Below are 57,671 nucleotides of genomic sequence, written 5' to 3' on the forward strand. Positions count from 1 at the left end.
GAGAGGATAAAGGAAAACCAAAAACAACTAGAAAGCCCTCTAGATATTAATTCCTCTTGAAAATATAGAACTCTATAGAAGGGAAGAACTTAAGATTAATCCATCCAATATCGAGAATTCCGAAGAAATGGAATTCTCGATATTGGATGGATTGGTACTGCCTAAATTAGTTCTTGATATATGTTCAAAAAAAGAGGTTTATTTTCCTTGTTGACTTCCGTCCACCTCAGGGACTATGTTATACACCGATCGCTGATCAATTACTTATCTTTGCGCTCGCCCATAGTATCACGATAATAAAATATGAAGCCAACCATTCTTGCTCAACTAATTGATATATAACGTTATTCGAAGAGCTAAGGAATCTTTAAAGAGCTAACAACTGTATTTACCTCTTTCACTGATTTTAGATACGAATCCTTATCCAATATTAAAGTTTGCCTATTTCCAATTGATACCTGATTGACGATAGCTGTCTCAATCACTAGATCGAATTTTTCGGAATACTCAATGAAGTAATTAGAGCTTTTTTGAATATAGTAGCCTTGGTCTTGATCGCCTTCAATCTGAATATATCTATGCCTATTAATATGCCCCTTTTTTTTCAAAATTAACCCAGATGAGTTTGGTGAATTAATAAACACGCTCTGTCTGTTCTCAAAGGATGGATCTCGCCCCATATATACTGAAGTTCTATAATAGATATTAGATAAAGTTACTCTCATACTAACCGTGCCTAATAAGTCCTTAGAAGCACCACTTTTTGAGAACAAGATTGTTTTTGTTCCATCTTTTTTGTCTATATCCTCAACAATTGTCCATGATTGTGGATACTTAAACGAGAATTTTCCTTGCGCTTTATAGTCTTTAAAATATGTTTGAGACAAGACTTTTTCAGAGATAGAAATTTCATTTTGATTGATAGAAAATGAAATTGGTGAAAATGCATAAATGAAACCAAATGTAAAAACTAAGAAAACAAGTTTTTGAGAGCGTATTTTCATAAACTAAAACTTGAGTGCATTTTTGATAATACGATCTGAGCTAGATAGATACCTATGACGGACGTATTTCTTCGGTATAACTATGTATTAGACGGAAACTTTCCGCCTAATCTGACTATAGGGTGTTTATGCAGAAAGTCAACTTTCAGTATAAACGCCCTATACGGGGTCAAAAGCCGAAACTTTCCGCCTAAGATCCCAATTTGGTGTGGTTATATAGAAAGTTTCTGCCTAATCACCCAAATCAGCGTGTTATGCAGAAACTTTCAGGTATTATTTAGATAGACAACCATCTAAAAATTGCTCATGTTAACAGAGCCACCCCCCCGAAAACTTTTAGACCAAGTACGCAATTCCTCAGGTCAAGCACTACTCCTATCAGACTGAGAAGACATTCCTGCGGTTAAGTTCTTTCTGTCGAGTTCTAAAGATTGCGTCAAAAAAACAGAATGGAAGTATTGGATTGACTTCCATTCTGTCTTAGATGTAATTAAAATTTGTACAATCTGGAATTGAGATTAAACTGCGTCGATGACGCGATCGATGAGACCGTAGGCTTTTGATTCATCTGCTGACATAAAGTAATCGCGATCCATATCGCGTTCGATCTTTTCGAGGGGCTGACCCGTGCGCTTGGCATACTCGCTATTGAGCATTCCCTTAACACGCACGATCTCCTTCGCTTCGATCGCAATGTCAGTCGCTTGTCCTCGCGTACCACCCATCGGTTGGTGAATCATAATCCGAGAGTGCGGCAACGCCACGCGCTTGCCTTTCGTGCCTGCCATCAGCAAAAAGGAACCCATCGAGGCAGCCAGACCGACACAGATGGTGCTGACATCCGACTTAATATGCTGCATGGTATCAAAAATTGCCATACCTGCCGTCACAGAACCACCAGGAGAGTTGATATACAGGCGAATATCTTTACCGGGATCTTCAGAGTCGAGATAAAGCATGACTGCCACAATTTGGTTGGCGATTTCATCATCAACTTCGCGACCGAGAAAGATAATGCGTTCGCGATAGAGGCGATCGTAGATGCTGATCCAGTCTGTATACTGCGATCCGGGCATTCTATAGGGAACTCTGGGTACTCCAATGGGCATAACTTTATGTGGGGATGAAGGGTTAATTGAGTGGAATGAATAGCACTTTAGACAGTTCTTTACTTGACCGCAGCAGGAATCGCTTTGGGTAAGTCCTTACGGCTTTCTAGCACTTTGTCAATCAAGCCATATTCTTTAGCATCTTCAGCCGTCATATAAAACAAGCGATCGATGTCTTTGATAATCTTTTCGATGGGTTGTCCAGTGTTTCGTGCCAAAATCTTCAACATCGTGTCGCGATTTGCGACCACCTCTTTAGCGCGAATTTCAATGTCCGTGGCTTGACCCCGCGCATAGCTCTTAGGCTGACGTAGGACAATACTGGCATTGGGCAAACTGGCGCGAAATCCCTTTGTTCCAGCCGAGAGTAACATTGCCGCAGCACCCACAGCATTCCCAATGCAAATGGTGTGAATCGGTGGCTTGATATATTTCATCGTGTCGCAGATGGCAAATGCCTCTGTTTCAAACCCAACTGGTTCGCCATCTTCTCGTGCTGTCCCAGTGGAGTTGATGTAAATATAGATGGGCTTTTCAGGATCGTCGTACTGCAAATACAGTAGCTCAGCTACAATCAGTTCGGTTACAGCAGCTACCAAGGGCATCCCTATGTAAACAATGCGCTCTTTGAGCAGTAGCGACTGTAAGTCAGGTGGATAGGTGCGATAGTTGGCATCGCCATAATATCCTGCTTGTACAGCTTGGACTGGTTGATTCATGGGTTCAATTGCGATATGGAGCTGATACTGCTACTTTATCATAGCGATCCCAAGCGAGGTCGCGATGACAAAGTAGGGTTAGCCGTCCAATATTTTTTGTAAAGCACTGGATCGGGAAACTTTAAGACGAGGAGCGATCGTTTGGGTTGGGGCGCACGCGGCTAGGCGTCGTACCGTACTCAGGTAAGGGGGTGTATTGATTGCCCGTAAAGTTCGTGCTTACGCGCAATCTTTGGCTTTCGATCGTAATGCCTGTTTCGCGGACAAGAACGACGGAGATCCAGCGATCGCCTTCTTTAAATGGTGCTTGCCCGATCTTAAACACACCACCTGCACGCAGAGGTTCGAGATCGATCGTGGCATCCTTCATATAATTTCTGGCATTCACCGCTTCTTCTACGGCTGCTCCAAGTAACAAATTGTTGCCTAATGGCTCTATAACGATCGCATCAAGGGCATATTGCCTCCCTACGCCAATCTGATCGGGCACTCGTAACTCAACTTTTGGCGGTTCGCTACCCGAGGTCATTGAGCTTTTTTCTGAGAGAATTGTCTGGCTTACAACCTGCCACTTACCGTTTACCTTTTGATAGACCTGACTAGAAGCTAGACTTGCGGTGATTTTAAAGTCACCATCTTTTTTGGATTTCACCCCATCAATCTGTGTGACCGTTTCCGCCACGATCTTGTCACCTTGTTGCTCCCATTTGACAATCTCTGTACTGTATTTAAGCTGAGCATAGCGTTGCCACAGTTCTTGCAGAAATTCTTTGAGTTGATCGCGAGTTAGCCCATCACTATGACTAAAGTTAGAAGCATAAAACTGCATGACCGCATTGATGTCACGTTTGTTGGCAGCCGCATCTAGGCCAGTAACGACACTCTTAAGTTCGGGGGGCGCAAGTCGATCGGCTTGCGCTATTTGACTGGGCTGCGCTTGTCGAGTGGGTTCTGCTGAAACTGCCGAGCTAAATAGAGGTGCAACCGTAGTTAAGGAAGCGGTAATCAGCAAAAGAGCAACTTGCTTGAGCATGGTTTATCTAGAGAGTTAGGGTGGATCGGAAGAGTGAAAAATTCAAATGCTTGGGAGCTTGTAACTTTATTTCCTAAAAATTGTTTCCCAAACACTGAAGGCGACTTAGGACATTTCTCATTTAGAATTTACCCCACCCTAGCCCTCCCCTTTACAAGGGGAGGGAATAAGATTTCCGATCTTCCCCCTTTACAAGGGGGAATTAAAGGGGGTAAGTCCGACTTACTAGATAGCAACGGTAGTTTCTTTGCTAGAAATATCCTTAACACCAAAAATTAAAACAACCCAAAAGAAATATCAATTATCCTAACCTGTTTCTGATTTGGCGATAGTTTGGAATTGTACTTCATTGAGTCGCCCTGCTTGATAAAGGGTTTCGGTAATTTCAGAAATTTTCAGCACGGCATGGCTGCGATAGCCATTGTCGCTCAGTCGTTGCTGCACCCCATGCTCGTGATCGATAAACACGACAATATCTTCAACGCGCAGTCCGCTCACCTTTAGCTTTTCAGCGCCCTCCATCACGCTTTTGCCTGAGATCAAAATGTCATCAACCACAACAATGGTCTCGCCCGCATGAAAATTGCCTTCAATCAGCCGTCTAGCACCGTGGGCTTTGACCTCCTTGCGCGGGAAAATCATCGGGTAGTTAAGGCGGAGTGCTAAACCTGTGGCAGTCGGAAGCGAGCCATAGGGAATGCCAGCAATGCGATCGAAGTGTAAGTTTTCAAGAATTTCGGCATAGGCATGGATCACCTTTTCAAACACCTGTGGGTTCGAGATGATTTTCCGCAGATCTATATAGTAGGGAAACACTGCACCTGAGGCTTGGACGTATTCGCCAAACATGATGCAGCCAATGTCATAGAGCTGCAAAATCAGATCTAAATGCGGTTGCCGATTGAGCAAGCAGACATCAGGTAGCCAGATGGGGCAGGCAGGACGTTGACTGGTGACATGCAGTCTAGATTGATTGACTCGATCGCGCAGCGATCTCACCAAGTTTGCAGGCTCTACGGTAGTCAAGACATCTTGATTGACGGGAATGAGCAAGCCCTCACCATTGGCATCTAAACCCGCGTCGAGAATTTGTTGCAAAGTCTCTAAGGATTGGGCGTCAGAATTGCTTGTATCTGTCTCTTTTGGCAGATCGTCAACATTTGCCCAGAGACTCCGCCCTAAGATCAAACGCTCTGGGGCAGCAGCCCGAATCCGTGCCAATGCCTCAGGGGTAGCAGCTCCGACTTCTAAGCCAAGCTGCTCTGAGCTACCCCAAGCTTGACAGGTTTTAACCACTTCTAAGTATAAAGGTGCAGTGCGATCGGGGTATTCCTGTAGGGCTTTAGCTGTGGTATTAGAAGAATGACATTGAATGAATATCGCTTTGTCTGTATACATGAGGAAGCGAGCCGCAATGTCCTGTCCCATATAGGGGCTAATTGTAATCGCATCAACTTGCCACTGCTCAAATGCAGTGCGTGCCATTACCGTACTGCTATTAAGATCGGCGTGTTTGGCATCGAGAATAATGGGGATGTGGGACGGAATCGCCGCTAAGGTTTTGCTGAGTAGTTCTAGTCCAGGTGCACCCAAAGCCGTATAAAAACCTAGGGTTGGCTTATAAGCGCAGACTAAATCTGAGGTGGAGTGAATAATAAACTGCATCCATTCCCATAAGCTATCGATCGGACTAGCACTCTCATCCGCTTCATATTTAGCCAGATAGTTTGCAGGCATTACCTCTGGGTTAGGCTCTAAACCTAGGCATAAAATGCTTTGGTTAGCTCCGATCGCTGCATTTAGCTTTGTTGCAAAGTTCATATAAGATTTATTTTCGCACTGATTTGGGGCGATCGCTACGGTATTCAGCAATCTACTCTGTCTGGATATCTACCCCCTAAAAGTACCCATAAAAGCCAGAATTCTCTTACCAATGACGAACTTACAAATTATCAATTACCTTGTTCGCTGTTCAATCTGTCCCCTTGTGTGCAATCCTGATTAGTAGTAAGTGCAGATCGTCCGATCCCTGTTGTTTTTCTGTTGTAAGTTTCGCAACGCTTTCAAAACCATTTGCTCCAAAAGTTTCATCACCCCTGTTTAAGTTATGAGTCAAATCCGTGTTGTGCTAATCGAAGATCACGATCTCACCCGTGTGGGCATGAAGATTACCCTGCAACAGCAGAGCGATCTTGCTCTAGTAGGTGAAGCTGCAACTGGAAATGAAGGGGTCAGTAAGGCGATCCAGCAGCAGCCCGATGTGGTGATTGTCGATCTAGGACTTCCTGATATTGATGGCGTTGAGGTCACGAGGCAAATTAAAGCCCATGCCTTTGAGTCAGGCGCTACCCCTAAGATTTTGATCTTGACCCTAACCGATAACCAAGACACGGTGCTCGCAGCGTTTGCCGCTGGGGCAGACTCTTATTGCATCAAAGACATCAGCTCTGAGAATCTCCTCCAAGCTTTAAAACTGACAGCGGAGGGTAACTCTTGGATCGATCCAGCGATCGCCAGTATCGTTCTCAGTCAAGTCCGCAAGGGAGACAGCACGACAACCGTCGAGATTGAAGCCTCTCAGCCTGAATACAAGCAAATTTTAGAAGCTACACCGCTCACCGAGCGCGAGCTTGAAGTTTTGGCAGAAATCGTCAATGGCTATAGTAATGCCGAAATTGCCGAACGTCTCTACATTACCGTTGGCACAGTTAAGACCCATGTTAGAAATATTCTTAACAAACTCTGTGCTGACGATCGCACCCAAGCTGCGGTCAGAGCCCTACGATCTGGTCTAGTCAAATAGATCGCGATACACCCTCTCATGCCATGGTGGCTCAACAGATTGGCTAGTTGGAGTCTCTACAAATTGAACCATTCCGAATCTTCACAGTTTCAATACAGAGAACATACTTCATGTCAAGAAATATGTCGAACGGTATATTGTTGTGAATTGATCCCCTTGCTAAGTTGAAGCTGTCGGAATAAAACCAATAGGTATTTACACCTACAAGGAGTGAGATCCATGCCAAACAAACTAACCAATCGGTTCCCCACTCTTTCTGCCTGACGTTGCAAGCTAAGCATTGCTACAAGCGTTTAATTTGGTTTTCAATCTTTTTTTCAATTTTTCGATCAATATTATTTCACGACTCTACCTATCTACAACGATTGAACTCACGTCACTATCGCTGCTTTCACTACATAGCAAATTTATACAAAGCAGCTAACTTCTAGAACAGATTAAAACATTCCACTCGCCTGTTCGGAAACATAATCCAAAACATAAGGCATCGCGATCGCAATTGCATTGCATCTGGGGAACAGATCGCTGTTGTCTGATCAGGGGTTTATCAAATCCTAAAGTCATTGTTGTTTTGAATTATGCAGCTAGCTTGCAATTTGTAAAGTGTACGGAGCATATCTCCGAATGCCGATAGTGACACCTCAAATCTAGGAGGAACACATGAAAATCAAAGGAAAAACAGCTCTGATTACTGGAGCTTCACGGGGAATCGGGAAAGCGATCGCGCTAGAACTAGCAAACCAAGGTGTTAGCTGTCTGCTGCTCTTAGCTCGTAATGCCCAAGCCCTAGCCGATCTTGCTGCTGAAATTGAAGAATTGAACGTGCAAGCAATTCCTTTGGCTGTAGATTTAACTAAAGTTGAAGCTTTGAGCACCACCATTTCGCAAGCTTGGAGAGATTATGGTCCGATTCACCTCTTGGTAAATTGTGCGGGTATCGCCCATCAAGCCCCATTTTTGCAATCTAAACTCAAAAACGTACAAGAAGAGATTAATGTCAATCTCATGGGGTTGTATACCGTAACGCGCTTAGTGGCACGACGCATGGCTTCGCAACAAGAAGGTGTGATTGTAAATGTCTCTAGCTTGATGGGTAAGCTGGCAGCACCCACAATGTCTACCTACTCGGCAACAAAATTTGCCATCTTAGGTTTTACCCAAGCATTACGAGGAGAACTAGCCAATCGTAACGTTCGCGTGCTAGCTTTGCTACCTTCTCTAACCGACACAGATATGGTGCGGCAAATGCAACTGTTTCGATGGGTGGTTCCCAGTACCACGAAACAGGTCGCCGAGGCGCTGGTAAAGGGAGTCCTCTCTGAATCTCCCGAGATCTTTGTGGATTGGCAAAGTCGCATCGCCGCGATCGCCCATCGCATTGTGCCCTGGTTAATGGAGAGAGTGATTCAAACCGCAGCCCCAGTCTATGAGCCCTCCCGTTAAGGGCTTTTTTAGGAAAACCAGCAATCTTCCTCCCATACCCTATGGGAAGTCGCTTCGCGATTAGTGCAAGGGGAGGGCTAGGGTGGGGTAATTTCCAAAGGTCGAGGTTTGCAGAGTTCAACGTTGCAAACCTCGATTTTTAGGATTTTTGAATGGATTCAATTCTCAAGGCTTAGCTATTTTTGATAATGCTCTCAATCAGCTCCTGTAAAACTTGCTCGGCGCGATCGTTGGGAATTTGACAAGTACCAGCGTTGGCATGTCCGCCCCCCTCATACCTGAGCATCAACTGACCAATGTTGAGATTGCAAGTGCGATTTACAATCGACTTACCTACTGCAAATACTGTATTTTGCTGCTTCACCCCCCAAATTACATGGGTTGAAATGTTGCACTCAGGAAAAAGAGCATAAATCATAAAGCGATTGCCCGCATAGATGACTTCTTCATTGCGCAAATCTAAAACCACAAGGTTTTCATGTACGGTGGCGCATCGTTGCAGTTGATCTTTAAATTTTTCTGCCTGTTCGAGATAGAGATCGACACGTTCTTTCACATCTGGCAATGCCATAATTTCTTCAATAGAACTATTGCGGCAGGAGTCCACCAACTGCATCATCAGTTGATAATTAGAAACGGTAAACTCTCTAAATCGCCCCAACCCCGTTCTAGAATCCATTAAGAAATTTAGCAATACCCAACCTTCGGGATGCAAAATCTCTTCCAAACTAAACTGAGCTGAGTCGGCTTTGTCCACAGCTTCCATCATCGCTTGGGGAATATTGGGAAACTTGAACTTGCCGCCGTAGTAGTTATACACAACCCTTGCTGCCGAAGGAGCATCTGCCTCAATCACATGATTGTCCCGCCCTTCTTGTACCCTAATCGTTTCGCTGAGGTGATGATCGAAGGCTAAATGTACGCCTTCCACAAAAGGTAGATTAGTAGTGATATCTCTGTCTGTCACCTCAATTTTGCCATCCTGCATATCTTTGGGATGGACAAACTTAATGTCATCAATCATATCCAGTTCTTTTAGCAGAACTGCACTGACTACACCATCAAAATCACTGCGGGTGATCAGTCTATATTTATTACTTTCTGTTGACATGAAGGTGCCTCCAAATTCATCCACATTAATAGACACATACTAATCTGAAAGTTTGCCTGAGGCGAGAGGCATTTGCTGAGGTGCGATGAATTTACAGCTTTTTAGAATTTTCTAGTTGAGTTTATTCAAGAAACTAGCTCGTAACAACTTGAGGGGTACGAGATTAAAGGGGTAGATTAAAAGTGATAAAAGTAAGAATCTCCGTGCTAAATGACGATTAAATTGATGGAAATTGATCCCTGCTCTAAGATAGTGAGCCGCCCATGCTTCGATTTTGGTGTGTAAGCTTTCACCCTTGAGTAACGTTGTGAGCCGATCGCGACTTTGCTGTGTCAAAAGCAGCGATCGTTCGTAGGAAACTCCCTTTGACATCGAGTCTGGTCTAATTCGGTATTGATAAACAACGCGATCGAGACTATAAAACTTGCCACATTTCGCCAACTTCATGATTATTTCGGTAATTGCGCTCCACTTCACATGTTCTGGAAACAGCTCTACCATTTGCAGGGCTTGCGTGCGTACCAAACTAGCAAGAATCATATTGCTCATCTCTGTAAAAATTTTGCGGCGATTTTGAGCAATATCCTTAAAGTTACTAACAGCAAAAGGCTTCCCTGTAGAATCATCAAAGCTTTCCATTTCGCCATGCACTAAGCAATAATCTTCACCTAGTTGTGCCAACCGATTTGCCATAGTTGAAATTGCCTTTTCAGGAAGCAGATCGTCAGCATCCACAAACATAAAAGCCTCTCCTGTTCCTGCTTTGATGCCTGAGTTTCTAGCAGCGGATTCACCCCCATTGGGGCGATGTACGTAGCTCACTTTGCCAGCATATTGAGCCACGATCGCTGCTGTATCGTCGGTCGAGTCATCATCAACGACAATCACTTCAAAATTCTCATAGTCCTGGCTGAGAACGCTATCAAGAGTTTGTGGTAAGTATTTAGCCATGTTGTAGCTCGGAATCACCACACTCACCTTTAGGGGAGCCTTTAAAGAGGGTGAAGCGCTTTGCGTTTCAGGGGTTTGACTATTCATATATCAGAAAGGAAAGTTATTGCAGATTGTGGAATGCAGTAGGATTGCTATTGATTGTACTTTTTCTCTCTGATGTTGCAATTTATCCACACCATTACGCTCCCGACTTGGGTGACACTATCTCGATTGCTTGCCGTACCTGCGATTTTGAGCATCTTGAGTTGGCAAGATAGCGATCTGAGTCGAGCGATCGCTTTGGTAGCATTTTTAATCGCTGCGCTCACCGATTGGCTGGATGGGTATTTAGCTCGCAAACTCAACCAAGTCACCGATCTGGGCAAGTTTCTCGATCCACTGGTCGATAAACTGTTGGTGCTGGCCCCTTTACTGTTGCTCGTCCAATTGGGGCAGGTTCCTGCTTGGGGCGTATTTTTGATTGTGGCAAGAGAGATGGTGATTACGGCATGGCGCGGCGCACCCAGTTCCTCTCAAAGTTCCTCTCAGAATTCTCCAGAACAGCCACAGATCGTTGGGGCAAATCTTTGGGGTAAAGCCAAAACCGTCGTACAAATTCTGGCGATCGCTTGGTTGATCGTGCGATTACCCTTCGCCATTTGGCTATTTTGGCTAGCAGTTGCCCTCACTTTAATTTCAGGTTTGATTTATATCCTGCCCTCGAAACAAGAAGCTTAACGGCTTCGTTCAACCGAGATCGCCCCAATCACTTTATTTAACAGCAAAGCCATCATATTGCCGCATGAAGGGTGAGTGATAGGCTAAGACAATATCTTCTGTTGGGATTCCTCGTTCCACTAGCTCATTCGCGACCCCGACTTCTGTCCCATCATATTGAATCCAGATTTTGCCATCCTCTAAATCGATATGAATGAGTGTGCCGTAGACTCGACGTTCTTCAAGCCAGCCTGTGCGGAGTAATTGATATCGATCTCGCTCTCGATCGAGTACAAGCTTCATCTGAATCTCACCATAGACGGGTTTAATCTGGCTATGTTCAGTCAGAATTTCTTTTACGGTTTGCCGATATTGCTCTAATTTATCCATTGGATACCTCCAGTTTTGATGTTGTAAATAACCAGAAGAATTTTCTGCTCTTGGACTATTTCTTCGACGAATCGCAGTCTGAAAAATTGATCGTAAGTTTGGCTGGGAACAGCTAGGTATAGCTTTCGGGCAGGCTCTTGAGTGCGTAGGGCGTGACGATAATTAAAGTATTGTCCAACAGCAGTATGAAATTCGGAGATGGCGGAGGGTTTGGTAAAGCTTTTTACTTCTACGGCTATTTTTTCGGTATCTCGCTGGGCAGCGATTAGACGTTCAGCCCCAAGATCGATTTGCATCTGCACATCACCATAGTCTACAGGAAAGGGATCGTGGGTAATTTGCCATCCTTCGCTCCGAAGAGCCTCTTTTACTACATCATGAAAAAGATCTTTAGCCATTACTCATCTCCTCTTAACTTTTTACATTCTTTTTAATTTCATCTTTTACCTTTTTTCCTAAACTGTACAACAATGAATTCAAGCTATTGCCTATAACTAGTTGAATTGTAGGCTTTTTAAGCTAGCGACAAATAGGGGGGCAAAGCGATCGCCATCTTTCGCCAAACAGGTATAGGTAACGATCAGTTTTTTACCTTGGGGCGCGTCCACAATAAAGAAAACTTGGCGTAGTCGATTGCCTAACTGCTCTGATTCCGTTGCGATCTGAATGCCTGATGCCCCTGCATCAGTTTTGAATTCTGTGCGAGCGATCGTTTTAAAATTTTTAAAAGCTTTTTCCGCTAACTTAAAGTTCGCACTTTCATAGTCTGTAAGCGAACCAGAAAAGGCTTCGTCAATAAAATTAATACTGTTAGAAAAGCCATCGATCGCTTGAGGAGCGACGATCGCTTCGTACTTCAGATCGGCGATCTCTTTGGGCTGCCAGCCCTTGGGTATTTGCAAAGAAAATCCGCCTTGTTTAAAGGCATAGCGATCGCCTAATGATGGCGTTGAAGCCGTAGATTGAGAAGATGGGGCAGAGTTGGAAGAAGTAAAATTACACCCATGCAATCCCAGACCCATGAGGGCGATCGCGCTTAAAATCACGGCTATGGCAAAATTACTTTTGAACATTCACACCAATGGGCGATTGTAGGAACGAGAACAGACCTAAATGTATCCTTTAATTTTGCATGACCGATCGAAATTTTGAACTACGCACCTTTGAACTAGAACATCATCCCGTTGCGGGGGTGGATGAAGTTGGGCGAGGCGCATTATTTGGGGAGGTGGTTGCTGCCGCAGTGATTTTGCCGATCGCCGCTTTTGACGACCTAGAGAAAGCTGGGGTAACCGATAGTAAGAAACTGAGCCCCAAACGCAGAAATGAGTTAGATCGGCTGATTCGCGGCATTGCCGTTGATTGCCAAATTGGAACTGCCACGGTCGCAGAGATTGACTCGATGAATATTTTGGCTGCGAGTTTATTGGCGATGGAACGCGCGATCGCTCAGTTAAAGCCCCAGCCAACTCACTGTCTGATTGATGGCAATCAGCCTCTACGATTTCAGCTGATCGAGCCAATTCCCCAAACGACCATCATTCAAGGAGACAAATTATCGCTGTCGATCGCCGCCGCCAGCATTGTGGCGAAAGTATGGCGCGATCGCGCGATTGATGATTTAGCCAAAGACTATCCCGATTATGACTTAGCCCAAAATAAAGGCTACGGTACAGCCAAACATAGGTTGGCAATTCAAAAATTTGGCTATACCGAGTTACACCGTCAATCTTTTAAGGTCAAAACCTAGACAGTCTTCTATTTAGGAATACTTGACTAGATCCACTGTTGCATCCGACTGTAAAGCTGATCGGCGGTGAGCACACCTTCGATGCGATCGACGGGCTGACCGTTCTTAAAAAGCACAAAGGTCGGCAGGGCGCGGATTGCGTATTGAGTTGCCAAGCTGGGATAGGTGTCGGTGTTGATCTTGACGATCTGAGCTGTGTCACTGATCTTTGCGCTTACCTGTTCCAAAATCGGTGCCATAATTTGACAAGGACCGCACCATGGGGCATAGAAATCTACCAAGAGTGGTACTTCAGATCCCTCAATCATTTCTTCAAAACTGGCAAACTGTTTTTTGACGGTCATAAGTTCTCCTTACCGAAAAATTGGGTTAAAGCTCCGTCCTTCTGGGATGGCTTTCGATTCTTGATTTCTCTCTTCCGAGTATACTTATTTATTTTAGTGGCTAGGGTCGTCAACCATGCTAAAAAACCACTAGCCGAGAGGCATATCTATCAAAATAACCCCATATCTTGCAAGCCCGATCGCAAAGCCTCAGCATTCGCAAAATTTTGTTGTTGTTCGTGATAAAAAATCGCCTGTTTAAAGTTGGCGATCGCCAACGGGACTTGCCCCAACCGTAGGAGCACTACCCCTAAATTTTGATGAGCCTCGGCATATTCTGGAGCAATGGCGATCGCGCGTTCGTAAGCAGACAGGGCCTCACCCAGACGCCCTGCGGCTTTGAGGGCAATACCCAAGTTACAGAATCCTTTGGCAAAATCTGGGGCGATCGCGATCGCCTGTGCGTAGGCAGCGATCGCCAAGTCATAGGCTGTTTCCTCAAGCCAAATACTGCCCAAATTATTGTAGGCAGGCAACTTCACCAGATCGGGCACATTTAACTCCAGAGCGGTTTGGTAAGCTTGTTTGGCGGATTCTGATTGCGATCGCTGGGTGTAGGCAATGCCCAAATGATAGTAAAGCTCAAATAGGGTTTGGTCTTGCTGAGAATGCTGAGAAGCTAAGTCTAATCCCGTTTGCAGGAGTTCGATGCCCCGTTCGAGCTTGAGATTTCGCGGTTCAGAATCCTGCCCGATCGGCTCAGAAAGAGATTCACGCTCGGATTCGCCGATACTTGAAGATTCGCTCACATATAGAGCGCCGAGTTTGCTGTACATGTAACTATCTTGGGGAAAAGCCTCTAGATGTTTGTGCATGAGCCGTTTGGCAAAGTCGTACTTCTGCTTCTGCGCAATCTCATGGGTTTGATAGCCATAATGATGAATCGCGATCGCGGGAATGGTGACGACTTGCCAATGCGGTTCGCGATCGATAATCTGCTCTACGGAGCGATCGATGCGCTCGTGGTAGATTCCTGTAAAGCCTAAATCCGATCGCCGCCGAAATAGCCGAGATACGAGCGAATAGGGCGATTGACTGGCTCCCACCTCAAGGCGGACGAGATTTACTGCGAGACAGGTTTGCTGTTGCATGACCTCAGTGAGGATGGGCTGAATGGCCGCATCGAGTAGTTCATCAGCATCAAGTACTAAAATCCATTCCCCTTTAGCATGGCACAGGGCATAGTTGCGCGCGGCAGCAAAGTCATCGCACCATGCAAACCGAAAAACTTTGGCTTTGTGCTGTTTGGCAATTTCTACGGTGCGATCGCTAGAGCCAGTATCGACAACGACGATCTCGTCCGCAAATCCTCGAACGCTCGCCAAACAATTCCCTAACCTGTGCGCCTCATTTTTAGCGATCGCGCACAAGCTCAAACGCACTGGTCGGGAAGCACTGCCAAATCCTTTACCCATCTACCGATCTATAATTAAGTGTTCGATCTATCGTTACGATTGTGATTGATTTGAAGACCCACTAAAGCTAAAATCTTGGGTACTCGATCGCGAATCGGTAGACTATAAGATATCTGAGAATGCGGGTCTAAAAATATGAGTCTAAACAAAGTCAATCTGGTTGGGCGTGCAGGTAGAGATCCTGAAGTTAAGTATTTTGAGTCGGGCAAAGTTGTCTGTAACTTTACGCTTGCTGTAAATCGTCGCACCAGTAATCGAGATGAGCCCCCCGATTGGTTTGACTTAGAACTGTGGGATAAAAGTGCTGAAGTTGCTGCCAATTATGTCAAAAAGGGGAGTTTGATCGGTATTACGGGTTCGCTGAAATTTGACCGTTGGCAAGATCGCAATACGGGGGAAGAGCGGCAAAAGCCCGTAATTCGTGTCGAGCAACTAGATCTCTTGGGCTCAAAGCGTGACAACGAGTCTGCTAGCACTGGCGGCTATGACGAAGATTTTTAAAACCCTTGCACTGCAAAATAATCTGGGTTGATGGTTGGTTTTCTGGTGCTTTGATTTCGGTTTCCCACCCTAGAAACGATAAGCAGTGATGTAAAAATACATATAAGTCTAAATTTTGACAACAAAGAAACCTATGTTTGACATCCACGAACTAAATGCTAGTGACAACACACTATTAGCCTACTTACAAAATCAGCCACCCGACGCATTGGCAAAAGTGGCGCAATCTGTGAGTCCAGAGGTAAAGCAGATCATCTCGCAGAATATTCAAAATCTTGTTGGGATGTTGCCCCCTCAGCACTTTAATATCAGCATCACCACCGATCGCGAAAACCTAGCAGGGTTGCTAGGTTCGGCAATGATGACTGGTTATTTTTTAAAGCAAATGGAAACTCGGATGCAGTTAGATCACAGCTTCTCTACACATGCTCATTTAGAAGATGAAGCTTGAGGTTCTTCGTGATTTTCTAGCTCAGACGCTGAAGTAGAAAGTTCTTTTTGATGCTTTAGCTCGGTTTTCTGGTCATCTTTAGAGCCATGCCCATGAAAACGGATTCCTAAGAATACATCGTACATAAAGCTACCAAAGTCTGGGAATTTGAGCAGACCAAGTGTTTGGGGGGCTCCATTCGCATCGAGTAAATGCTTCATCTGATAGTAGCCTTTTTGGTAATAGTACCAAGGGATCGAAGGCCAAAGATGGTGGACAAGATGGTAGTTTTGTCCCAACAACAAAATGTTCAGGAACCAGCCAGGGTAAACCCTAGCGTTTTTCCAACGAGATTTATCAGCAAAAGGGCGATGGGGCAGATAGTCAAAGAAAAGCCCTAACATCAAGCCCATGATGCCCGCAGGCACAAACCAATAGGTCAGAATGTAATTGATAAAGCCAAATTCAAATCCAGCAATTAGTACTGAAACAAGGATAAGGCGGCTAATTCCCCATTCCACTAGCTCGTGATTGCGCCACAACCGACGTTGGAAGAAAAACACTTCATGATAAAAAAAGCGCACAGCGATCATCCATAATGGCCCGCCCGTAGACACAAAATGGTCGGGGTCATTTTCTGGATCGTTGACATGGGCGTGATGCTGCATATGCACGCGCGTAAACACAGGATAGACAAATCCTTGGAGTACGGCTGAGATATGCCCCATAGCAGCATTCACGATCCGATTGCGATGTGCTACCCCATGGGAGGCGTCGTGGATGACTGTACCCAAAACATACAGCGACACAAAGTTAGATAAAAATACAATCCAATGAGACCAGTTCCACACCCAGTAGCCTGTTGTCGAGGCGATCGCTAGACAAATTGAGCCGAGTAGTAGACATAAAGTTGGGTTCAATATGTCTGGCGGCCCCATTAAATCTAGCGGAACAGTCAGGGCTTTCCCTGTCTGCTGCATGTTCACACTCCTTACTTATCCAATGACGTTAAACAAAAATAAAAAGAAATTTATGACTTAGAAAAGCAAATAACTCTTCCGTAGTATAACGTTACACCATTGCACATTGTATAGATTTATTACACGGTTTTGAATTAGAGTCAAAACCTGCATTCACAAAAGGTTTGAGCCGTTGGATTTCTAGGTAGTGCAATGGTGGGCAGAATTTAATCAGAGCAAAAATTACTAAATGATCGTGTTATCTGGAATCGTAGCACCCTTCATCACAACAACGATGCCACTACGAATGCAGAAACCTTTGTCTTCACGCGTCGAATCCTGTACGTGATCTTTGTTGATAATCTGTACGCCCTTGCCAATACGGACATTCTTATCAATAATGGCGCGACGGATCACAGAGTTTTCGCCAATTCCCAGAGGCACTTTCGATGCTTTGCGATCGGAGGCAAGATGATCGTTGGTTTGGTAAAAATCAGCTCCCATCAAGAGCGTATCTTCGATCACGCAGCCCGCTTCAATAATTTGACGAATGCCTACAATCGAGTTGGTAATCGTAGCTCGATTTAAGATCGCCCCATCGCCAATGATCGAATCTTTAACTTGGCAGTCATGCAGCTTACTGGGGGGTAGATAGCGCGCGCGGGTATAGATTGGCGCATCCACATCGTAAAGGCTAAAGGGTGGCTCAGGTTCGCGGGTTAATTCAAGATTGGCGTGATAAAAGGACTCAATGGTTCCAATATCTTCCCAATAATCAGAGAATAAATGCGCCTGAACGTTAAAGCGACCGATCGCACTGGGAATAATTTCTTTACCAAAGTCAGTAAACTGTTTGTTTTCATTCAGCAATTCGATCATTGCCTCTTTCTTAAACACATAAATCCCCATCGAAGCAATAAAGGGACTATATTTCGCCGCTACAGGATCTAACCCTAACGCAGTGGTGTCAACCATCATTTGTTCGAGTTCTGAGCCTGTGGGCTTTTCTTTGAAATTAATTACTTTGCCGTCTCCATCGATTTTGAGCAGCCCAAATGCTGAGGCTTTTTTATGATCGACAGGTAAAACAGACAGGGTAATATCCGCATTGGTGCTACGGTGGCGGTCAATAAAATGGCGATAGTCCATCCGATATAAATGATCGCCAGACAGGATCAAATATTCGCTCACATCCCAAGATTCTAATAACCAGAGATATTGGCGCACTGCATCGGCAGTCCCTTGAAACCAATCAGGATTTTCGGGGGTTTGTTGGGCAGCAAGAATGTCAACGAAACCATCTGAAAAGGTTGAAGGGCGGTAGGTTTGGGTAATATGTCGGTTGAGTGAAGTTGAGTTAAACTGCGTTAAAACATAAATTTTCTCAATATCCGAGTTGATACAGTTACTAACTGGAATATCGATCAATCTATATTTCCCAGCTAGAGGTACTGCTGGTTTTGCTCGCCGCTTTGTCAACGGGTATAGACGCGAACCCTGTCCGCCGCCCAAAATTACTGCCAGAACTTTTTTCATACTTTTTTTGACTCTATTCTCTAGCTCTAAACTTGCATCGCTTAATGTTGAACCTCGCTATTTACCATTGTCTGTTGATGTGGTGATGCTTGGCAAGTCAGGATCGATCTTCCTGTGATGTTAGGGGATCGTCATAAAGTTTTTAGGTTGGGGCAGGTTGAATGTGTTAGTCCGCTGAAATTACCAGTTAGAATAGAAAAGCTGCACTAATTCTCTCCCCCAAAAGGGGACTCTCCCATAACGCTATGTCTCGCCCCATTGTTGCTATTGTCGGTCGCCCTAATGTGGGCAAATCTACCCTCGTCAACCGTTTAGCAGGGGAACGCATAGCCATTGTGCACGATCAGCCTGGGATGACACGCGATCGCACCTATCGAGAATGCTTTTGGGGGGCCCATGAATTTACCGTAGTCGATACAGGCGGTTTGGTATTTGCCGACGATACGGAATTTTTGCCCTTGATCCGCGAACAGGCATTTACGGCGATCGCGCAGTCCTGTGCCGTAATTTTTGTTGTAGACGGTCAAGAAGGGCTCACGGCTGCGGATTGGCAAATTGGTCAGTGGTTGCGCGAGCAGTCTTTACCTGTTTTACTTGCTGTAAATAAGTGTGAGTCAGCTAACTCTGGTTTAGCGTTGGCTGGTGAATTTTGGCAGTTAGGTCTGGGCGAACCGATCGCGATGTCAGGCATCCATGGTAATGGTACGGGTGAGCTACTCGACGAATTGGTCAAGCATTTCCCTGCCCCCGATCGGGTAGAACCAGAACCTGAAGAAATTAAGGTAGCGATTATTGGTAGACCGAACGTGGGCAAGTCCAGCCTACTCAATGCCTTTACAGGCGAGAAACGGGCGATTGTGAGTCCGATTTCTGGGACGACGCGCGATGCAATCGATATGGTTGTCTCTAGAGACGAAAAATGCTATCGGCTGATCGACACCGCAGGGATCCGCCGCAAAAAGAATGTGGAATACGGTCCTGAGTTTTTTGGTATTAACCGTGCGTTTAAAGCGATCGAGCGTTCTGACGTGGTGCTGTTGGTGATCGATGCCGTTGATGGCGTGACCGAGCAAGACCAAAAACTAGCAGGACGAATCAATGAAGAAGGTCGTGCTTGCGTGATTGTGGTGAATAAGTGGGATGCAGTAGAGAAAGACTCCTACACCATTTATGACTACACCCAAGAAGTCAAGAGCCGCATGATGTTTCTTGACTATGCCCCGATTATTTTTGTCAGCGCACTCACAGGGCAGCGTGTCACCAAGATTCTCGATCAAGTCGATATTGTCGCCGAGCAACATCGTCGCCGCGTATCTACGGCGGTCTTAAATGAAGCCTTGACGGAGGCAACCTCTTGGCATTCCCCTCCTTCTAGCCGTCAGGGCAAACAGGGCAAAATCTATTACTGCACGCAGGTATCCAGCGCGCCGCCTGCGATTGTCCTGTTTGTCAACGATCCGCAACGATTTAACGATAACTACCGCCGCTATATCGAAAAGCAGTTTCGTTCGGCATTAGGATTTGAGGGTACACCGCTCCGCCTGATGTGGCGCGGCAAAAATCAGCGCGAAGTCGAGCGCAGCTCTAACCGAGCCACCAGAGTTTAACCACCAACTCAGTTCAGTAACTATTAGAGTCACAAAAAATCTATGAGTGAAAGACTAGATCGAGTTGAAAATATTCTCGTGGAAATTGCCGAACGCAGTCAAAAGACTGAAGCGATCGCTAACTCAAATGCCAGTGCAGTCGAAGCAATGCTGCAACGAATGACAATGGATCGAGAAGAGCAAAACGCAGTCCTAGAAGTCATTGCCAAGCAGCAAAACAATTAGATCGACATCAACGTATTCTCAAAGGACTGCAAACAGAAAATAGGCAATTTTGGGGTTGCTAATAAAAATCAGACTCAGACTCACGTTAATTATCTCTTTTGGGGCGTGCTGCTTGGTGCAGTTGTACCAGAGGTACTAGGAGCGGTGGCAGGGGACTGTTTTGGATCTGACTTAGAGTCATTCGTGAAGGGCTGTAATTGTGTCTGTGCATTAGCAATGCGATTGACCTCATCTTTGTACTGGGCAGGCGCTAAATCAGCCGCTTTTGCAAATAAGGCTTTTGCCTCATCTTCTTTACCTTGAGCGCGTTTGACTTGGGCTTTGCTGACGACGGGGCGGAAATTTTTGCTATCTTCTTTAATCATTTGGTCGAAGGTCGCGATCGCTTCGGCAAAGCGATTTTGGCGGCGATAGACTTCTCCTAGCATCCACTGTACGTAAGGCTTATCGATCGTATTGGGCTGAATTTTGTTGGCGGTGTCAGCAGTTTTTAAGGTGTCTTGGATTAAGCCGATAGCAGCTTCAGGACGATTGTCCTGTACTTCCATCGCAATTAAGCTATCGAGCGCAATTAAGTTACCGGGCTTGGTGGTCAAGATTTTGCGATATTCGGCGGCGGCAGCGATGCGATCGTTCAAATTAATATAGGTTCTTGCCAAAACCAGTCGATATTCTGGTTCGTCGGGGTAGGCGTCGGCTAGTGTCTGTAACGGCTCAATGGTTCCTTTGATATCGCCTAACTGATTGCGCAGATTAATCAAGCCCACCAAGGCAGTTTGGTTTTTGGGCTCGCGCTTTAAGACTGCTTCAAAACCTTCTATCTGAATTTTAATTTTTTCCTGCTCTGTCGTCGTTTGAGCATCATTTTTTGCCTGCTGTGAGGGTGCAGATGTTAGGATGCCTCCAAGTAACGGCGCGATCGAAATCCCCATAAATGAAAGTGTGACGATAATCAATACGCCGTTGATGATCCATTGTCGAGCCGTACGTTGTGCCACAATAACTAACCTAAACCCTATGTATTAATTTGCTGATTTGAATTTAATTTGATTTTATGTCGATCTTACTGCGTAAAATTTTATGTTGATTTTACTGCGTAAATCATGGAGCCCGCGATGCTCTAGTTTGACATTTATGCAGAATGCTTAGACTTGACAAAGCATAGTAGCAGAGTATTTTTATTTTGACAGGACAAGCATATCTATTTTTTTAATTCCGAGAAACTAGATGAGGATGTCTAGGAGGATTGGGGGATTCTTCACCATCCTAATTTTGTTTACGCAACCTTTTATAGGTATGCACCCCTAAAAATTTGTTTCATCATAACAAATTAGTAGTTAACCCAAGACGCTAGTAAAGCAGCGAGTATATGCCAAGGCAAACCGAACAGTTAAATTTTTTGACTCCTAACCCCAATCAAGGACAGATCATTCCCACTGCCCTGCATACAGAAATGCAGCAGTCATACCTTGAGTATGCGATGAGCGTGATTGTGGGGAGGGCTTTGCCTGATGTACGGGATGGGCTAAAACCCGTGCATCGCCGTATCCTTTACGCCATGCATGAGTTAGGGCTCGTACCCGATCGCCCCTATCGCAAATGCGCCAGAGTTGTGGGAGATGTGTTGGGTAAATATCACCCCCACGGCGATCAGTCGGTTTACGATGCCTTGGTGAGACTAGTACAAGATTTTTCGAGTCGTTACCCCCTGTTGGCAGGGCATGGCAATTTTGGCTCTGTCGATAACGATCCGCCTGCTGCCATGCGGTATACCGAGTGCAGACTTGCGCCAATCGGCAACGAAGCCTTGCTAGAGAATATTAACGAGGCTGTCATTGACTTTACGGACAACTTTGACAGTTCTCAGCAGGAACCGGTCGTCCTACCCGCACAGTTGCCCCTACTGTTATTAAATGGGGCATCGGGGATAGCCGTAGGGATGGCAACCAATATTCCTCCCCACAATCTCAGAGAGGTGGTGGATGGGTTGATTGCCTTAATCGATCGCCCTGACTTGCCTGATGATGAGTTATTTAAGCTGATTCCTGCACCTGACTTTCCCACGGGCGGCATCATTCTCGATCGCGCGGGAATTCGAGAAGCCTACACGACAGGCAAAGGCAGCATTACAATCCGAGGTGTGGCAAGGGTCGAAGAAGGCAGTGGCACGGGTCGCAAGAAGCAGCGACAGGTAATTATCATTACCGAGATGCCTTTTCAGGTTAACAAAGCTGCCTGGATCGAAAAGGTGGCGGAGTTAGTGAACGCGAACAAAATGGACGGCATTGCCGATATTCGCGACGAAAGCGATCGCACGGGAATGCGGGTGGTGATCGAGCTAAAAAAAGATGCCAACCCCAATGTCCTGCTCGATCAACTTTATCGGCAGACTACCTTACAGGTGAATTTTGGCGCATCGCTGCTGGCGCTACGCGGTTCTTTGCCCAAGCAGATGAATTTGCGCGAACTGTTGCAGGAGTTTATTAGCTTTCGCGAGGAAACCCTCACCCGTCAATATCGCCACGAGCTAGATAAAGCCCAACAGCGTTTGCACCTCGTCGCTGGGTTGCAATTAGTTCTAGACGATCTAGACCGATTGATTACCGTACTGCGTTTTGCTGCCGATAGTGCGGCAGCCAAGTTGGAATTGCAAACACAGTTTAGCCTGTCAGAAACCCAAGCCGAGGCGATTTTAGCTATGCCTTTGCGCCGCTTAACAGGCATGGAGCGTCAAAGCTTGCAGGCAGAAATGCAGGAACTACAACAGCAAATTAGCCGACTAGAGGGACTGCTCGGCGATCGCCGCGAGTTGCTCAAAGCCCTCAAAAAAGAACTACGAAATCTCAAGAAAAAGCATGGCGACGATCGCCGTACGCGCATTGCCACAGTCGAAACTCCTCAGACTGGTAGCGATCGCACCTATTCAGAAGTAATCCTTGAAGCTGATGTCGAACCAATTGACGAAACAGAGCCTGAGCCAAATCCTAAAGCAAGGGGCAGTCGAAATACGAACGGCTCGAGAACGGAGAAAGCTGCCGATCGGAATTTAAATGGGCAAGAGGTAAGAAAAGCTACCAAGAAAGAGCCAAAAGACCAATCTCAACCATTGCTACAGCCAGAAACCAATGGTTCGATTTTGCCATCGGGTTTCCTCAATATCCAAGCCCCAGTCGAGGACGTGACCATACAACTCACCCATAAAGGTTATATCAAGCGTTTCGATGCCAATACCCGCGCGAATCCTGATGCAGCATTCCCCGATGATGTCACCACGGCAATTTATCCGACGCGTACCGATTGTGAATTGATCGTACTCACCAGCAGTGGTAAAGCCGTCCCTGTCTCCGTCGCGGATATTCCCAAGCCGCAGGGCAGTAAAAGTCGCGGTATGCCTCTCATTACCATGCTTCCCGATGCCACCGATCGGATCGTTTCTCATTTGGTTTGGGACAAAAATCCTGAAACCACCGCCAGTTTAGTCCTGCTAACCGCTCAGGCAAAAATCAAGCGATCGCCCCTCTCTGAATTTGCAGGCATGAATACCAGAGGGTTAGTGGCTGCCAAGCTAAAAGACGACGATCGCCTGTGTTGGGCAGATGTGGTGGGATTCGACCGACAAATCGCGATCGCTACCTCGGCGGGGCGTATTCTCAGAATGCTTGCCAATGAGGAGCAGATTCCCACCTTAGGGCGATCGGCGATGGGTAATTTGGCAATACGGCTGCGTAGCTCAGAGTCTTTGGTCGGAACCGTTGCCCTAGATTTAGAGGCTGCCCCTGATACCGAACTAATTTTAGTCACAGCTCAAGGCTTTGCCAAACGCATTCGAGCCGATGCACTCAGGCTCTCACCCCGTGGCAGTATTGGCTCGCAGTCCTTTCAATTTCTGGTAAAAAATGATTATCTTGCCGCGATCGCATCTGTCAACCCAGACTCGGAGTTAGAAACAGTGACCTTCTTAATCGCCCAAGAGGGGGATATGCAGGCGCGTACAGTCCAAGTACCCCTAGCGCTAATTCCCCTAGAAGTACCGAATACGCAGGGCAGTTTGGTGTTTACAGGCGAGATTGCTTTAGCCCGCACGGAGAGGGTCGTCAAAGTAGCAATTTAAGAACATTTCTAGCAAAGAAACTACCTTTATCCAGTAACTCGAACTTACCCCCTTTAATTCCCCCTTGCACGCTTCCGCGAAGCGACTTCCCGCAGGGTAGGGGGAAAACTAGAAATCTTTTTCCCTCCCTTTTGCAAGGGGAGGGCTAGGGTGGGGTAAATTCTAGGTGAGCTGAAGGGGGCAATGCAATTAGATTGAGGTTGCCCTGTAGCTCTTCAGCAGAATGAATAGGTAGAAGTTGTTTGAGATGGGGGCGATAGCGAAATAATTGGTATCCTTGCTGTTGCAAAAAATCTGCCACTGCCGTATTACTGGCTCGATCGACTGCAACATTTTCATACAGGATACTGGGCGCAAATTCTTTGAGTAGACGCTCGCTCCCCGCTAAAATCTGCATTTCGTGCCCCTCTGCATCCAGTTTAAGCCAATCGACGCGGCTGAGATTTTCTCGCTCGATCAAACTATCGAGCGTAAAGCAGGCAACGGTTTCAAAACGTCCAGATTGACTGGTGCTGTCCTCCGCGATCGCGAGTTCGTTGAGTTCGCTGGCAGAATTTAGAGAGAGTTGGGCTGTGCCATGGCGATCGCTGGCAGCACCTGCGTGGATGCTCACCCATTCCAATTGATTTACCCGACGAGTTTCTTCTAAGCAACGCACACAACCAGAGAAGGGCTCGATCGCGATCGCCTTGCCCGACTTGCCAACCCGTTGAGCTGCACTAAAGGTATAGACCCCAACATTCGCGCCTACGTCAATCACTGTCATCCCAGGCTGGATGCGATCGCGCCATAGCTCCATTTCTGCTTCAAACCAATCTCCTTGGGCTAACAATACACAGGTAACGATACTTCGGAGACTGGGTTCTACAGCTAGAAGCAAGCGATCTTCAAAAGGAATATAGGTAAAAAGGGAATTTGCGGGCAAGTCGGTCCAGCCCCATTGAACCGACCGATCGTTTTTCTGAGCGCAATCACCAGCTATCGTTTGCCATTCCTCGGATACAGATAATTGATTTAGATCTCGATAAGCTAGATAAAGTGCTTGCAGTATCTTGGGATCTTCAGGATCTAGCTTTCTGGCACGATGTAAATAAGCCAAACTTTCCCACTGTTGATTATGTACTCCAGAAACACCTAACTGAAGATTGAGTACGGATGATGCTGGCGAGAAATGAACGGCAAGCTGAAGGAATTGCAATACCTCATGATGATAGAAAGCTAAACCTGTTTGACAAAGCACTGCGCTTACGAGCAAAAGTGCCTGCATATTTCCATCCTCTACTTGAAGCATGTGCTGAAGTTGGTCTTTGCAGACAATCTTCCATTTCTTAAGATGGGTGGGCAAATAGACCATGCCCAAGGGTTTCATTGGCTCGGAACCGTTGTGCTTTTGAAGTATCTCTAAAAGTGCGCTATAGGCTATGTTTACTGATATTTGAATTTCACCTAATAGACTGTAAAATAAGGCTGAGTGGGCTTTGCAGAGAGGATGGTCTTGCAGTTTTACCCCTTCTTTTAGCGATTCCAAAGCAATTTCCCAATAAATCGATCGCTCTGAGAGATTCTCAGCTTTTTCGGCTTCAATCAAGGCGATGACAGCAGCATTATTAAAGTCAAGGGCAGATTGAGGGTCTTCCCACGATCTATTGCGAATATGGTCAGCCAAATTGGGGGCTAGGGCAAAATCAACCTTACTACCATAGGTTTGGACATATTGCCAATAGATGTTTTCAGAAGAATCAGAGAAAGAGATATCAACCATTGCGCCTTCTTTAAACTTTTAAGATGTACTTGGGACTTGGCAGTCCCATGGACTGAAATTTTTCTCTTGCTCCTATTCGCCAAACACCTTTTCAGCTAGATATTTGGCCATACGCTCCGATGCACCTGCAACCCCCATGCGTTGTTCGCCATTTCTGACCGTGAGTTGAAAATAGTCAGGATCGTGCAAAATTTTGGTAACGACTTCAGCAATTTGAGAGGGCTTATCGACCAGATTAATCGAGTAACCTAGCAATCGCGCCTGATCCTCGGCAAATTGGCGCGTAAACTGAGGACCGTTACCCGCGATCGTAATTACAGGTTTACCCAAACCCACCAGTTGTTCTGTTGCCGTACCTGCCATCGCTAAACCCAGATGGCATTGATGCAGGCAATCATTAAAACCATTCGTGACTAGCTTAAGTTTGGCGTTTTGGACTTTAAACGTGACTTCGTCTAGGCGCAGCCACCCTTTTTGAGTGAGGCTTTGCACCAAGATTTCAACATCTAGATCGGGGGCGATCGCCGCTAGAAAATTTACTGTATGGGGGATCGCTCTTACCAAAATTTGAGCGCAAACCAAAAGACTGTTCCAGTTTTCATAGGCTTCAGGGGGACGGGAGCCTGGTAAAATTGTCACCGCCCATTCATCTGTCCCAACGCCAAAGTTTAGACCTTTGGGCTCTAGCCCATCCATCATGGGGTTTCCAAGATATTGGACGGGTAGGCGAAATTGTTTGTTTAATAGATCGGCGGTCAATTTATCCCGCACAAACACCGCTTTACAACGACGACTTGACATCAGCGATCGCTCCCAAGGGAAAAAATTAGAGCCGCCCCAAGGCTTGGGCACATCATACAAACGACTCTTTTGATCTCGCCAGAAATATTCTGATTTTGCCGTTGCCACAAACACAAAGTCACAGCCCCCAAATCGTGAGGGAAGCCAAGCAAACAATAGGGGTACGATATCGCCTACTGCAAGAATGAGCCGCTTTTGCTTCTGAGCTTTTGACCAATGCCAAGCCACCTGCAATTGCTTCCAGGTCAACTTGAGCAGACCACTACGCATATCTCGATAAAGGTGCTTGCCATCCATCCGCACAAATCCACCCGAAGGCATGACTTGGGTGGCTTCCTCAACGATCGGAATATTCTGGTTGCGATAGGCATGACCCACCCCCACCAGAGGCAGTGCGATCGCGGAGATGCCTAACTTCTCAAGTTCTAAACAAATTCTGGCAGCAATCTGATCTTCTCCATGACCATTGCTAATACATAGAATTTCCACGTTCTTTGAATTCCCTAAGCATCCCAAAGTTTGCTGATATTTTTCTCCAATCTTGCCTCGGCTTCCTCAAAAACTTGGGCAGAGTTTTCTAGCATCTCACCTTGATGCAGCTCTAAAATTTTTGTGGATAACGAGATGCGGTTACGGGACTCATCGACTTCCATGACCACAGCTTTGATGGTTTCACCTTCTTTAAATACAGAAGTAATGTCACTGACATACTTTTGACTGATTTCTTTGACATGCAGCAGTCCCGATACTCCACCAAAATCAACAAAAGCCCCAAAAGGTCGAATACTGCTGACCTTACCAGTAACCAATTGACCTTTGCTAAGCTGGCTCATTGCCGAAGCCTGTGCTGCTAGGCGATTGGACAAAATTAGTTTGTTGCGACTCTCATCGATTTCCACCAACACGACTGGGATCGTCTTGCCGATCAGCCCTGTAAAGTTGTTTTTGTCTACGAGATGCGATCGCGGAATAAACCCTCGCAATCCCTCTGCTTCAACCACAACGCCCCCTTTATTCGCATTCACCACACGGCAGTCAAACACCTTTGACTCGGCTTGATAGTTGAGCAAAATATCCCAAGCTAGCTTCATTTGGAGGCGACGAATGGACAACTTGACCTCGCCATCCTCGTTTTGCTCGCGAATAATTAAGAATTGTTGCTCAGTCCCAATCGGCAAGGTTTCTGATAATCGTTTGGTCGAACCCAATGAAGCCTCATCAATGGGTAAAAACCCTAATGACTTTGCCCCAATATCTACGTAGCTGCCATCACTTTCGTGCTGGACGACTTTACCAGTAACGATTTGTCCGACGTTAAATTCATAGTCGTGGGCAGCTAGGGCATTGGCAAAATCACTAGCAGAGAAGGACTGAGAAGATCTTTGGACACTCATGAAGTTATAGACAAGCGTTAATTTTCCTTAAGTTTACCTATTCTAGACTGATTCTCTCACTGCAATGTCGGATGCATTAGACTAGAAAGCACAGCACTCAAATTAAGATCTCAATTTCAAGGAGCAATCGACCGTGGGGTTCTCTGCAAAACGGACATTTTGGCAACGCGTTCAAACTCTGGCGATCGGTGTGATTGTGTGTCAAAGCGCGATCGCATGGGCACCTAGTGCTGCTAGGGCAGCGAAAGAAGGCGAACAGGCACAAATTGGCTATAGCGACCTGTTGAGTAAGGTTAAAGAAAAAAAGGTTAGCAAGGTAGATATTGATAGCACGGGTCAATCTGCCGATGTCGAACTCAAAGATGGGACGAAGGTCAAAGTCGATTTAATTGCTAGGGACGGCAATGCCGAACTGGTGAAGACGTTGCGCGAGGGCGACGTTGATGTTGCCGTGAAATCGCCGCAACAGCCCTCGGTACTATGGCAGCTAGCGGGTACCTTTTTTGTACCAATTGTGCTGATTTTACTGCTGTTTGTGGTGCTGCGCCGCGTCAGCAATGCCCCAGGTGGACCAACCCAAACTTTAAATTTCGGCAAATCAAAAGCCAGATTTTCGCCAGAAGCAAAAACAGGCGTGATCTTTGATGATGTCGCTGGGGTTGATACGGCAAAAGAGGAACTGCAAGAGGTCGTGACCTTTCTAAAGCAGCCCGAACGGTTTACAGCAGTGGGGGCAAGAATTCCTAAAGGCGTGCTTTTAGTAGGACCTCCCGGAACTGGAAAAACTCTACTAGCAAAAGCGATCGCTGGCGAAGCGGGCGTACCATTTTTCTCGCTATCTGGCTCTGAGTTTGTGGAAATGTTTGTGGGTGTCGGGGCATCGCGGGTGCGCGACCTTTTCCACAAAGCCAAAGAGAATGCCCCTTGCATTGTGTTTATTGACGAAATTGATGCCGTCGGCAGACAGCGCGGCGCGGGGATTGGCGGTGGTAATGACGAACGGGAGCAAACCCTAAACCAATTACTCACCGAGATGGATGGTTTTCAGGGCAATACAGGTGTGATCATCATCGCTGCCACCAATCGTCCTGACGTTCTCGATAGTGCCTTGCTGCGTCCTGGTCGGTTCGATCGCCAGATTACCGTAGACTACCCCAGCTATAAGGGACGTTTAGAAATCCTCAAAGTCCACGCTCGCAATAAGCGCATTGACGAAAATGTCTCGATTGAGACGATCGCCCGTCGCACCCCCGGTTTTGCAGGGGCAGACCTAGCCAACGTCTTAAATGAAGCCGCCATTCTTACGGCTCGTCGCATGAAAGAAGCGATTACCGAGCTAGAGGTTGCGGATGCGATCGATCGCGTCACGATCGGCATGACCATGAAACCCCTGCTTGATAGCGTCCAAAAACGCTTGGTTGCCTACCATGAGATTGGTCACGCTCTGTTACAAACCCTGCTCAAGGATGCCAATCCCCTAGATAAGGTCACAATTATTCCGCGCTCTGGTGGTGTGGGTGGTTTTTCTAAGGCTTTGCCTTCGGAGGAAATGGGGCTAGAGAGCCGCTCTGCGATTCTTGCCATGATTACTGTTTCTTTAGGGGGACGTGCTGCGGAGGATGTGATTTTTGGTGAATCGGAAGTTACCATCGGCGCATCCAGTGACTTTGCCAATGTGGCGAGGCTTGCAAGGTTAATGGTGACCCAGTTGGGCATGTCCGAGTTAGGCTTAGTAGCATTGGAAGGTCAAAACAATGAGGTGTTTTTAGGCCGAGACTGGACACCCCGTTCCGAATATTCGGAAGAGATTGCCAGCAAAATTGATAAGCAAGTTCGCGCGATCGCCAAGCAATGCTATGACACTGCGTACAAAATTATCAAGGAAAATCGCGACCTCTGCGATCGCCTCGTCGATACTTTATTAGAAGTAGAAACGATGGATGGTGAGGAGTTCCGTAAAATCGTGGCTGAATATACGGAAGTACCCGAAAAACAAATGGAAGCTCTGAAGTTCTAGTTGCGATCCCTCGTAGGGTCAATTCATGAATTGACCCTACGAGAGGATACTTTCGATCACAGTTCACGAATTACCCTATGACCGCGATCGCTTACCTCGGTCCTTCTGGAACCTATGCAGAAGCTGCGGCTTTAAAATACCAAGCCCTTTATCCGCAGTTGCATCCAGAATCCAAGACATCACCAATCCTCTGTCCTTACCCTTCTATTCCTAAGGCAATCCAAGCTGCTGCTTTAAAGGAAGTCGATCTGGCGATCGTGCCTGTAGAGAATTCCATTCAAGGTGGGGTGACGATGACCCTAGATAGCCTTTGGCAGTGGCATCAACTTCAGATTCAGCAGGCACTCATATTACCGATTCGGAACGCACTGATTACGCAGGCTGAAACCTTAGCAGATATAAAGGTTGTCTATTCTCATCCCCAAGCTCTGGCGCAATGCCAACATTGGCTAGAGAAGTTTGTTCCCCAAGCTCAGCTAGTTCCCACCCACTCTACCACCGAGGGACTAGAGGCGGTGTCAAAGGACGCTACGCTTGCCGCGATCGCTTCGCAACGCGCTGCGGAGATGTACAAACTCCCTACACTTGCCTGTCCGATTAACGATCATCCCGACAACTGCACCAGATTTTGGGTTTTGGGTCTTACGCCTCCTACGACCAAGGGCAGTTATACCTCTCTTGCCTTTAGCGCTCAGCGAAATTTACCTGGTGCTTTGGTCAAACCCTTGTCTGTATTTGCCGATCGCGGGATTAATTTAAGCCGCATTGAGTCAAGACCTACAAAGCGATCGCTGGGCGAATATGTCTTTTTTATCGATATCGAAGCCTCCGTAGAGCAACCCTTTGTCCAAGAAGCATTACAAGATCTCGTTCCATTAACCGAGACTTTAAGAATATTCGGTAGCTACAGTATTGCTGATTAGATTGCTAGCTATTCATATCCCCGACTTTTTAAAAAAGTCGGGGATATTTCTCAAGCGGAGATCTGGGCGTTATTCTGAATTTGAAGCGATCGCGGCTTTGGCATTGCGGCGCAATCGGTCGGGTTTAATTCGGCGCAGGGCTGAACCCGTAAAGGCTTGCTCCCACTCCTGTTCGGAAATTGTGGCTAATTCTTCCAACTTTGGGGCAAGATTTTGCGGATAGGGTTGAAAGTCTTCAATCGAGGTTGGTTGGGCGAATCGCTGATTCCAAGGGCAGACATCCTGACAGATATCGCATCCCGCTACCCAATTGTTGAGATTCGCCGCAACTCTGGTCGGTAGATCTGCGGCTTTGTTCTCAATCGTGTGAAAGGCAATACATCGATTGGCATCCACTACAAAAGGCTGTGCGATCGCATCGGTCGGGCAGGCATCCATACAGCGCCTGCAAGTCCCACAGTGCTGTGTATGGGGCGTATTAGGTTCTAGATCTAGATTAGTCAAAATTTCGCCGAGAAATACCCACGAGCCATATTCTCTTGTAATCAGATTGCCATGTTTGCCAATCCAGCCGATTCCCGCTCTCTCTGCTAGGGCTTTCTCAGAGATGGGTCCAGTATCGACATAATAGCGAGTCTGCACGCGATCGCTTTCCGTATCTAGAGATTGAGCTTCAATCCAAGCACATAGAGCTTTTAGCCTTTTTCCAAGGACGCGGTGGTAGTCTCGTCCCCAACCATAGCGGGAAATTTTGGCATATTCCTGTTGTTCCTGATGCTCATGAGGGGTGTAGTAGTTCAGTGCAACACAGATAATCGACTTCACTCCCGTCATGACCTGAGTAATATCTTGTCTTTTGGGATTTTGCATCCATGCCATATCTGCGTGGTAGCCCATCCCCAACCATGCATTTAAATGTTCTACTTCTTTATCCGATCGCGCTGAGGTAATCCCTACCTTGCTAAAACCAAGTGCGATCGCTTTTTGCTCGATCTGTTGCTTTGTCAGAGTAAAAGTAGGTTTAGAAACCATAACGACTTTTTTCATACAGTTCTTTAATTATGGCATTCCACTTGATGAAGATGAATTGTCCGATCTAGTTGTCTTGAAAAACATGAAAAAATTTCCGTTAACTTGCTTCTGCTTATTGAAATTTGTGATTTACTGTCACAAAAAGTCTGAAATCATCGAATAATGTCAAAACAAATGATTAAAAATGCTTGTAGATCGAGCAAAAGCTGAAACACAAATCATCAAAATACTTCCATGGATGAAAATATATTTTTTTGTCCTTAAAAACATGGAAAACGAATTGAATTCCGAGCAATAATCGCTAGGATACTTTGCCAGACTAGATTTTGCCTGAAGTTATTTATTTTAAAAATATACAAGTTATGTACTAGTAATTAATGAACTTGTGATATTTTTAATCGCATTAATACGTTTATGAGTTCGAGTGAACTTATGGTGATTCAGTATTGATTAATGGTTCTTGTAATTTTTGTGTTGAGGGCTTGATACTGGATTTTTAGCTGGATTTCTTATATGACTTACGTGGTTACATTTGACATGACTGTTTCACATTTGTATTCAGCACGAGTTGATTGGAGATTGAAACCAGAATTGAGCGGTTAGGCATAGGTGTTGAGTTTTATTTTTGATAAGGGAAATCTTCTAGAACTGCTCTATAAGAATTTTCTATTTTTTGTGCAAGCTCCTATCAACCATTAACAGCAACCAGAAATTCACCATCATTTTCTTTGAACTAACAGACATATCGGAACTGTGAGGAAACACCAATGACTATTGATGACGCGCTATTGATTGTAGATTCTGTTTTGCCACACAAAAGCCTGAGTAACGTACAGGAACTCATCTTTCGGTATACATGGGAGGGCAAAACCTATTTAGAGATTGCTGAAATCGCTGGCTATGATTCTGCCTACATTCGAGATGTTGGTTATAAACTCTGGCAGGTTCTCTCTAAGGCTTTTGGCGAAAGAGTCACCAAAAACAACTTGCAAGTGGTCTTGAGACGCTATGCCGTTCGTGTTGGGAATGGTCGCCTGCAAAATGCCATTAGTGGGATGATGACCCCTCAAGTTGCCCCAACGACAAGTCCTTCTATAGCACTCTTACCCGATGCACCTAGCCGCGATATCACCAGTGATGCGTCTAAATTACTCAACCAACTGTCACGCATTCTCAGCGAGCCTTTTGGCGATCGCTATCTACAGCAAATCAGCGAAACCTATCCTGAGCCTTCGGTGAAACTGACCATTACCCTCAAAGTCAGCATGGCAGACTAGGATACACTTCATCCTCCTCTTCTTTCTCTTAAAAGAAGGAACCTAGTTCCCTCCCCTACCCTACGGGAAGTCGCTTCGCGTCTAGGGCAAGGGGAGGGTTAGGGTGGGGTAATCTCTATAGTTTTGTAACCTGTATACAGACAGAAAGAGGTTCTTAGAGATCTCTATCGAGCACTAGCTATTTGATATTCAAAGCACTTAGAATTTGATCGTCAACGGCAAAGTCGATCGCTGACTTATCTCTGCCAGACACCAAATAATCTTGATGGAAAGAAGTTTCTAATCCAGCCAACAGATCGAATTCTGGTTCCCAATCGAGATGATCGAGGGCTTTATCTACAGCCGCAAAGAAATGTTGCAAACGGAAAGGGAATGCTTTTTTCTTGCCGAAATCAAAGTCTTTAGGATTGTAATAAACCAGTTTGACGTCATCCGCAGACTTACCCGCTGCGATCGCGCATTGTTTTGCCAGTCCAGCAAAGGTTACGTAGCGAACATCCGAAATATTATAGATTTCACCGATCGCTTTTTGATTGCCCAACACTGCTACCATCGCTGCTACCAAGTCTTCCACATGACCGAGTTGGGTGATAAATTGACCGTTTCCCGGAATTGGAATGGGGCGATCGCGCACAATGCGATCGAAAAACCATGCCTCTAGATCGTTGTAATTTTGAGGGCCATAGATATAGGTGGGACGGATGGAAGTATAAGGGAAAGCATTTTTTTCATAGACTTCTTTTAAATAAGCTTCGGTGTGCAACTTACCCTTGTGACGGCTCTTTGGATCGACCGCATCGCCTTCAAAATAGGGCAAAATGTCAGACTCTAAATACACACCTGCCGAACTCATATAAACAAAATGGCGCACTCGATCTTTAAAGATATCGATCAGGGGTTTAGAATCGCTCAATTCCCGACCGTTATTATCAAAAACGACATCAAACGACTCTTGTGCAAGTTTCTCTTTAAGTTGTTGTGGATCGGTGCGATCGCCAAGAATTACCCGTACATTTTCGATGGGTGCGGGCTGATTACCTCGATTAAATAAAACGACTTCATGCCCTTGAGATACAAGCGTCTTGGTGAGTGCCACGCCCATAAATCTCGTGCCACCCATGATTAGTACTTTCATATATTGCGATGTTATAGAGGTTACTGATGAGGAATCTAATTTGTTATTGCTATAGCAATCCTATTTGATTGGTATGGAGGGGCATATGAGTTGCCCCTAAGATTCTAGGCAGAGAAAAATTTGCTTATGAATCATGCCTGATTGCTATATTCGATTTTAAAGCCTATTCTCAACGCTTCCTCTCAAGGATTGATGCCAAGATTGGAATTTATGCCGATCGAGTGATCTAAGTCACACAAAGCCATGACCTAGGATACATACAGACCAATAAAAGGTGGACTATGCTTAATTCAAGATAAAAAGCGAGTCTCAAGTTATGAGTATCTACAATCTAGCTCTTTACACATTTAGGTTTCTATCCATATCTGTAACTGGTTTGATCGTTTTGAATGCGATCGCGCACTAACAAAAGCTAACAAAGAAAAATCTGACAAGTCATCTTCTTTGTTAAATACTACAGATTTGCAATAAAAAGATTGAATCGAGGGGATTCACTACCAATACTGTCGATCTAACGGGTAAGATCTACTCGATCGACAGTATTTTTTTGCTTGTCATTCTTGCTCGTTAACGTTATAACCCACTGAATTCTGACAACTCTATTAAGTCAGGACTTCTGCGATCGTGCTTACGGAGGTTGTCAAACGCTGTTTCGGGGGGATTACGAGCAAATTTTTACCCGTATTCATGGCGTTCCGAGGTGCCGTCCAAGGTTCCAAGCAGTAAAAATCTTTGCCTTTCACTGTCCAAAACACCAAGGTGGAGAAATCCTGATTCCATTCAAGGGTCAGACGAACTTGCCGATCGCGATCGCTTACCGTAGCAACCTGAGCCGACAACTGCTCAAAGGCAATATCAATCTCGTCTTGATTGTAGTCAAAAGTTCCATCAAAGGCATAGGAAGTACGCGCCTTATCGAAATATTCCTTACTTGGAATCTCAACCTGTAGCTTCTCTTTATCTGTTGCAGCAAAGTATGGATGGAACCCAACGGAGAAGGGCATGGGTTCATCCGATAGATTCTCAAACTGCTGCTGAATTGTCAGCCTGTTACCTTGAAGGATGTAAGTAAAGATCGCCTCAAACTCAAAGGGATAGCCCTCGCGAGTCAAATCGCTACTCCGCAAACTGATACTGAGGCTAGCACCTGTTTCTACGGATTGGGATACCACCTGCCAAGGTAAATCTCTGGCAAAGCCATGTTGCTTGAGGTTGTAGGTTTCTCCAGCATAGGTATAGGCATTGTCTGGCAAGTTCCCACAAATGGGAAACAGAATGGGATTGCCACCACGCACGCTTAATTCGGGATGGGTATAGCGTTCCTCATCCATGTAGAAAACTTCCGTGGTGCGATCGCCTTGTGGAAGCTTCCAACTGGTAATAATACCTCCCCTTTCAGGCACAACTTCAACGGTAGTTTTTGCCTGTGTGTCGGAGAGAACATAGGTGAGATATTGTCTTTGTTCTGCGGTTACGGAAAACATGAGAAGACCTTTGGGAAGTATGAGCCGCATCATATCATGATGGGGATACGCTAAAATTGGCTCTATAATCCCTTCAAGAAATTCCGTAACAAATCTTTTCCAGAACTCGTTAAGATACTCTCTGGATGGAACTGCACGCCCTGCACGTGGGGATACTGGCGATGCCTTACGCCCATAATGATGTCATCCTCTGTCCATGCCGTAATCTCTAGAACATCTGGACAACTAACGCGATCGATCACAAGGCTGTGATAGCGCGTTGCTGTAAATGGATTGCTCAAGCCAGCCAGAACGCCTGCCCCATTATGATAGATTTGCGAAGTTTTGCCATGCATCAGATAGGGAGCCGATACGACCTCCCCCCCAAAGATCAATCCCATACTTTGATGCCCCAAGCACACGCCTAAAATGGGTAACGTCGAACCCAATTTCTGAATGATATCCAAAGAGACTCCTGCTTCCTCAGGACGACCAGGTCCAGGCGAAATCACAACGCCAGCAGGTTTCAGTTGCTCGACCTCAGCGATCGCAATTTCATCATTGCGCTTTACAACCACTTCACCCAAGTGCGGAAACTCAGGCAGCAACTCGCCCAGATATTGCACAAGATTATAGGTAAATGAGTCGTAGTTATCAATTACAAGAATCATAGATTTCTTTTTTGAAACATACAAATTATAGCGATTCGCTGTTGGCTTCGACTTCGCTTAGTCAACGCTTTTTGAAAGCCTTGCAAATTCAGAATTTTGAATGTAATACACATCATTCTTCCGCAGGATATGCTAGCGCAGCATAACGCATCGCATTACATCAAGAATATTGAGGCGTGACGACTATCGCAAGAACACATCCACCAAATACTAAGCAAAGACAGAATTACAAGGGACTCAAACCGCTTTGCTGTAAGAGGTTAAAGGAATCCTTGAAAATCATTACCACACCTAAGCCAAGCAAAAGTACCAGTCCACCTTGCATGACATTCTCTTGAATTTGATCGGGCAAGGGCTTGCCACCACGTAGTGCCTCAATCAGCAAAAATACCAACTGGCCGCCATCCAGCGCAGGTAGAGGCAAAATATTGATAATGGCAAGATTGATGCTAATGATTGCCGTAAAGTCAAACAAACTCGAGGCATCAGACTTGACTAGCTCTGAACCGATCGCGACGATCGCTATCGGACCCGATAGTTGTGAGGCAGTACTTTGGAAATTGGTCGCCAATTGCTTGAGCCCTTGCACGGTCATCAGGGTTAAGCGTTCAAAGTCTTTTGCCGCAAAAGTTAGAGCCTCACCAATGTTACGAATTGGACGACGATAGGGCTTGCCCGTAAAGTCTAATCTCACCCCAATCCGTCCGCTATTGTCTTCGCCTTGAGGCACAACCGTAATTTTGAGCGTCTTGCCGTCACGATCGACATCCATGTCAACTGGCTTGTTCGCACTTTTGGCGATCAGGCCTTGAAATTGCTCTAGGGTTGTGAGGCTGGTATCAAAGGTAATGCCATTTGCCGATCGCACGACATCTCCAGTCTGTAACCCTGCGATCGCCGCAGGCGCATCGGGATTTAAAATCTTGGCAACCCTTACCCCTGGCCGATCGACCGATCCCACACCGACGCTAATCACCATCAGCATCAAAACCAGATAGGCAAATACAAAGTTAGAAATCACACCCGCACTGATCACGATCGCCCGATCTAGGATTGGGCGATTTTTCATCAAATCTGGATCGTCCTCGGGGATTTTACTGTCTTCGTCATTATCGGGAAACCCCACATAACCACCGAGGGGAATTGCCCTGAGCGCATATTCTGTCTGCTTACCTTGATACTTCCACAGCACTGGCCCGAAGCCAATCGAAAAACGGTTGACATGAATACCCTGTAAACGTGCTGCTAGAAAATGACCTAGCTCGTGTACCAATATCAAAACAGCTAAAACAGCGATCGCAGGCAGAAATGACATAACTAGGTTAAGTTTAGGTAATCTTAAAGCCCAATCATAACATTGCGCTAAGAAAAACTCTTTATAACCAGTTGCCCACCAAAATAAACGAAGACCAGTAATACGGATGTTTGAGGTTAATATCTCCACCCAATTTGGGCACTGGAATCTCGGAAAGGTTAGGAATCCCTATCACTTTTTTATCTTGAATGCGAACCTTGCCCTCAATTAGCGAAATTTGTGCCTTTTGCATGGCGATCGCTTTACTCGTAGCCGTAGGATATTCGCTATAGAAGCTCAGCATCAGAGGCATCGTCCCCGCATCGCTGACCGTCCATAGGGATGCCAGAACGCTCTTTACCCCAGACTGAGCCGCCATGCCACTAATACCGAGGTTATTGCCCACAGCGGTTTCGCAGGCGCTCAGCGTTAGCAACTCCAGTTGTGACTGGCTAAACTTTAATTGAGGGATGTCATTGATGTACAGTCGTTCGTTCCAAAACTGAATGAATGCACCGTCGATTGTATTGCTGACAAACTTGCCATGGGTTGCCAGATGCACAATGCCATAGGTTTGCTTTTCTTGCTGCGACTGCAGGTTGCTCAACGTAAACGTTTGATTTAGAAACGAACTTCCTTCTAAAACCTTAGAAATGTTATTGACCTCGACCTCCACACCTGGTAACGCTGAGAATCCCTGTACGGACTCCGTTAGCCCCATCGCCAAAATATTATTCTTGCGGCGATCGCGTAACTTGAAATTCGCCAATCCCATTGTCGGTACGGTAGCAAGGGCATACTTTTGCACGAGGAATTCCTTGCCATCATGGAGAGCCGCGATCGGAATCACTCTCAGCGGTCCATCCATCACAAAGATCAGGGTCTTGATTTTTGCTGCTTGAAGATCGTCATCAATCGGTAGAATTAGCCAATTATAGAGCTTTTGGGCTGGGTCTAAATAGTCATTAGAACTAGCATCGCGAAGGTCATCTCTGAGTTCGCCAATGGTGGGCACGATCGCTGACTCTGCCACACGCACGGTGCGATGAATCGGCTTGCCTGATGAGGGTACAACCAACAATTCAACCCGATCTGGAAAAATTGTAGGATATACAAGCGCCGTAGCACTATCTGTCATTTTGCTAGCTCGCAGCAGTTCTATTTGAGCCACATTCAAGCTCATCGGTACGGGATTGAGATTACGATTTGTGTAGGATTTTAAATCTTCACTATAAGAACTTTCTAGGCTATAAAAAGCATCATCCAGTTGACCCTTATCAAAATATTTGCCAGCTTGTTGATGCATGAAAATCCCTGCTGGCACGCGATTATAGTAATTGCTCAACACACAAGCAATTAAGCGCGTACATAAAACCGTATCTCCAGAATTCGTGAAGACATCATCATGGAAAAAATACTCTGACCGCGAGCTAGAAGAACTAGAAGAAGAAGTAGAAGTCGAAGAAGTGGATTGAGCCAATGCGATCGGTGCATTCATAGCTAAGGCTGAAACCAATCCCAGAGCAAATGCCCAACTAGATTTTCGAATGAGTTTCCAAGGAGAAAATTGATGCGGTGATGTCCGATTCATAAGATTTAGAATCCTCTATGTTTAGCTGTTTTGTGATTCTCGATCGATTAAGGGTGCATAAACCCATCAGTGAAGTTTCTGCTAGAAGGTAAATGTGGTACGGATCGTTCCAATGGTCACTGTATCGCTGTCTGCCGAATGCCCGTTATTAAACAAAAAGATGATTCCGGGGGTAATGCTGATATTGTCATTGACCCTATAGCGATAGAACAATTCTACATGGGTCGTACTGGAAGGTTGACCACCAGGAGCACCTGAAACTACTCCTGGCAAACCGAGACTACTTGGTAGATTGGAAAATCCATTCAAATTACTGCTGGTAATTTTAGGAGGTTGTCCCACGTAAATTCCACCTAAGTTTCCGCGTCCAAACAGATCGGGGAAGTTAAGGTAAACCATCCAATTTGTGGTTTCGACAGTTCCAGAAGCACCAGGATCTTGAGCGCTTGATGTTGTATACCCACCCCAAGTTCCTAAGGTTACATAGGGACTAATCCGCCAATTTAAGGTTGCACCAAAGGCTTCTGTAGTGAATCGGGACAATCCAAAAGCGAGCAAAGAATCACCGATATTCGTGCGAAGATTGCCATCATTGGTGTAGGAGTGCAGATAATAGAGCGTGGTATCGACAGTTTCGGCTGGGGTAAGAGCCAACTGCACGCCAAGCGTGTAGGGACCACCAAACAAGCCAGCGCCTAATGTATTGGGTGTTGCTGTAGCCGCATCGCCAGCTGAGTAAACCGCCTGCAAACTGACGCGATCGCCTAGTTGCCAATCAAAGCCTATGCCAGCCCGACCTCCACCTAATCCAAGAATCGGGTTGCGCTGTGCAAATGCGGAAATGGGACCGCGTCCAATACTTTCCACTCGATTGGGACCTCGGAAGACATTGATTGGATTTACCCCTTCAGTACCCACGATCGCCACGAAATTATCCCCAATCATAAAGCGATAGGATAAATCGCTCAAGACAACAGAACCACCTGTATTCGTTTCGTAGCCCAAACGGGTAAAGTTATTGCTAAATGTTGAAGTAGCCGAAGTGGAACCTGTGTCCAGATTGCCGATCTGCAAACCCGTGAGCAAGATACTGCGATTGTAAAAGTCAAGCTGCGTCACGAGGTTGAGTTGGACGTTGTAACCAAAGGTAACGTTTTTGCCATTATCAGCTTCCAAGAGCGATCGCACGCCATTTCTCGGTGAGAGATCGGGTGTATTTGCAGTTCGTCCTTGAATGCCAAAAACGGCCTGTCCATAGAGTTTTGTGGTGGGCGAAAACTGTTGCGACTCTAGCTTGGTCACTTTCGCTTCAATCGCATCCACACGTCCTCTGAGCGTAGCTAATTCGGCGGCAAATTCTTCTTGAAGTTTTTGGACTGCGGCGAGATCTTCCTTGCTGACCTTATCGGCTAGCCCTGCAGCAATAATTTCATTGATTTTGTCCAAACAGGCATTTAAACCAGCGGCAAACTCATAACGCGTCATGGCGCGTTGACCGCGATAGGTGCGATCGGGATAGCCTGCAATACATCCATAGCGTTCGACCAGAGATTGCAAAGCTGTAAATGCCCAATCAGTAGGTCGGACATCTGATAATTGGGAAACGGAAGTGACTTGGGCTTTGCGGATGGGTTTGGGCGAGAGGTCGTTAACCTGTTGAAGAATTAGATTGCGTTCTGACTGTGGAATCTTAGAATTCGATGACAGATCGTTAGATGTAGCAAGTGTTTGCGAATCTACGGTCGCAGGATTCTTAACCTGTAGGAGTGGGTCGGTCGGAACGATCGTGGAAGGAGTTGCTGGTTGAGATTGCTTCTCTGATTGTTGTGTGGACTTTTCCTGCGATCGCGTTGAAATCTCTGGTAATCTTTGCTCGGCTAGCTTTAGATTTGCCAACTTCGGATCGGCGATCGCATTCGTTGGTAAAGACTTTGGTAACGGCTTTATAGGATTTGAAATTGTTGCAGTGATTTCTGGTTTGGCTTCTGCGAATGCTTCAGATTGTCGAACACCCAATAACTCGCCTGTATAAAAACTGCCTGCGTAAATGCCCCAGATCAAAGCAAAGATCGGTCGACACCGCGATTCCCCATGGAATGTATTTCTTTGCAGCAAATTTTGCCGAATCATTCTAAGTAACAATAAATTCACAACTACACCTCCTCACAAACTAGCGGACAGAAAGACTTATAAGCATCTAGATGTTTCTACTGAGTTTTCCTAATACTAACGATAGACATAAGCCAATGATGTCTCAGAAATTATCTAGATTGCCTTTTACAACCGAGCTAATAAACTTAATCTTGATTTTAAGTGGCATTAAAAATCAAGCTAACTTCATAAATTTTAAATCTCATAATCAAATAATACAATAAGCCAATCCTAGCATTTGATTTGTATATAGATAAACATTTACAAATTTTAGTTCTGTTTGGATTTATGCTTCAAATTAATAGGAATAATTTATAAAACTTTTGTGTAGAAAGGAATAGAGACTCAAATATTACACATAGTCAAAATAAGAACCACTGATTTATGTGTATAAAAATTTAATTCCAAAGTTAGCCAACCATATAACAAATCCTAGATTAGTAAGTTATGGATTCTACGAGTAAGCGTTTAATCACCTAAAATTCTCAGATAATCAACATATACCATGGGGGCTGACGATTGCAAATAAGATAATGACTGATTTTTAGAGGTTTTTTGTTAAAAAGATATGGCTGTTTGTCGGTAATTTTCTGTTTGTAACTGCTAATTAAGCGATCTCATTGATTTTACTGAGCACAGAAATCTTTTTATCTCTTTTTAGTCTCAGGATTGAGCGCGCGATGACAAAAGAGCGTTCCATTCGGCAATTCAACTCTTCGCGTTTAAATGGGAAGTATGGTATTTGTTCCATCTTCTGCCACATTTTTGACTTTCCCATCACTCATATAGCAGATCCAGCGTGAAAAGAGTTTCAGAGGTTCTCTGAGATGTGGCGAAAGGACTCTGAAGGTCGGGAATAATCACCTCAAGGCAATTGTAAAACCCTCATTTTCTTCTGCTAGCCAAATTCTTATAATCTCAAACGTGACTTTTGTCATAGCAATATCTATGACCTTAGTCTGATGCTGTTTGCCTGTTCAGCCCCTTAGGATTTCCTCATTGCTCTCAGCAATTAAAATCATTCGCAATTTCTTAAGATGGTTTTCCCTAAATAACGCCAACTAGGTTTCTTGATATTTTTGGGGATTTGAAAAATTCTTTTCCTTAAAATCACTAAAGTAATTTGGTGTAAATTGAAGGTAAGTCAAATTTACCGCAAACCCACTTAACCTAAAATCTAAAATGGCTGGCGAAAAAATCTACGAAGGCAAAGCCAAAATTCTCTACACTACAGACGACCCCAATATATTACTGACCTATTTCAAAGATGATGCCACTGCCTTTAATGCGCTTAAAAAAGGCACGATCGAGCATAAAGGGCTGATGAACTGCGCGATCGCCTCTCATCTATTTCAATACCTAGCCACCCAAAATATTCCCACCCACTTCATCCAGCAAACAGCTCCCGATCGGATGCAGGTTGTGGCGGTAAAAATTCTACCTTTAGAGGTAGTTGTGCGAAATATTGCAGCCGGCAGTCTTTGCAAACGCACGGGAATAGCTACTGGGACGGTGTTAAAGCAACCTTTGGTTGAGTTTTATTATAAAAATGACGACTTGGGCGATCCTCTTTTTACAGAAGATCACATTGCATTGATGGCGTTAGCAAGTCCCGAGCAGGTTACCCAACTACGGCAAATGGCACTAAATATTAATCAACACTTGCAAGATTTCTTTCTTAAGTGCCAATTGATCCTCGTAGATTTTAAACTAGAGTTTGGCATCGACGCTCGTGGGAATCTGCTTTTAAGTGATGAAATCAGCCCTGACACCTGTCGTCTCTGGGATCAAACCAATCTAGATCCGCAAGCACGTATTATGGATAAAGATCGATTTCGTCAAGATTTAGGAAACGTTGCAGGAGCCTACCAAGAAGTTATGGCGAGGATTCAAGCAGTAATTTCACAAAAAATCCCTTGATAGGCGATACTTAATGATGGAATGTTAAGTTCTTCTAAGTTCTAACCTAAGCGTTTAATCACTTAGTCTTTCAGTTTTAAGTTTCAATGAAGTTCCAAGTTGGTGTGTGAGTCACTCGTATGCGTATAAATTTAGTCGTGTTGATGGCCTTGGTTTCTCCGAATGTGCTTTTGCTTGGGATCCCAACACAAGCACAGGTTGTCTCTCCTCAGCCAGCGATCGCGCAAGCTTCTCCAAAACCTATAGTACCTGCGACCCCTTCTAATCCAGCAACGCCCACTGTTGACCCCTCTACAACGCCTACTGCGCAAGTCCCTCCTAAACCCACCCCCCCGACAGAGCCTGCTACACCAGTTCCTGTCACACCATCTCCTGTCACACCAGCCACCGAACCTGCTACTCCCCCAGCACCGGCAAATGAGCCACAAGTACTCGTGGGTGAGGTCGTTGTGAAAACAGCTCCCGATCAGCCGCCACTACCTCCTGAGATTGAGAAGCAAGTCTACGACGTAATTTCCACCAGACCAGGGCGCACGACAACACGAACTCAACTCCAATCAGACATCAATGCTGTCTTTGCCACGGGTTTCTTTTCTAACGTCCAAGCAGAGCCAGAAGATACAGACATTGGCGTGCGCGTAACATTTTTCGTCATGCCTAACCCAGTTTTAAAAGCTGTTAAAACCGAGGGCACTAAAGTTTTAGAGCCTGGCGTAATCGATCGCATTTTTGGCGCTCAAATCGGCAAGGTTACAAACCTCAAAGATTTACAAACTGCTGTCAAAACCTTAGAAAAGTACTACCAAGACAATGGCTATGCCTTGGCTCAAATCATTGATGTCAAAGCGCAGCCTGATGGCACAGTTACCTTGGTTGTAGCCGAAGGTGAGGTTGAAGACATTAAGGTTGCCTACTTAAACGAAGAAGGTAAAACTCAAGACAAAGACGGTAAACCCGTCGGTGGTACGACCCGTGACTTTATTATTACGAGAGAATTGAGTCTCAAACCTGGTGATGTCTTTAACAAATCGAAAGTTCAGTCCGATCTACAGAGAGTATTTGGATTAGGGCTATTTGATGACGTTAATCTAGGTTTAGCCCCTGGAACCGATCCACATAAGGTGATCGTGACGGTCAACGTCAAAGAACGTAATACAGGCTCGATCGCCATAGGTGCGGGTCTGAGTTCGTCAACAGGTCTGTTTGGGACGGTGAGTTTCCAGCAGCAAAACCTCGGTGGTAATAACCAGAAACTTGGTCTAGACGTTCAATTAGGCGAACGAGAACTGTTATTTGACCTTAACTTTACCGATCCTTGGTTAGCAGGCGATCCATATCGCACTTCGTTTACTGCCAATATCTTTAGCCGTAGTGTATTTAGCTATGTATTTGATAGCCCGATCGGTGTTGGTGTTAACAACGATACAGCCCGCATCAACCGCATTGGGTTTGGGTTTAGCTTATCCCGTCCGTTAGATGTTGGTGCAACCGCTTCTGTGGGTGCGCGTTTTGAGCGGGTTAGAGTCACTGACAGTAATAGCAATACCACTCCTCTTGATATCTTGGGAAATCAGTTGACCATCGATCCTTCTGGACAGGATGACTTGCTCTTTTTGCAGTTTGCCTACGCTAAAGATGCGCGCAACGATCCGATGAAACCAACCTCTGGCTCTGTATTTCGGATTGCTGCCGAGCAATCGATTCCGCTTGGAAATGGCTCGGTTTTTCTCAGTCGTCTTCGCGCTAGCTACAGTTTCTATGTGCCAGTACAGTTCTTAAACTTTGCAGAAGGGGCACAGGCTTTGGCATTTAATATCCAAGCTGGCACAGTTTTGGGTACATTGCCGCCGTACGAAGCCTTCCAAATTGGGGGTAGCAACTCTGTACGGGGTTGGGATGAAGGCAAAATTGGTAGTGGTCGTAGTTTTGGTCTAATTTCGGCGGAATATCGCTTCCCAGTGTTTAGTATTGTGGGTGGCGTATTGTTTGCCGACTATGGTACCGACTTTGGTACAGGTGAATCGGTAATTGGTAACCCTGCAGGCGTCCGTGGTAAACCTGGCAATGGTGGTGGCTATGGTGTGGGAGTGCGCGTACAGTCCCCCCTAGGCGCAATTCGTGTTGACTATGGTATTGGTACGAATGGCTCTACTCAATTTAGCTTTGGCTTAGGTGAGAAGTTCTAAAAAACGCAACTTTCGATCGTTAACTTTAAGTAATCATGGCTAATCAACAAACGATCGCGGCTCCTTTTAGCTTGTCTGGAATAGGCTTGCATACAGGTGAAACAACCTCTGTGAGGGTATTGCCATCGCCACCCAACACCGGTCGTTACTTTGTCCATGGTGGTCACTCAATTCCAGCCCAGGTGTCTACCGTTTCGCCAACCCAGCTTTCTACAGAGCTTAAAAACGAATCGGGTGAATCTGTTAGAACCGTAGAGCACCTGTTGGCAGCGTTGTTTGGCATGGGAATTGATAATGCTCGGATTGAATTAGATCGTCCCGAAGTCCCGATTTTAGATGGCTCTGCCTTGCCTTGGGTGGAGGCGATCGCCAAAGTTGGTGTTGAGTCTCAAACTGTCTCCTCACCGATCTCCAAATCACTCAGCCAAACTATCTCGGTCCAGCATGGGGATGGTTTTGTTGTTGCTCTACCAGCCAATAGCTTGCGCTTTACCTATGGCATTGAGTTTGATACCGAAGCGATCGGCAAACAATGGTTTAGCTGGGCTCCTAGTACAACCAATTTTTTTGCCGAATTTGCCCGAGAAATTGCCCCCGCCCGCACGTTTACTTTGGCGCAATATATTGAGCCGATGCGTGCCGCAGGGCTGATCAAAGGCGGTACTCTAGACAATGCCATCGTCTGCGATCGCGATCGTTGGCTCAATCCACCATTACGATTTCAAGATGAACCCTGTCGCCATAAACTTTTAGACTTAATAGGAGATCTAAGTTTGTTAGGGTTTCTGCCCCAAGCCCATATCTTGGCTTTTAAGGCAAGTCATACACTGCATACCCAGTTTGCCCAAGCGATTTGGACTGCCTGTAAGTAGTAGTACCTAAATTACAGAATTCTTGCAAGTAGCTATTGATCGTTAACAGACAATCGAGTTTACTGATTAACGAGTTTTCTTTAACATTGGTTTCATCATAAAAAAATAATGCCCACCCTGACTGAAGTTCAACCTATTACCACTAAGCCCACAGAAATTCTGATTGAGGAGATTCAGAAGCTCCTGCCTCATCGTTATCCTTTTTTATTGGTCGATCGCATTATTGATTATGTCCCAGGACACTCCGCCATAGGGATCAAAAATGTCACAATTAATGAGCATTTTTTTCAAGGACATTTTCCTAATCGCCCGATTATGCCAGGCGTACTAATTGTAGAAGCAATGGCTCAGGTGGGTGGTATTATTTTGACCCAGATGCCAGGCGCTGAAGGTAAGTTATCACTGTTTGCTGGTATCGACAAGGTCAGGTTTCGCCGCCCCGTTGTCCCTGGCGATCAACTGATCATGACTGCTGAGTTGCTAGTGATTAAACGTAAGCGTTTTGGTAAGATGCAGGCGAGAGCCGAAGTGAACGGTCAACTAGTATCTGAAGGAGAGCTAATGTTTTCTATAGTTGATACCTAGTGAGTTTGTGATGCTTCTAGTAATATCAAGTGAGCTTAATCTTCTATGACCGTGTCTCATGTGCCTTCTCCTCAATTGATTCACCCTACCGCCGTTGTGCATCCCAACGCTGAGTTGCACCCTACTGTGCGCGTGGGGCCCTATGCTGTCATTGGCGAACAAGTCAAAATTGGTGCCCATACTGTTGTGGGTGCTCACGCCATCATTGAAGGTTGTACTGAAATCGGTGCGCGCAATCAGATTTTCCCCGGTGCTGCGATCGGCCTAGAGTCGCAAGACCTCAAGTATGAAGGCGCGATCAGTGCAGTCAAAATTGGGGATGACAATCGTATTCGCGAATATGTCACGATCAACCGCGCCACGGGTGAAAATGAAGTCACTTTCATCGGCAACTCCAATCTGTTAATGGCTTATGTCCATGTCGCGCACAATTGCGTGATTAGCGATCATGTTGTGATTACCAACGCAGTAGCTTTGGCTGGGCATGTTGTGATTGAGCCCCAAGCGAGAATTGGTGGTATCGTCGGCATTCACCAGTTTACGCATATCGGCCGCCTAGCAATGGTTGGGGGTATGAGTCGGATTGAGCGCGATGTCCCACCCTATATGGTAGTTGAGGGCAATCCTTCAAGGGTAAGAGCAATTAATCGTGTGGGGCTAGAAAGAGCAGGATTTGACGAGTCTACGCAACAGCTATTAAAAACTGCATTTCGCACCCTGTATCACCAAGATTTGACGCTGCCAGAGGCTTTAGAGAAGCTAGCAACCATCTCTGACAATTCCCATATTCAACATTTGCGAAAATTTTTGCAAGAATCGCTCTCTGACGATCAGCGACGGGGACCCATACCGGGCAAAAAATAGTAATTGTTAATCAATTTCAATTTTGATGAACAACTGCGTGCGCGAGCGCATGAAGCGATCGCTTATAATATGGGTCAAATAGCTAAGACACCTTTGGGGGTAGCTGATGCTCATAGATCTCAAACATCTACCTACCAGTGACGAATTACTCGGTTCGGATGATACCCCTGTGGATAACGAAGACCAGAATTTTGTACCCAATGTTCTGCTATTTTTGCTGGAATATATCTGGAAGCGTCGCGATGACTGGTTCTTTGCTGTGGATATGGGTGTTTACCATACAACAGGCTTAAATCCCAAAGTGCCCATTGTGCCAGATGGTTTCTTAAGTTTGGGTGTAGAGCGACGCAAGGGCGGTGGATCGCGCAAGAGCTATGTAGTATGGGAAGAACAGGATATAGCGCCCATATTCACGCTAGAGGTGGTATCGCAAACACCTGGGGGTGAGTATGACGAGAAATTGGCGATTTATAGCAAGCTAGGTGTACGTTACTACGTAATTTACAATCCAAAATTCTGGCAGAGAGATGGACATCTCCCTTTGGAAGTTTATAAATTAGTCGAAGGTAATTACCAGTTGCAGTTGGGCGAACCTTTTTGGATGGCAGAGATCGGCTTAGGAATTGGACGCTGTGTATTACCATCCGATCGCTTGCAGCGTGAAGTTTTAAGCTGGTTTGATGAATGTGGCGATCGCTATCTCACCACCGAGGAACAGATCGATATAGAGCGACAGCGCGCAAATGCTGCACAACAAAGAGCTGATGCAGAAAGTCACCAAGTAAATATAGAACGACAACGGGCTGATGAGGCGCAAAGGCAAGTTGATTTATTGTTGGCGCGGTTGCGCTCGCTTGGTGTTTCTCATGAAGAATAGGGTCTAGATAAAAACTGCACCGTTAGGCTAGGTCGTAGGCTGTGTTAATTGGCAAAGTGGGATGAAAAAGCTATTTGTTTTCTGTCTATTTTTTATTGGTTTATTCTGGGCTTTAGCCAGCTATGGTGGGCTGGCAACCCAAGGCAAATATGATTCGTTGATTCTAGATTTTCGCGAAGAAGTCAGCCAAGCAGAAATCGATCGCACGCTTCAAGCGATCGCAACCCAATTTAAGCTAAAACCACAACCAAACAGCATCTTTTCCCAAGCAGATCGTATTTATGTACTTAAGGGAAACGCCGATCTACTCGAACAACTTAAGAAATCAGATCTGAGCAAACTTACCGAATATATCGAGCCGAACTATACCTATTCCCTCGATTTTATTGGCGATGGCAAACCCAACGATCCGCTTTACAGCAAGCAATGGAATCTGCACAGCATCAACGTAGAAACAGCTTGGCAGCAAACGCGGGGCAAAGGGATTACTGTCGCTGTGATCGATACAGGCATTAGCCAAGTGGAAGATCTCAAGGACACCAAGTTTGTCAATGGCTATGACTTTGTCAACGATCGCGAACAGGCTGATGATGACAATGGTCACGGCACCCATGTGGCGGGGACGATCGCCCAAGCAACCAACAACAAGCTTGGTGTGGCAGGGATTGCCTATGAAGCCAACCTCATGCCTTTAAAAGTGCTCTCGTCTTGGGGTGGGGGAACCGTAGCCGATATTGCCGAGGCGATTCGGTTTGCTGCCGATCGCGGCGCAGATGTGATTAATATGAGCTTGGGTGGTGGCGGTGAAAGCAGCTTGATGCAAGAAGCGATTAACTATGCCCATCAGAAGGGGGTAGTGATTGTGGCAGCCGCAGGCAATTCCAGCAATAATGCGGCTGCATATCCAGCCCGCTATCCGCGAGTGATTGGTGTTTCTGCGATCGGACCTAGTGGAACCAAAGCCTCCTACTCTAACTATGGTGCGGGGGTGGATATTGCTGCACCTGGGGGTGTAACGCGCAGCGCAAAAGGCGACGAAGATCCCTCAGGGGGGATTTTACAAAACACGATCGACCCTAAAACGGGCGAGTCGGTATTTCGAGCCTATCAAGGCACGAGCATGGCATCCCCTCATATTGCAGGGGTGGCAGCTTTGGTCAAAGCATCTGGGATAAAACAACCTGACGAAGTGCTGAATATTTTGAAGCAGTCGGCACGTAAAGTTGAGGAGGATGGCTTAAATTATTACGGTGCTGGTCAGATTGATGCAGCAGCAGCCGTGCAACTGGCTACCAAGGGGCAAATCAGCTTTCCTGATTTCTTTCGATGGCTGCGCGATAATGGCTATCTCAATCCTCGCTTTTGGGTTGATGGTGGGGCTGTAGCGCTTCTGCCCAAAACTCTGATGGTGATTGGTTCCTATCTGTTGGCTTGGCTATTGCGCAATTTCTTTCCGTTTCGTTGGAATTGGTCGTTCGCGAATGGTCTGTTCATGGGAAGCATTGGGCTATTCTTTTTGCGCGGTTTTTATGTGTTCGATCTGCCACAATTTCCTTTCCGCATCATAGGCAGCTCATTGCCAGAACTGGGAACCGCTATCCAAACCACCAATGCCCTCAATCCGATTACAGCCAGTGTATTGTTCCCTCTGGCGCTTCTCGTTTTTCTTTTAGGTCATCGGGAATGGAAGTGGTTTGCAATCGGCTCCACAATTGGGGTTTCTGCCTGTTTGGGCGTCCATGCGTTTTTCTCTCCTCATTTAATCTGGTTGGGAGAGGGTTTGCTATCTAGTGGATTTCTGATCGTGAATGCTTTACTCTGTTTTGGTTTGGCTTATTTATCGCTCAAATCAGAGGTGGCAAGGGCATGAAGATTCAAGTTAAGGGCAAAATTCAGTTCCACGAGCTTGGGATGGGGGCTTGGGCTTTGGTCGCAGATTCTGGCGAACAGTACGAACTGATGCAGCCTGCTCCTAGTCAGCTTTTACAGGCAGGGCTAAGTGTGAAAATCACAGGCATTCTGCGTGAAGATATTATGACCATGGCGATGATTGGCACGGTACTGCAAATTGAGTCCTTTGAGATTGCGACCTAATCCAGTTGCGACTTTTTAGCTTCTCTATCGCGTTGGGTAGAACCTATCCCCCGATCGCATGACCTTTCAAATAATCTCAATGGGGGAAGTACCAATCTTGAAAGTTGCCTATTCTAAGATGTATTCACCTTAAAACTTCTTTCCAAGGCGTTTACAACTTCTAGACTTTTAGAGATGGATGGGTAAAGCTATGACGACATTTACAGAAACAGATTCCTGCAATCAAATCCAACTATCCGTGGACAACTTAGCGATCGTGATGGCTCGGGTAATGGAAATGCAAAAGCATCATCAACAAGAAAACCTCCAATTATTTGAACTTCTGATTCGCCAACAGGCTCATATTGAAGAATTACAGAGTCAAGTTCAAGGTTTGAGAGTCGAAAACCAACGTATTATCAGTCATGTTCTTCGGTAGTATATATTTCGGTTATCGGTAAAAGGTTATCGGTTATCTGCATTTATTGGAATTAACATTTGAACTGCCAACTGCCAACCATGCCACAAACTGAAACGCCACAAGTTAGCATCATTATGGGGAGTGATTCTGACTTGCCAACCATGCAGGCTGCGATCGCGATCTGTCAAAAATTTCATGTGCCCTACGAAGTCGCGATTATTTCAGCCCATCGCACGCCAGAGCGCATGGTGGAATTTGCCAAGCGGGCACACGAACGGGGAATTAAGGTAATTATTGCAGGAGCTGGTGGGGCAGCACATTTACCTGGGATGGTGGCAGCCCTCTCACCACTACCCGTAATTGGCGTGCCTGTAACAACGAAGCAACTTAGTGGTGTGGATTCTCTGTATTCGATCGTGCAGATGCCTAAAGGCATACCTGTGGCAACGGTAGCGATCGGCAATGCTGAAAATGCAGGACTTTTGGCAGTGCAAATTTTGGCTACCCAACAGCCCGAACTTTTGGCGCAAGTGTTGTCATATCGGGCGGAGTTGGCGAATACGGTACTAACAAAGCAAGCCCAACTCGATCGCGTTGGTTCCTTGGAATATTTAAAAAATATGTCTAAAGGCTGAGCGATCGCCTTCACGATTGCGAATAAACGTGAAATTAATCTACAAAAAAGTTAAATCATTCCGCGATCGCGCGGGTTTAGAAATTCATTCCGTACCATAGAGTCAACCTCGAAAACTTGTATCAAAATGGGTACTCTGTCCTATGGAACATCTGCAACAGCAAATTTGGGAACTCAGTCAGCAGGTGAGAAACTTGGCACAGATTGTGGAAAACCTACCACAGCAAGTGACCTCAACATTAATTCAACAGGCAGGAGCTGATGCTTCGGGAAAGCCAAGCTTTGCTGCGATCGAACATAAAGATGTGCTAGTCGAAAAAAACCACACGACTTGGTCAAATCATGTCAACGAGCATGAAATCTCTTCAGAATGGCAAGTTCGCAGGCTGACCGCTCAGTTGACGACTGCCTACAATCGCATTGCCGCCCTAGAAGAAGAACTCCTAAGCCGCCGTATCGCCCGCTAACCTTGCATCCAAATCTTTCCTTTACTCTTTAACTGCCTCAACATCCTTAACCGAGAAGCCATGCTTGGTAAGTTCTTTGGTTAGGGCAATAGGGTTTTGGACGCGATCGACAAACATCACGCCATTGAGATGATCCATTTCATGCTGGATCACTCTGGCTAGCAATCCATTTGTAACGAGTTTCTGGGGTCTACCTTCTTCATCGCGATAGACTACCGTAACTTCGTCAGGGCGTTGCACATCTAAAAATACTTCAGGAATACTCAGGCAACCCTCTTCTCCAACCACGATCGCACCACCCATCGACTTAATTTCGGGATTGATCAGCACGAGGGGAGGCTTGGTCTCATCTTTAAGTTCGATATCAATAACGATGACTTGTTTGTTCACCCCCACCTGTGGTGCTGCCAAACCAATACCATCATTGCTATACATGGTTTGCAGCATTTCCACCGCTAACTGACGGATCTCATCATTGATCTTGTTAACCCGTTTAGCGGGTTGCCTTAAGACGCGATCGCCTAGCTTATAGACCTTAAGCGGTGGATTTTTGAGCTTTTGTTTAGGGACTTGAGCGAGAGTAGTGGGCATTACCGACAGCCTATAGCGTGAGTTAGATGAGAGTTAACACATTGACATGAAATAATCGGTACTTTTTTTGCAAACGGGCATCTTGCCCATACTTACAAATATCTGTACTGCTGATTAATTTTTCGATCCTAAATATATTTTGACATGACGCCAAAGAATCTTGGCATAGATTTTTGGGTTAAGCTACGATCTACACCAAGATGCTTAAGGTCGCTGTTTACTTAGCAGCGGGCTTGGGCTTGAGTGATAACAACAACTCAGCTTTACTCGTAGATTTATCGGGTACAGAAACCGTTACCCCAATGCCACGCACAGCACCGATCGCCTCGATAACCACAGGAGGAATCTCGGCTTTGCTCGATTCAGGCATCGACTTGCTCATGATAGCCCAGGATTTTTCCATATCAAGATAGAAATAACCAATGCTCGATGGGGATATGAGCGACGCTGTAACCGTCTTAAACACAGCATCTGCATCTAGAGGGCTTGCAGGTTTTGGTGCGATCGTGCTGGTTAAAGGTGCCGCTGTAATAAAGAATGAATCCTTTTGATGCCACCCATGGGATACAAATGGAGGCGCACCAGGACCGCCCCATTCTGTAACCGATACACCGCCGACATCTTTGGTTGTGACTGCGCCACCATTCGTCTTGACAAAATCATCAAACTTTTTAAGGAGACTTTCTGCTGCGGCTCGATTGGATGTCTGGAGAATCAACACGGGACCAACACCAAACTGAGCCAAAATTCCTTCCGAAGAGGCGATCGCGCCAAGGGCAAATTCTCCATCCATCCAGCCAAAAACATCTTTGTCGAGGTCAATTGCAAACGGTGAGGCTTTACTTTGCTGGCGCCATTGCTCGACAGCTTTTTGGGCTTCAGGAACCTTAGCGGCAGCTTCAAGAAAGCGTTTCCAACTAGAGTTTAGGTCGATACCTGTGACCAAGGCAAAGGTTTGGGAGGGCAACTGAGAGATCACTTTACCTGGAGAGGTTTTATATTCCACCTTGGTGAAATTAGGATCGAGCTTGGCGATCATCTTGACGCGAATTCCTTCACTGTCAACCCCTGCACCCATGTTAAATGAAGTGATTTGCTTGATTTGTTCCAACGACTCTGGCGTTATCGGAGGGGTTTGCGGGTTCATAGCCGCCATTTGCTGTACAGAATTCGCAAAGTCTGGAATGTAGAGTTGAATCAGAGGATTTTTGAGTTCTAAATTGTCAGCACTTAAGGCACTGGACAAAGAAGCTTCACCCTTAAAGGTATCGATCGCTTTTTGCACCGTCTGTACTTGTGGGGAAACAACAAGATAGTCGCCCACAAAGGCCGAACTCGTTTCCTTAGATCCTTCACCAAATTTTGAAATTTGTACGCCCTTGTACTCAGATTGACTAGGCTTGCCACCCGCTTTGGTTTTAACTTTCTCAGCAAATTGTGTGGCACCAGCTTTATCTTTGATCTCTGCAACGATCAACAAATTAGGAACCTCGGTGCTTGCGGTTGCAGGAGGTGTAGGTGCTTGGACGAGCTGAATCGTGCCTGTATCAGAAACTGGCACGTAACGCGGTGTCGTTGAGGGTAGCAGGGCTGAAGGCTTTGCCTTAGGTAAGATAGCGATCACAACACTATTACCTGCCCAGGGTTTGATATCTTTCTCAAAGTCAAACTCTGATGAAGCTAACGCGCTTTGTCTCGCTTGGTTGAGCGTGGCATCAAATTGTTTTTTGACCTCGGGCGGGAGAAACTGATCGAGTTGAGCAAGAGCTACACCATCGGTAGCAATTGTAATTGCCATCAATGCCTGCTTGGGCACTAAATTGGCTGCCCCAGAGATCGGAGTAACCGTACCGCCAGGGGTGGTTACGGATTTATTAAAGTAAAAGTAAGCACCCACACCACCTGCTGCAACCACTGCAGCCCCAATGGCGGGAACAAGAAGATTCGGTTTTCTTTCAGACATAGGTTTGATGTTTACCAAATGGTTGTTATAGAGCTTTAACAGTGTGAGGGGCTGCCTAATAGGTATCTTACCCCTAGCCAGCCCCTCACCCATCATTATGTTTTAATCCGCTCAGATCGCGCTCTAATCAATGTCATCATCGTCAACATCCTCAAAGTCATCTTCTTCGTCTTCCTCGAGTTCGACATCATCATCGACAAGTTCATCGTCATAGGCGCGGGTATCTGGTGGAATTCGCGTATCTAGACGGCTCTCAAGACGAGGAGCGTCGAGTTGGTAAGTCCGTGCGATGTTGTCATCAATAATTACGTCATCAGACGCATCATCGTAGGCGATCGCAGGCTCATGCATGATTTCAGAATCTGCCGAGGTGTTGTCGTAAGCATTGAAGCCCGTACCCGCAGGGATTAAACGTCCAATAATGACGTTCTCTTTCAAGCCCCGCAACCAGTCTGATTTTCCTTCGATCGCAGCTTCAGTTAAGACTCTTGTTGTTTCTTGGAAACTAGCTGCCGAGATAAAGCTATCCGTATTTAAACTGGCTTTGGTAATCCCCATAAGTACGGGTGTGTACTCAGCAGGAACGCCCCCTGTGATTTCCATGGCTTCGTTGATTTGCTCGACTTGATGCAGATCGACCAATTCACCTGGCAGCCGTGTGGTGTCACCACCGTCATCAATACGAACTTTAGAAGTCATCTGTTTCACGACAACCTCAATGTGTTTATCAGAGATATCGACACCTTGAGATTGGTAAACCCTTTGTACTTCCTCAACCAAAAACTCTTGCACCTTTTGCAAGCTTTCTAGAGCTGCTTTTCTGATGCCGTAGATTTCTCTGTAGGTTTGGAAGAAGATATCAAGAATGTCATGGGGGTTGGCAGGCCCATCGGTGATAGGTTCTGCCGCCTTGAGGACTTGACCATCCGAGACTAGTAAACTTTGCCCAGGGCTAATAAAGTAGTCATCATCGACAGTTCCATCTATACCAATCATCCGCACTTCAGGGTTGTCGTCAGAATCATAGGCAACTTGTACAGTCCCAGCAATTTTGGCAAGAACGCACATTTCCTTAGGCTTCCGTGCTTCGAGAAGCTCTTCAATCCGAGGTAAACCTTGAATAATGTCGCCAGTTTTAGCCCGCTCAAATACCAGAAGCGCAAGGTTGTCACCGCGTTGGACGAGATCGGTATCGCTAATTTGTAGCAATGCCCCTGGAGAAACCAGATAAGGACGACCAATCCGCAAAATGACATTCCCTTGATCCACCGCAACGATTTGTCCTGATTCTGGAGCAATCACACCACTACCAAGGGGATCGCTGGAACGCAACAGATCGCCTTCTTTAACCGATGGCTTGGCACAGGGGATCGTGATGCGATCCAGATCGGTTACCACAAGAACGCGGCGGACTTGCTCCATACCCTCACGGATCCCGCGTACTTCTCCAGCACGTTTACAGAGAATTTCAGTGCGAGCAACCACAGAACCTGGTTCGATGCGTTCGCCTTCCGTCACCAAAAGACGGGTGCGCGTCGTTCCCTGCGTGGGGTCAGCAGCCATATCTTGGCGAATCACCAAAGATTCCAAAATCACGAGTTGCAGTCGCAAGCTTTCAGAATCATTTTCATCGGCTATAAATTCAATATCAGCGGCAAGTTGGGGTGCATCTGTATCGACTTCAAGAATTAACTGGGTCTTAAGCAGTTCCAGCCCGTCAATTGACTTGACCCGTTCCCCATCCTTATAGGGCATCCGTTGTACGGGTCTAAGGCGAATCGATCGCCCTTCTTGATTGACAGATTCTTGACTGGGTACATCGGGCTCGTCAGGCACTTGAAACTCTTCTACAGGGCGCAGGAGCAAGGCAGGACCTTCAGGAGTATCGACATATTCGACATAGCGCAACTCAGTAGCCACCAAGTCAGGCATGATTTCTGTGCCAGGATGGGCAAGGGTTTTGTCTTTGCGCATCGCAGTTTGTGGGTCGTCAACCAAGTGCAGATCGCCAGGCTTGATCACAATTTCCCGCAGAATGTCATTTTTCTGGGTAACTTCGACCACGCCAGCACTCTGACAAAGGATATCCTTGACAACTTCTGTGCCTGCTTCAATGTACTGTCCATCTTCTACCATGAGTAGCGTGATGTCTTTGTTGACCTCATGAGCCTCTTCAGGAATCCAAAGCAAGGTGCCACCCTTGGTGACTTCATAGCCCTGCTTGGCTTTGCTACGTTTAGAAACCTCCACGCCTGCATACTTGATAATGCCACCACTCTTGGTGTGGTAGGTACCATCAATCAGTTCGGCAACAACTTGGTTGTTGATTACCTTGGTGCCAGGAGATGCCTTAAGGGAGAATTGCTGACCGCCTTTGGTCTCTAGGATGTAATGCTCGCGTCCTTGGGAACTTTCTGTAATTACCTTGGCTTGATCCAGCACCACAGAGGCAGTAATAATCTCGATTTCTCGATTTTGTAGGACTTCATCTTGATCTTCTTGTTCGCGGTTGCTGCGACTTTCCTCTT

At 45.9% G+C, this 57,671-nt stretch carries 51 protein-coding genes (1 of these 51 running past the window's edge); 23 read left to right on the forward strand and 28 right to left on the reverse strand.

Going from position 1 to position 57,671, the window contains the following annotated elements; translation table 11 throughout:
* Positions 1-356: 356 nt before the first annotated feature.
* The 5 genes from ACP2WE_RS09290 to ACP2WE_RS09310 all read right to left on the reverse strand — a co-directional run bounded on the left by ACP2WE_RS09290 (position 357) and on the right by ACP2WE_RS09310 (position 5,686).
* The gene (locus tag ACP2WE_RS09290) at positions 357-1,004 is read right to left on the reverse strand and encodes a hypothetical protein (RefSeq protein WP_425215276.1); all 648 of its coding nucleotides are present in this window, start codon (positions 1,002-1,004) and stop codon (positions 357-359) included.
* Positions 1,005-1,522: 518 nt separating this feature from the next.
* The gene (locus ACP2WE_RS09295) at positions 1,523-2,113 is read right to left on the reverse strand and encodes an ATP-dependent Clp protease proteolytic subunit (protein WP_425215277.1); all 591 of its coding nucleotides are present in this window, start codon (positions 2,111-2,113) and stop codon (positions 1,523-1,525) included.
* Positions 2,114-2,172: 59 nt separating this feature from the next.
* Positions 2,173-2,832 carry an ATP-dependent Clp protease proteolytic subunit gene (locus ACP2WE_RS09300; RefSeq protein ID WP_425215278.1) on the reverse strand — a complete coding sequence of 220 codons (660 nt, stop codon included), beginning with the start codon at positions 2,830-2,832 and terminating at the stop codon, positions 2,173-2,175.
* A gap of 121 nt (positions 2,833-2,953) precedes the next feature.
* Positions 2,954-3,865 (reverse strand): YybH family protein, encoded by a 912-nt coding sequence (locus tag ACP2WE_RS09305; RefSeq protein WP_425215279.1) that lies wholly within the window; start codon positions 3,863-3,865, stop codon positions 2,954-2,956.
* A gap of 306 nt (positions 3,866-4,171) precedes the next feature.
* Entirely contained in the window at positions 4,172-5,686 is a 1,515-nt protein-coding gene (locus tag ACP2WE_RS09310; RefSeq protein WP_425215280.1) for a bifunctional orotidine-5'-phosphate decarboxylase/orotate phosphoribosyltransferase, read from the reverse strand.
* A 286-nt stretch (positions 5,687-5,972) separates the two neighbouring features.
* Between ACP2WE_RS09310 and ACP2WE_RS09315 the strand changes: the two genes are divergently transcribed.
* Together ACP2WE_RS09315 and ACP2WE_RS09320 are read left to right on the forward strand one after the other, a co-directional pair.
* Positions 5,973-6,668, forward strand: a complete 696-nt coding sequence (locus tag ACP2WE_RS09315; RefSeq protein ID WP_425215281.1) for a response regulator — start codon at positions 5,973-5,975, stop codon at positions 6,666-6,668.
* Between the two features lie 660 nt (positions 6,669-7,328).
* The gene (locus ACP2WE_RS09320) at positions 7,329-8,111 is read left to right on the forward strand and encodes an SDR family NAD(P)-dependent oxidoreductase (protein WP_425215282.1); all 783 of its coding nucleotides are present in this window, start codon (positions 7,329-7,331) and stop codon (positions 8,109-8,111) included.
* A 172-nt stretch (positions 8,112-8,283) separates the two neighbouring features.
* Here ACP2WE_RS09320 and ACP2WE_RS09325 read toward each other — a convergent pair whose 3' ends face one another.
* Both ACP2WE_RS09325 and ACP2WE_RS09330 read right to left on the reverse strand, forming a co-directional pair.
* Positions 8,284-9,222, reverse strand: a complete 939-nt coding sequence (locus ACP2WE_RS09325; RefSeq protein ID WP_425215283.1) for an exopolyphosphatase — start codon at positions 9,220-9,222, stop codon at positions 8,284-8,286.
* A gap of 111 nt (positions 9,223-9,333) precedes the next feature.
* Entirely contained in the window at positions 9,334-10,260 is a 927-nt protein-coding gene (locus tag ACP2WE_RS09330; protein ID WP_425215284.1) for a glycosyltransferase family 2 protein, read from the reverse strand.
* A gap of 72 nt (positions 10,261-10,332) precedes the next feature.
* Here ACP2WE_RS09330 and pgsA point away from each other — a divergent pair, with 72 nt between their 5' ends.
* Entirely contained in the window at positions 10,333-10,893 is a 561-nt protein-coding gene (pgsA, locus tag ACP2WE_RS09335) for a CDP-diacylglycerol--glycerol-3-phosphate 3-phosphatidyltransferase (protein WP_425215285.1), read from the forward strand.
* Positions 10,894-10,926: 33 nt separating this feature from the next.
* Here the strand turns inward: pgsA and ACP2WE_RS09340 are convergent, their stop codons facing one another.
* The 3 genes from ACP2WE_RS09340 to ACP2WE_RS09350 form a co-directional block, all read right to left on the reverse strand.
* Positions 10,927-11,262, reverse strand: a complete 336-nt coding sequence (locus ACP2WE_RS09340) for a XisI protein (protein ID WP_425215286.1) — start codon at positions 11,260-11,262, stop codon at positions 10,927-10,929.
* Positions 11,250-11,660: an element excision factor XisH family protein gene (locus ACP2WE_RS09345; RefSeq protein WP_425215287.1), complete on the reverse strand. Its 411-nt coding sequence runs from the start codon at positions 11,658-11,660 to the stop codon at positions 11,250-11,252. Before ACP2WE_RS09345 ends, ACP2WE_RS09340 begins: the two co-directional genes overlap by 13 nt.
* A gap of 96 nt (positions 11,661-11,756) precedes the next feature.
* On the reverse strand, positions 11,757-12,335 hold the full coding sequence (locus tag ACP2WE_RS09350) for a hypothetical protein (RefSeq protein ID WP_425215288.1): 579 nt from the start codon (positions 12,333-12,335) through the stop codon (positions 11,757-11,759).
* Between the two features lie 59 nt (positions 12,336-12,394).
* Between ACP2WE_RS09350 and ACP2WE_RS09355 the strand changes: the two genes are divergently transcribed.
* Positions 12,395-13,012, forward strand: a complete 618-nt coding sequence (locus tag ACP2WE_RS09355) for a ribonuclease HII (protein ID WP_425215289.1) — start codon at positions 12,395-12,397, stop codon at positions 13,010-13,012.
* A gap of 26 nt (positions 13,013-13,038) precedes the next feature.
* Here ACP2WE_RS09355 and trxA read toward each other — a convergent pair whose 3' ends face one another.
* Positions 13,039-13,356 (reverse strand): thioredoxin, encoded by a 318-nt coding sequence (trxA, locus tag ACP2WE_RS09360; protein WP_425215290.1) that lies wholly within the window; start codon positions 13,354-13,356, stop codon positions 13,039-13,041.
* Positions 13,357-13,505: 149 nt separating this feature from the next.
* Positions 13,506-14,810: a glycosyltransferase family 2 protein gene (locus ACP2WE_RS09365; protein WP_425215291.1), complete on the reverse strand. Its 1,305-nt coding sequence runs from the start codon at positions 14,808-14,810 to the stop codon at positions 13,506-13,508.
* A gap of 135 nt (positions 14,811-14,945) precedes the next feature.
* On the opposite strand from ACP2WE_RS09365, the gene ACP2WE_RS09370 reads away from it, so the two are divergent.
* Positions 14,946-15,311 carry a single-stranded DNA-binding protein gene (locus ACP2WE_RS09370; RefSeq protein ID WP_425215292.1) on the forward strand — a complete coding sequence of 122 codons (366 nt, stop codon included), beginning with the start codon at positions 14,946-14,948 and terminating at the stop codon, positions 15,309-15,311.
* A gap of 133 nt (positions 15,312-15,444) precedes the next feature.
* Positions 15,445-15,762, forward strand: a complete 318-nt coding sequence (locus tag ACP2WE_RS09375; RefSeq protein WP_425215293.1) for a DUF760 domain-containing protein — start codon at positions 15,445-15,447, stop codon at positions 15,760-15,762.
* Here the strand turns inward: ACP2WE_RS09375 and crtR are convergent.
* The gene (crtR, locus tag ACP2WE_RS09380) at positions 15,741-16,721 is read right to left on the reverse strand and encodes a beta-carotene hydroxylase (protein ID WP_425215294.1); all 981 of its coding nucleotides are present in this window, start codon (positions 16,719-16,721) and stop codon (positions 15,741-15,743) included. The two genes, ACP2WE_RS09375 and crtR, sit on opposite strands and share 22 nt — an antisense overlap.
* A 225-nt stretch (positions 16,722-16,946) precedes the next feature.
* The gene (locus ACP2WE_RS09385; RefSeq protein WP_425215295.1) at positions 16,947-18,236 is read right to left on the reverse strand and encodes a glucose-1-phosphate adenylyltransferase; all 1,290 of its coding nucleotides are present in this window, start codon (positions 18,234-18,236) and stop codon (positions 16,947-16,949) included.
* A 245-nt stretch (positions 18,237-18,481) separates the two neighbouring features.
* On the opposite strand from ACP2WE_RS09385, the gene der reads away from it, so the two are divergent.
* Together der and ACP2WE_RS09395 are read left to right on the forward strand one after the other, a co-directional pair.
* Positions 18,482-19,843 carry a ribosome biogenesis GTPase Der gene (gene der, locus ACP2WE_RS09390; protein ID WP_425215296.1) on the forward strand — a complete coding sequence of 454 codons (1,362 nt, stop codon included), beginning with the start codon at positions 18,482-18,484 and terminating at the stop codon, positions 19,841-19,843.
* A 42-nt stretch (positions 19,844-19,885) separates the two neighbouring features.
* Positions 19,886-20,068 (forward strand): hypothetical protein, encoded by a 183-nt coding sequence (locus ACP2WE_RS09395; RefSeq protein WP_425215297.1) that lies wholly within the window; start codon positions 19,886-19,888, stop codon positions 20,066-20,068.
* Positions 20,069-20,157: 89 nt separating this feature from the next.
* Here ACP2WE_RS09395 and ACP2WE_RS09400 read toward each other — a convergent pair whose 3' ends face one another.
* The gene (locus tag ACP2WE_RS09400) at positions 20,158-21,066 is read right to left on the reverse strand and encodes a tetratricopeptide repeat protein (protein WP_425215298.1); all 909 of its coding nucleotides are present in this window, start codon (positions 21,064-21,066) and stop codon (positions 20,158-20,160) included.
* Between the two features lie 371 nt (positions 21,067-21,437).
* Between ACP2WE_RS09400 and ACP2WE_RS09405 the strand changes: the two genes are divergently transcribed.
* Entirely contained in the window at positions 21,438-24,179 is a 2,742-nt protein-coding gene (locus ACP2WE_RS09405; RefSeq protein ID WP_425215299.1) for a DNA gyrase/topoisomerase IV subunit A, read from the forward strand.
* Between the two features lie 145 nt (positions 24,180-24,324).
* Here the strand turns inward: ACP2WE_RS09405 and ACP2WE_RS09410 are convergent, their stop codons facing one another.
* From ACP2WE_RS09410 to ACP2WE_RS09420, 3 genes are all read right to left on the reverse strand, one after another.
* Positions 24,325-25,941, reverse strand: a complete 1,617-nt coding sequence (locus tag ACP2WE_RS09410) for an FkbM family methyltransferase (protein WP_425215300.1) — start codon at positions 25,939-25,941, stop codon at positions 24,325-24,327.
* Positions 25,942-26,013: 72 nt separating this feature from the next.
* Positions 26,014-27,231 (reverse strand): lipid-A-disaccharide synthase-related protein, encoded by a 1,218-nt coding sequence (locus tag ACP2WE_RS09415; RefSeq protein ID WP_425215301.1) that lies wholly within the window; start codon positions 27,229-27,231, stop codon positions 26,014-26,016.
* Between the two features lie 14 nt (positions 27,232-27,245).
* Entirely contained in the window at positions 27,246-28,136 is an 891-nt protein-coding gene (locus tag ACP2WE_RS09420; protein WP_425215302.1) for a S1 RNA-binding domain-containing protein, read from the reverse strand.
* 133 nt (positions 28,137-28,269) lie between these two features.
* Here ACP2WE_RS09420 and ftsH point away from each other — a divergent pair, with 133 nt between their 5' ends.
* Complete coding sequence (gene ftsH, locus ACP2WE_RS09425) at positions 28,270-30,153, forward strand: ATP-dependent zinc metalloprotease FtsH (protein WP_425215303.1); 1,884 nt, start codon at positions 28,270-28,272, stop codon at positions 30,151-30,153.
* A 77-nt stretch (positions 30,154-30,230) separates the two neighbouring features.
* The gene (gene pheA, locus ACP2WE_RS09430) at positions 30,231-31,076 is read left to right on the forward strand and encodes a prephenate dehydratase (RefSeq protein ID WP_425215304.1); all 846 of its coding nucleotides are present in this window, start codon (positions 30,231-30,233) and stop codon (positions 31,074-31,076) included.
* 69 nt (positions 31,077-31,145) lie between these two features.
* Here the strand turns inward: pheA and queG are convergent, their stop codons facing one another.
* Positions 31,146-32,123 carry a tRNA epoxyqueuosine(34) reductase QueG gene (queG, locus tag ACP2WE_RS09435; RefSeq protein WP_425215305.1) on the reverse strand — a complete coding sequence of 326 codons (978 nt, stop codon included), beginning with the start codon at positions 32,121-32,123 and terminating at the stop codon, positions 31,146-31,148.
* 752 nt (positions 32,124-32,875) lie between these two features.
* Here queG and ACP2WE_RS09440 point away from each other — a divergent pair.
* Complete coding sequence (locus ACP2WE_RS09440; protein WP_425215306.1) at positions 32,876-33,385, forward strand: helix-turn-helix domain-containing protein; 510 nt, start codon at positions 32,876-32,878, stop codon at positions 33,383-33,385.
* Positions 33,386-33,563: 178 nt separating this feature from the next.
* Here ACP2WE_RS09440 and ACP2WE_RS09445 read toward each other — a convergent pair whose 3' ends face one another.
* From ACP2WE_RS09445 to ACP2WE_RS09470, 6 genes are all read right to left on the reverse strand, one after another.
* On the reverse strand, positions 33,564-34,520 hold the full coding sequence (locus ACP2WE_RS09445) for an NAD-dependent epimerase/dehydratase family protein (protein WP_425215307.1): 957 nt from the start codon (positions 34,518-34,520) through the stop codon (positions 33,564-33,566).
* A 602-nt stretch (positions 34,521-35,122) separates the two neighbouring features.
* Positions 35,123-36,004, reverse strand: a complete 882-nt coding sequence (locus ACP2WE_RS09450; protein ID WP_425215308.1) for an aldose epimerase family protein — start codon at positions 36,002-36,004, stop codon at positions 35,123-35,125.
* A 62-nt stretch (positions 36,005-36,066) separates the two neighbouring features.
* The gene (locus ACP2WE_RS09455) at positions 36,067-36,654 is read right to left on the reverse strand and encodes an anthranilate synthase component II (RefSeq protein ID WP_425215309.1); all 588 of its coding nucleotides are present in this window, start codon (positions 36,652-36,654) and stop codon (positions 36,067-36,069) included.
* A 226-nt stretch (positions 36,655-36,880) separates the two neighbouring features.
* A complete protein-coding gene (gene rseP / locus ACP2WE_RS09460) occupies positions 36,881-37,969 on the reverse strand; it encodes an RIP metalloprotease RseP (RefSeq protein ID WP_425215310.1) in 1,089 nt (362 codons plus the stop codon).
* Positions 37,970-38,030: 61 nt separating this feature from the next.
* A complete protein-coding gene (locus ACP2WE_RS09465; RefSeq protein WP_425215311.1) occupies positions 38,031-39,539 on the reverse strand; it encodes a CHAT domain-containing protein in 1,509 nt (502 codons plus the stop codon).
* 81 nt (positions 39,540-39,620) lie between these two features.
* On the reverse strand, positions 39,621-41,690 hold the full coding sequence (locus tag ACP2WE_RS09470; protein ID WP_425215312.1) for an iron uptake porin: 2,070 nt from the start codon (positions 41,688-41,690) through the stop codon (positions 39,621-39,623).
* 1,182 nt (positions 41,691-42,872) lie between these two features.
* On the opposite strand from ACP2WE_RS09470, the gene purC reads away from it, so the two are divergent.
* From purC to ACP2WE_RS09525, 11 genes are all read left to right on the forward strand, one after another.
* On the forward strand, positions 42,873-43,610 hold the full coding sequence (purC, locus tag ACP2WE_RS09475) for a phosphoribosylaminoimidazolesuccinocarboxamide synthase (protein WP_425215313.1): 738 nt from the start codon (positions 42,873-42,875) through the stop codon (positions 43,608-43,610).
* A gap of 119 nt (positions 43,611-43,729) precedes the next feature.
* Positions 43,730-45,796, forward strand: coding sequence for a BamA/TamA family outer membrane protein (locus tag ACP2WE_RS09480; protein ID WP_425215314.1), 2,067 nt, complete (start codon positions 43,730-43,732; stop codon positions 45,794-45,796).
* A 35-nt stretch (positions 45,797-45,831) separates the two neighbouring features.
* On the forward strand, positions 45,832-46,668 hold the full coding sequence (lpxC, locus tag ACP2WE_RS09485; protein WP_425215315.1) for a UDP-3-O-acyl-N-acetylglucosamine deacetylase: 837 nt from the start codon (positions 45,832-45,834) through the stop codon (positions 46,666-46,668).
* 108 nt (positions 46,669-46,776) lie between these two features.
* Complete coding sequence (gene fabZ / locus ACP2WE_RS09490) at positions 46,777-47,253, forward strand: 3-hydroxyacyl-ACP dehydratase FabZ (protein WP_425215316.1); 477 nt, start codon at positions 46,777-46,779, stop codon at positions 47,251-47,253.
* 45 nt (positions 47,254-47,298) lie between these two features.
* Positions 47,299-48,117: an acyl-ACP--UDP-N-acetylglucosamine O-acyltransferase gene (gene lpxA / locus ACP2WE_RS09495; RefSeq protein ID WP_425215317.1), complete on the forward strand. Its 819-nt coding sequence runs from the start codon at positions 47,299-47,301 to the stop codon at positions 48,115-48,117.
* A 103-nt stretch (positions 48,118-48,220) separates the two neighbouring features.
* Positions 48,221-48,994, forward strand: coding sequence for a Uma2 family endonuclease (locus tag ACP2WE_RS09500; RefSeq protein WP_425215439.1), 774 nt, complete (start codon positions 48,221-48,223; stop codon positions 48,992-48,994).
* A 61-nt stretch (positions 48,995-49,055) separates the two neighbouring features.
* Positions 49,056-50,864 carry a S8 family peptidase gene (locus ACP2WE_RS09505; protein WP_425215318.1) on the forward strand — a complete coding sequence of 603 codons (1,809 nt, stop codon included), beginning with the start codon at positions 49,056-49,058 and terminating at the stop codon, positions 50,862-50,864.
* On the forward strand, positions 50,861-51,088 hold the full coding sequence (locus tag ACP2WE_RS09510; protein WP_425215319.1) for a hypothetical protein: 228 nt from the start codon (positions 50,861-50,863) through the stop codon (positions 51,086-51,088). The genes ACP2WE_RS09505 and ACP2WE_RS09510 overlap by 4 nt, the downstream gene beginning before the upstream one ends.
* A 190-nt stretch (positions 51,089-51,278) precedes the next feature.
* Positions 51,279-51,506, forward strand: coding sequence for a hypothetical protein (locus ACP2WE_RS09515; RefSeq protein WP_425215320.1), 228 nt, complete (start codon positions 51,279-51,281; stop codon positions 51,504-51,506).
* An 80-nt stretch (positions 51,507-51,586) separates the two neighbouring features.
* Positions 51,587-52,123: a 5-(carboxyamino)imidazole ribonucleotide mutase gene (purE, locus tag ACP2WE_RS09520; RefSeq protein WP_425215321.1), complete on the forward strand. Its 537-nt coding sequence runs from the start codon at positions 51,587-51,589 to the stop codon at positions 52,121-52,123.
* Between the two features lie 142 nt (positions 52,124-52,265).
* Entirely contained in the window at positions 52,266-52,589 is a 324-nt protein-coding gene (locus ACP2WE_RS09525; RefSeq protein ID WP_425215322.1) for a hypothetical protein, read from the forward strand.
* Between the two features lie 21 nt (positions 52,590-52,610).
* Here the strand turns inward: ACP2WE_RS09525 and def are convergent, their stop codons facing one another.
* From def to ACP2WE_RS09540, 3 genes are all read right to left on the reverse strand, one after another.
* Positions 52,611-53,180: a peptide deformylase gene (def, locus tag ACP2WE_RS09530; RefSeq protein ID WP_425215323.1), complete on the reverse strand. Its 570-nt coding sequence runs from the start codon at positions 53,178-53,180 to the stop codon at positions 52,611-52,613.
* A gap of 217 nt (positions 53,181-53,397) precedes the next feature.
* Positions 53,398-55,143, reverse strand: a complete 1,746-nt coding sequence (locus tag ACP2WE_RS09535; protein ID WP_425215324.1) for a DUF3352 domain-containing protein — start codon at positions 55,141-55,143, stop codon at positions 53,398-53,400.
* A gap of 123 nt (positions 55,144-55,266) precedes the next feature.
* Positions 55,267-57,671: the 3' portion of a DNA-directed RNA polymerase subunit beta' gene (locus ACP2WE_RS09540; RefSeq protein ID WP_425215325.1), read on the reverse strand. The gene runs 1,609 nt beyond the window's last position; 2,405 of the gene's 4,014 nt are visible here — the last part of the coding sequence; its start codon lies off the right edge, out of view — the gene reads right to left on this strand; it ends in the stop codon at positions 55,267-55,269.

The organism is Tumidithrix helvetica PCC 7403, assembly GCF_965232925.1.
Lineage (GTDB): Bacteria > Cyanobacteriota > Cyanobacteriia > Pseudanabaenales > Pseudanabaenaceae > Tumidithrix > Tumidithrix helvetica.

What these genes read in the sequence shown, in the direction of transcription:
- ACP2WE_RS09465 (WP_425215311.1), bottom strand. Translation starts at nt 39,539, where the DNA reads ATGAATCGGACATCACCGCATCAATTTTCTCCTTGGAAACTCATTCGA.
- ACP2WE_RS09305 (WP_425215279.1), bottom strand. Translation starts at nt 3,865, where the DNA reads ATGCTCAAGCAAGTTGCTCTTTTGCTGATTACCGCTTCCTTAACTACG.
- ACP2WE_RS09405 (WP_425215299.1), top strand. Translation starts at nt 21,438, where the DNA reads ATGCCAAGGCAAACCGAACAGTTAAATTTTTTGACTCCTAACCCCAAT.
- ACP2WE_RS09320 (WP_425215282.1), top strand. Translation starts at nt 7,329, where the DNA reads ATGAAAATCAAAGGAAAAACAGCTCTGATTACTGGAGCTTCACGGGGA.
- crtR (WP_425215294.1), bottom strand. Translation starts at nt 16,721, where the DNA reads ATGCAGCAGACAGGGAAAGCCCTGACTGTTCCGCTAGATTTAATGGGG.
- ACP2WE_RS09330 (WP_425215284.1), bottom strand. Translation starts at nt 10,260, where the DNA reads ATGAATAGTCAAACCCCTGAAACGCAAAGCGCTTCACCCTCTTTAAAG.
- purE (WP_425215321.1), top strand. Translation starts at nt 51,587, where the DNA reads ATGCCACAAACTGAAACGCCACAAGTTAGCATCATTATGGGGAGTGAT.
- ACP2WE_RS09385 (WP_425215295.1), bottom strand. Translation starts at nt 18,236, where the DNA reads ATGAAAAAAGTTCTGGCAGTAATTTTGGGCGGCGGACAGGGTTCGCGT.
- ACP2WE_RS09455 (WP_425215309.1), bottom strand. Translation starts at nt 36,654, where the DNA reads ATGATTCTTGTAATTGATAACTACGACTCATTTACCTATAATCTTGTG.
- ACP2WE_RS09300 (WP_425215278.1), bottom strand. Translation starts at nt 2,832, where the DNA reads ATGAATCAACCAGTCCAAGCTGTACAAGCAGGATATTATGGCGATGCC.
- ACP2WE_RS09395 (WP_425215297.1), top strand. Translation starts at nt 19,886, where the DNA reads ATGAGTGAAAGACTAGATCGAGTTGAAAATATTCTCGTGGAAATTGCC.
- ACP2WE_RS09315 (WP_425215281.1), top strand. Translation starts at nt 5,973, where the DNA reads ATGAGTCAAATCCGTGTTGTGCTAATCGAAGATCACGATCTCACCCGT.
- ACP2WE_RS09505 (WP_425215318.1), top strand. Translation starts at nt 49,056, where the DNA reads ATGAAAAAGCTATTTGTTTTCTGTCTATTTTTTATTGGTTTATTCTGG.
- lpxC (WP_425215315.1), top strand. Translation starts at nt 45,832, where the DNA reads ATGGCTAATCAACAAACGATCGCGGCTCCTTTTAGCTTGTCTGGAATA.
- fabZ (WP_425215316.1), top strand. Translation starts at nt 46,777, where the DNA reads ATGCCCACCCTGACTGAAGTTCAACCTATTACCACTAAGCCCACAGAA.
- queG (WP_425215305.1), bottom strand. Translation starts at nt 32,123, where the DNA reads ATGAAAAAAGTCGTTATGGTTTCTAAACCTACTTTTACTCTGACAAAG.
- ACP2WE_RS09355 (WP_425215289.1), top strand. Translation starts at nt 12,395, where the DNA reads ATGACCGATCGAAATTTTGAACTACGCACCTTTGAACTAGAACATCAT.
- ACP2WE_RS09350 (WP_425215288.1), bottom strand. Translation starts at nt 12,335, where the DNA reads ATGTTCAAAAGTAATTTTGCCATAGCCGTGATTTTAAGCGCGATCGCC.
- ACP2WE_RS09480 (WP_425215314.1), top strand. Translation starts at nt 43,730, where the DNA reads ATGCGTATAAATTTAGTCGTGTTGATGGCCTTGGTTTCTCCGAATGTG.
- ACP2WE_RS09445 (WP_425215307.1), bottom strand. Translation starts at nt 34,520, where the DNA reads ATGAAAGTACTAATCATGGGTGGCACGAGATTTATGGGCGTGGCACTC.
- ACP2WE_RS09440 (WP_425215306.1), top strand. Translation starts at nt 32,876, where the DNA reads ATGACTATTGATGACGCGCTATTGATTGTAGATTCTGTTTTGCCACAC.
- trxA (WP_425215290.1), bottom strand. Translation starts at nt 13,356, where the DNA reads ATGACCGTCAAAAAACAGTTTGCCAGTTTTGAAGAAATGATTGAGGGA.
- ACP2WE_RS09295 (WP_425215277.1), bottom strand. Translation starts at nt 2,113, where the DNA reads ATGCCCATTGGAGTACCCAGAGTTCCCTATAGAATGCCCGGATCGCAG.
- def (WP_425215323.1), bottom strand. Translation starts at nt 53,180, where the DNA reads ATGCCCACTACTCTCGCTCAAGTCCCTAAACAAAAGCTCAAAAATCCA.
- purC (WP_425215313.1), top strand. Translation starts at nt 42,873, where the DNA reads ATGGCTGGCGAAAAAATCTACGAAGGCAAAGCCAAAATTCTCTACACT.
- ACP2WE_RS09290 (WP_425215276.1), bottom strand. Translation starts at nt 1,004, where the DNA reads ATGAAAATACGCTCTCAAAAACTTGTTTTCTTAGTTTTTACATTTGGT.
- ACP2WE_RS09450 (WP_425215308.1), bottom strand. Translation starts at nt 36,004, where the DNA reads ATGTTTTCCGTAACCGCAGAACAAAGACAATATCTCACCTATGTTCTC.
- ACP2WE_RS09340 (WP_425215286.1), bottom strand. Translation starts at nt 11,262, where the DNA reads ATGGATAAATTAGAGCAATATCGGCAAACCGTAAAAGAAATTCTGACT.
- ACP2WE_RS09410 (WP_425215300.1), bottom strand. Translation starts at nt 25,941, where the DNA reads ATGGTTGATATCTCTTTCTCTGATTCTTCTGAAAACATCTATTGGCAA.
- ACP2WE_RS09525 (WP_425215322.1), top strand. Translation starts at nt 52,266, where the DNA reads ATGGAACATCTGCAACAGCAAATTTGGGAACTCAGTCAGCAGGTGAGA.
- pheA (WP_425215304.1), top strand. Translation starts at nt 30,231, where the DNA reads ATGACCGCGATCGCTTACCTCGGTCCTTCTGGAACCTATGCAGAAGCT.
- ACP2WE_RS09370 (WP_425215292.1), top strand. Translation starts at nt 14,946, where the DNA reads ATGAGTCTAAACAAAGTCAATCTGGTTGGGCGTGCAGGTAGAGATCCT.
- ACP2WE_RS09510 (WP_425215319.1), top strand. Translation starts at nt 50,861, where the DNA reads ATGAAGATTCAAGTTAAGGGCAAAATTCAGTTCCACGAGCTTGGGATG.
- ACP2WE_RS09345 (WP_425215287.1), bottom strand. Translation starts at nt 11,660, where the DNA reads ATGGCTAAAGATCTTTTTCATGATGTAGTAAAAGAGGCTCTTCGGAGC.
- ACP2WE_RS09375 (WP_425215293.1), top strand. Translation starts at nt 15,445, where the DNA reads ATGTTTGACATCCACGAACTAAATGCTAGTGACAACACACTATTAGCC.
- ACP2WE_RS09325 (WP_425215283.1), bottom strand. Translation starts at nt 9,222, where the DNA reads ATGTCAACAGAAAGTAATAAATATAGACTGATCACCCGCAGTGATTTT.
- der (WP_425215296.1), top strand. Translation starts at nt 18,482, where the DNA reads ATGTCTCGCCCCATTGTTGCTATTGTCGGTCGCCCTAATGTGGGCAAA.
- ACP2WE_RS09420 (WP_425215302.1), bottom strand. Translation starts at nt 28,136, where the DNA reads ATGAGTGTCCAAAGATCTTCTCAGTCCTTCTCTGCTAGTGATTTTGCC.
- ACP2WE_RS09515 (WP_425215320.1), top strand. Translation starts at nt 51,279, where the DNA reads ATGACGACATTTACAGAAACAGATTCCTGCAATCAAATCCAACTATCC.
- ACP2WE_RS09535 (WP_425215324.1), bottom strand. Translation starts at nt 55,143, where the DNA reads ATGTCTGAAAGAAAACCGAATCTTCTTGTTCCCGCCATTGGGGCTGCA.
- ACP2WE_RS09365 (WP_425215291.1), bottom strand. Translation starts at nt 14,810, where the DNA reads ATGGGTAAAGGATTTGGCAGTGCTTCCCGACCAGTGCGTTTGAGCTTG.
- rseP (WP_425215310.1), bottom strand. Translation starts at nt 37,969, where the DNA reads ATGTCATTTCTGCCTGCGATCGCTGTTTTAGCTGTTTTGATATTGGTA.
- lpxA (WP_425215317.1), top strand. Translation starts at nt 47,299, where the DNA reads ATGACCGTGTCTCATGTGCCTTCTCCTCAATTGATTCACCCTACCGCC.
- ACP2WE_RS09310 (WP_425215280.1), bottom strand. Translation starts at nt 5,686, where the DNA reads ATGAACTTTGCAACAAAGCTAAATGCAGCGATCGGAGCTAACCAAAGC.
- pgsA (WP_425215285.1), top strand. Translation starts at nt 10,333, where the DNA reads ATGTTGCAATTTATCCACACCATTACGCTCCCGACTTGGGTGACACTA.